Raw genomic sequence first — 57,209 nt, forward strand, 5'->3', positions numbered from 1 at the left:
CAACATGGCTTCCGCAAAGCCGAAAATATTAAACGCGCTCTTGATGGCGAATTTTACTTTTATTCCTACGTCTTCGGCTTTGAACCGGCTGACAAAGGCGCAAAGATTGAGATTGAGAGTTAGAAACCGGGTTTGTGCGTTCAAAACCATAGGTTGGGTTTCACTTCGTTCAACCCAACATTGAGCCAACCTTGGCAGAATTCTTGAAAACTTTAATTGGCTCCAGAAAAATCAGGACGTATTCGCCGCTCACCAAGAGAATTTAGGCTGGGTTTGGCGTTGATACTTGTTTAAGTCCCGATAAAAGAAAGACGGTTGATATCCAGTCAACCGTCTTAAGAATTAGCTAAAAATAGCAAGGTTCAGGCTTGAGCCATAGGTTAGAGGGGTTGGTTCTTAGTCCGTAACCTTGGTTAACACTGGAGTCTTTTGATCCTCAGACTGAATGGTCACTTGTCCAGACTCATCCACGTCAACAACGGCTGTAGACCCTTCACCCACTCGACCAGAGAGCAGTTCTTCCGCTAAGGTGTCTTCCAACAGGCGCATAATGGCTCGACGCAGGGGACGCGCACCGTAGGCGGGATTATACCCTTCTTCAATCAACCGGTCTTTGAATTTATCGGTGACTTGCAGGGTAATGTCTTTTTCGGTTAAGCGCTTGAAGACATCTTTGAGCAAGATTTCGGCAATTTCTTTGACTTCTTCCTTGTTCAACTGACGGAAGACGATGATTTCATCTAACCGGTTGAGGAACTCTGGACGGAAGTAGGCTTTGAGTTCTTCGTTGACTAAGGAACGGATGCGGTTATACTGGGCATCTTCCGCGTTATCCTCGAACTCGAACCCAAGTCCACCACCACCTTTTTCAATCACCTTAGACCCAATGTTACTGGTCATGATCAAGAGGGTGTTCTTGAAGTCTACGGTGCGTCCTTTGGCATCGGTTAAACGACCATCTTCTAAGATTTGCAGCAGCATGTTGAAGATGTCGGGGTGTGCCTTTTCAATTTCATCGAAGAGAACGACGGTGTAGGGACGACGGCGAACGGCTTCCGTGAGTTGTCCCCCTTCGTTGTATCCGACATATCCAGGAGGAGAACCGATCAGTTTGCTGACGGTATGCCGTTCCATGTATTCGGACATATCGAGACGAATCATGGCTTCTTCAGAACCGAAGAAGTAGGAAGCCAAAGCTTTGGTTAACTCGGTTTTTCCAACCCCAGTGGGCCCGGAGAAGATGAAACTGGCAATGGGTCGGTTGGGGTTTTTCAGACCAACACGGGCGCGTCTGATGGCGCGAGAGACGGCTTTGACGGCATCTTCTTGACCGATAATCCGAGTATGGAGGGTGTCTTCCATGTGCAGGAGTTTTTCGGATTCGGTTTCGGTGAGTTTGTTGACGGGAACTCCAGTCCAGGAGGCGACGATATGGGCGATGTCTTCTTCGGTAACGATGGGGTCATCGCTGACTGAGCCTTCGTCTTTGCCTTTGCTGGCAATGGTGCGAATTTGGGATTTGAGTTCCATTTCGCGATCGCGCAATTCCCCAGCTCTATCAAAGTCTTGGGAGCGTACCGCATCATCTTTTTGCTTGAGAACACCGCGCAGTTCGCGATCGAGTTCTTTGGCTGCTGGGGGCAGTTTGGAGTTAATTAAGCGTACCCGCGAACCGGCTTCATCAATCAAGTCAATGGCTTTATCGGGGAGGTAGCGGTCAGAAATATAGCGATCGCTCAATTTAGCGGCTGCATCCAAAGATTCATCCGAAATTTTCAACTTGTGGTGTTGTTCGTACCGCTCGCGCAGTCCGTGTAAGATCTCAATGGTTTCTTCCACAGAAGGCTCACCGACCATCACCGGTTGAAAACGCCGCTCTAGGGCAGCATCCCGCTCGATATGTTTGCGGTATTCATCTAAGGTTGTGGCTCCAATACATTGAAGTTCGCCCCGAGCGAGGGCAGGTTTGAGGATATTGGCGGCATCGATCGCCCCTTCAGCCGCTCCTGCGCCAATGAGAGTATGGACTTCATCAATCACCAGGATGACATTGGCTGCTGAACGAATTTCATCCATGATTTTCTTCAGCCGCTCTTCAAACTCTCCTCGGTACTTGGTTCCCGCCACCAGCAGACCGATATCGAGGGTAACGACGCGCTTATCTTCCAGGATATCTGGGACATCACCATGGGAGATGCGTTGAGCCAACCCTTCGGCGATCGCCGTTTTTCCGACCCCCGGTTCACCGATCAGTACCGGGTTATTTTTAGTCCGCCGACCCAAAATTTGGATCACCCGTTCAATTTCCGTTTGCCGACCGACCACGGGATCGAGTTTTCCTTCGGCAGCCAATTGGGTTAAATTTGACCCAAACTCATCTAACGTTGGGGTCTTATTCGAGGAACGTCCACCTACCGCCGAAACTTCAGCCGTTTCACCGAGCATCCGAATCACCTGAGTGCGAACCTTAGACAGATCCACGCCCAAATTCTCTAACACACGAGCGGCTACCCCTTCACCTTCGCGAATTAAACCCAAAAGTAGATGCTCTGTGCCAATATAGTTATGTCCCAACTGACGAGCCTCTTCTAGGGATAGCTCTAGAACCCGTTTGGCTCTGGGTGTAAATGGAATTTCTACAGCGACAAATCCCGAACCCCGGCCGATGATCTTTTCTACCTCAATCCGGGCATCCTTGAGATTGACCCCCATGGATTTCAGGACTTTTGCGGCCACTCCCGTCCCCTCCCCAATCAAACCGAGAAGGATTTGTTCTGTGCCCACAAAGTTGTGACCCAGGCGGCGGGCTTCCTCCTGAGCTAACATGATCACCTTAATGGCTTTTTCTGTGAAGCGTTCAAACATGGCGTTTTCCCATCACCTGCTGCTTTTTGGTAAGCTGATTCTAACATAGGAAAATCGTTAGGTTATTGTGCGGTCAGTAACAGAATTTAGGCCGGTTTTCCGCCCTTCTCTGGAAAATAGGGATGGGGAGATAGGGAGATAAGGGAATGGAGGGGATGCGCAGATCGCTGATTAGCAATGGGTAATCGGCAATCAGTTTTTACTCTCTACAATCTGGGCAAATCCTTAGTCACTAGGGTTGACTGTATTCGGATCGATGCCCATGGCTTGCAAGCGCTCCTGTAGTTCTCGTAATTTAGCCTCAGCAGCATTAGCGCGATCGCGCTCCTGTTCGGCTCGTTCGTGTTCCTGTTCGGCTCGTTCGCGTTCCTGTTCGGCTCGTTCGCGCTCCTGTTCAGCTAACTCTTGAGAGAGGAGAATCAAATTCCCCTCGGCATCAAAGAACCGTAACCAAGGAGCCTTTTCCTTAGTCAACGTTCCATCCCAAACGCCTAACCATAATTCCAAACTCTGACACCATAACCATCCCCGTTCATCAGCAACAATTTCCTCATAGCGGCCATTACTGTTCAAATGCCATCCTTGCAAAGACTGGCGATTGAAGGGATTATAAACAAAATAATCTCGTGTTCTAAAGGTTTGTTCATAGATGTTTTTTTTCGGGCCGGTATCCCCACTTGCTGTTGAGGGGGACATGAGTTCAACAATTACATCTGGATAACGCCCTTCCTCTTCCCAAACCACCCAACCTTGACGCTCTTTTGTGCCATCCACATTTAAGGTCACAAAAAAATCCGGCCCTCTAAAATCGCGATCGCGGGCTTGGCGACTACTGTAGTAGACAAACATATTCCCACCGGTAAAATAGTCATCGCGTCCTTGATAAGCTTGGTGGATAGCTTCAATCAAGACATTCATGGCGATGCGATGGCGATTACTTTCCAAGGTCTCTCCATCATCAAAAATTAAATCAGTAGGAGGTAAGGGAGGAGTCCATTCCTGTTCGGTTTCAGTTTCTAATGTTTGGGTCAGTGCAACAGACATAGTTCACCTCTAGGATCGTGGACTATTGAGTTCCATTATACTCTTCTTCTCAGATCATACTTATCATAAGTCTTCTGGTGTATTGCAGTTGTGGAGCATCTGAGCAACTGTGGCATCTACGGGTAAGGGTTGTACCGGAATGGAGGATAACCAGTGTTGAAAGGCACTACCTCCATTCTGGATAAAGGATTTTAGAGTCAGTTGAAGCTCAAAACGGTAAAATCCACACAAGGGTTCCCAGTACTTTCCCTGAACAGGAACAACGGCTAAGGTCGATTCAGGAATATCCGAGAGTTGGGCGATCCAGTGCTGCAAAAGACTGGGGTCTAAGTTGGGTAAATCGCAACCGAGCAGTAAAATCCAGGGATGTTGAATCCTTTCCCAAACTTGAGAGAGAGCAACCAAGGGGCCGTTTCCGGGGTTAGACTCGACGATCCACTGGCAATGTGGGGGGGCGATCGCCCAATAGCGATCGGGCCAAGGCGTAACGATATACACCTGCTCTGTACATTGGGCGGCGACTTCCGATACCCGTTGCAGCAAAGGGACTCCATTCCAGGGAATCAGAGCCTTGTCCTGTCCCATGCGGGAACTTTGCCCTCCGGCTAAAATAACACTGGCTACGGTAGCACTGGGAAAGATAGACATCAGTTATTGATAGCTTACAGCCGTTCCACTTGCTGCGACCATCAGCATACTACTACCACCGGAAACCGAAATCGTTTCATAGTCAAGATCGATACCGATAACAGCATTTGCGCCCATTTTCTGAGCCTCAGCTACCATTTCCTTCATCGCGGTTTCTTTGGCTTCCCGGAGTGATTTCTCATAAGCCCCTGAGCGTCCGCCCACAATATCACGAATGCCAGCAAAAAAATCTTTGAAGATATTAGCCCCTAAGATTGCCTCTCCACTGACGACACCATGATAAGCGGTAATCTGATATCCATCTAAACCATCTGTTGTAGTCACTAGCATAATATCACTCCTCATCCAATCAGAATTTGTCTCGATCTTAACTCATCCCCATTCCCTATTACCTATTCCTGCCCTCTTTATAGCGCTGTTGTATCTGCTCAATGCTAAACAGAGCCTCAAACTTTAAACCCATGGACTGGTAATATTCTGCACCTCCCTGGAGGCGATCGACTAATGCTACAATCTGGTTCACTTCATATCCCACAGCCCGCAAGCGCTCCACCGCTTTCATCGCCGACTGTCCCGTAGTGACTACATCCTCTAGCACCACTACCTTAGCGCCCTGGGGTAACGTCGGTCCTTCAATATAAGCCTGAGTTCCATGACCTTTGGCTTCCTTACGCACAATTAACGCTGAGATGGGCCGCTCTTCATAAGCAGAAACTACACTCACCGCAGTCACAATTGGATCGGCTCCCAAAGTTAAGCCTCCCACAGCTTGCACGTCTTCAGGAAGCATATTTAACAATAACTCGCCGACCGCCACAGCTCCTTGAGGATGGAGGGTAACCGGTTTACTATTGATATAGTAAGAACTTTTTTGGCCAGAAGAGAGTAAAAAATCTCCCTCTTGATAAGCCAATTGACAAAACAAATCTATTAACTCTTGACGTAAGCTCAAATCTACCATGAGGACACCTGATCTTTCCTGCAAATTATAGCGCTGGTAATGGGCAATGGCTAATTGGTAAACTATAATTTTTGATGCCTAAAGTACCATGACCCTTGCCCGTTCGAGTCCTCTTGATCTTGAGGTGATTCCCATGCGTCTGCCGGATGCAGACCCGGAATTACTGCACCATGACCCCTTAGCTCCTGAAGGGATTCCCCTCATGCTGATTCCAGGAGAACCCAGCCAGCTTATGGTCAAACTGGGTAATCCTGGAGAACAACCCTTGAATGTGACCCTAGAATTCCGGGGAAATTTGCCCCAGGCTTGGTATTCTTGCGAGAGGGAAAATTCCCAAATTTCTCCTGGAATCAGTCAAGATATTATTATTGAATTCCAAGCACCGGATGACTTTTTTGAGGCATTCCTGGCCCTAAGAGAAAATTCAAGTTTACGGATTAATTATAGTGGTCGGCTTCAGGTGTATGGAGCGATGCCGGGAACGGTAAGCCAACTGATTGATGTGGCGGATATTAACTTTTATGTGCGTCCCCAATCTAGGTATTTAGACTTTTTGCCCCAAATCTATCGGGAAGTTGATTTTGTGGGGCGGTTTTTGAAGATTATTGAAGAAACGTTTAACCCGGATGTGCAGATGATGGCGAGTTTATTTGCTTATCTCGATCCCTTAACCGCGCCCCAATCTATGCTGCCATTTCTAGCCCATTGGGTGGGTTGGGAATGGCAATCTTATTTGAGTTTAGATCAACAGCGATCGCTCATTCGCCACGCCTTAGAAATTTATCGCTGGCGAGGCACGCGTCGAGGGTTGCGACTCTATTTACATTTGGCTACGGGTTTACCCTTAGATGATCAGGTAGAACGGGAGGAAGATAAACATATTGCTATTCTGGAAACCTTTAGCCAAGGATTAGTTTTAGACCATTCAATTTTGGGGCAAGATGCTCTGTTGGGTGGAGGTCAGCCATTTCATTTTCGGGTACATTTGCAACCCGATACTCCAGGGTCGGTGGATGAGGCTTTGGTGCGTCAGGTGATTGACCAGCAAAAACCGGCATTTTGTACCTATGAGTTGCAAATTGATTAGTGGATAATGGAGCAATACCTCCTTAGGCCAAAAGTTAATTAAGTTTTAATTTTTTCCTGAAAATGACGGTTTTATGGCCATACTATCTGTTACAGATCGTGATTGAGTAAGGCTTGTGACGTTATCTGCCGATCCCGGAAGTGGCACAGAGCTTCCCTACCCTGTTCCTCTAGAACGGTTGGTTGTCCATGATGGTTTGCTGTTAAATGCTCATCGTTGGCAACGGGCCCATGAATATCATCGAAAGCGCCAGAATTTATATTATCAGGCGCTCCATCAACCTGGAATTGTTTATGGTTTGGGGGTGAAAGTGATTTCAGCTCCTGATAGCATCGCAGCCCAGTATCGTGACGGGCGCTGGTTGGAAGTGCAACCGGGGATGGCGATTGACTGGATGGGAAATCCAATTATTGTCGATCGGGCGATCGCTTTTCGCATCGCTCTGAGTCCCAAGGAAATCCCAGTTACAGTCTATTTAGTACTCAGTTATGTCGATCCAGAAACCCTACAGCGCACTTCTGAGGTGGAACTGGTTCCGGAAACGTTCCGCATTGATGAGAAAAGCACTCCTCCATCAGGTTTAGAAGTGGAGTTATGCCGTTTGCAGCTCTCTGCTGGAACGGTGCAGTTATCCCCGTCTGGGGGTTCCCTGAGCAAAGTCGAAGGGAGCAAAGTTGGGGATGTGTTTGCGCCCCAGATCAATCAGTTGGATCTGCGCTATCGCTCTGCTGTGGGAGTTCGCCCCCAAGGAACGGTACAGGTTGCCTATATGCAGGGTGGAAATGGGGGCGATCGCCTGACGGCTTCTAATTTATCCTGTTTACTACAAGCATTTTTAGCCCTCGATCCAGGAATGCGAGGGATTGAAGAAGTCGCTTCGGTTACCTGGAGCAATACCGAGAACTCGGAAGGGTTGGAGGAATCTTGGGAGATGACTGCGACTCGTCAGGGGTTGGCTTGGCAAGGTTATGATTTAATCTATTTAAGCTACAATCAGGCGCTGAATACGAATGAGGCTCAACAGGCAAGTTTACGGGCCTATTTAGGATTAGGGGGGGCGATCTTCATTGAGCTATTGGAAGAGGAGACCCAGGTAGATGAGTTGAGTTTTGTACAACAGGAACTGTTAGAGGCGATCGCCGATATTGGCGATACAGCAGAGTTACAAGAGGTGAAAGCCCAGTTAAACGAAGAATTAGCGGCTTGTGAAGAAGAATTAAATCGCCAAATTCAAGAGATTTGTGTATCGATAGAACAATTAGCCATCAATTTAGGGATGTCTGGCACCCATTTAGGGCAGTTATCCCCATGGCATCCGCTAAAAACCCAACCTTTTTTATTTAGTGCCCTACCCAAAATTAAGCAAAATCCGGTTCGCCTGTTTAATTGGGGAGGCGTAGTTTTGGCGATCGGGGATTTATCCTTAGCGTGGGGACTCGACAGTGGGCTAGAGTTACCCAGAGAAAAAATTCGCAATGCCCAAGAATTGGGGATTAATCTTTTACATTTTGCCTGGCGCAGACGGCATTTAACCCAATTGCAACACTAGGTTCAGAGGGCGGAAAGGAACAAGACATCATGAGGAAAAGAAAATGAAACGTTGGCACAATAGTTTACTGATCCAGCATGTGGGCTATTTTTCCGTGTTGTCCCTAGTTTCGGTGGTCGGGCTAGCGATCGTCATTTACTATCAGTCTGTTGAGTTGCTGAAAAAATCGATTACTAGTCAAATGGAAGTCGTAATTTCCATTAAAGAAAATCAGATTGATAACTGGTTTTCTCAACAACATAAAACTATCTTACTGATCGCTCAAACGCCAACCCTAGTTGACTCTTATGCCAGTTTTCTAGATAACACAGATCGGCAATCCTATCAAACAATTGAAGATTACTTTCGCACGATTTTAACAACGGAAAATACCATTCAATCTTTATCCATATCCACCAACAGTGGGATTGTTTCTATCTCAACTGAAGGAGAGGAAGAAGGAAACTATCAACCCCTGGGTGATTCTGTCACTTATTTTACACAAGAAAATCTAGAAACCGTTCGCCCAACCTTATATACTTCTCCCATTACACGGGAAACGGCAATGACTTTTGCCACTCCTTTACTCAACGATCGAGGGGAAAGAATAGGAGTTTTATCTGTTGATCTTTCCCTAGAAAAAATTCATGAAATCATGCAAGAAGCTACCGGATTAGGGGAGACAGATGAATCGTATTTAATCCGCAAACAGGGACAAGAAAATCGATTGGTAGATACCCAGGACTCAGAATTAGCCAATCAATGGGTACGGAGTCCAGGAATTGATGCTGCCATGTCAGGTCAAGATGGGATTGATTTTTATCAAAATCATAAACAAGTAGAAGTGATTGGCAGTTACCGATGGTTAGAAGATAAAAACTTGGGAATTCTCGTGGAAATTACACGAGAAGAAGCATTTAGTGTTTCGGGAACTATTGCCATTAACTTACTATTTGGGGGATTTTTAGTTGCAGTAATATTGTTAGTGATTGTCTATATTTTATCTCGCAAAGTGACCCAGCCAGTATTAGAAATAGCGCAAAATGTCAATCAAGTCATTGATGGAAACTTAATGATAAAATCTAAACAGTTACGAAAAATCAGTCAGAGAGGGGATGAAATTGGACAATTAGCGCGGGGATTTGATGAAATGATTAAAGTGGTTGATTCACGGCAGCAAGATCTAGCAGAACAAGTGCGAAAATTGAGAATGAATAACGCTAACTTAAGCCAAGCACAAGAATTGGAAATGGCTTATTTCAAAGCCTTAAAGCGTAAAGCACAATGGATTAGAAATAAAGAATAACTTAAAGAATATCTTATCTGGATCTATTTATGGTTTCCCTAAAAAAACTCATTCCTATTTTAACCGTAACGCCCTTAATGGCAACCTTAGCATTTACGGGAGTATTAGCAATCTATAATAGAGATAAAACTGTAGATGAACTCTCTAGGTCTTGGATGAAGGAATCTGTGATGCAAATCAAAAGTCAGGTACACCTTAATCTTCGACAACCAGAGATTATCTATAAATTGAGCTTAAATCGTTATCAATCTAATCCACCAATATGGAAAGATCCACAGAATTTAACGATTAATTTTTATAATAAGATTCGTTTTTTCCCCTCGGTTAGTAATATTTTTTTTGGCAGTCCAAACCAAGAATTTATCGGTGTTAAACTCAATGAAAGTGGGCAATTTACTCAATCTTATTCTGGGGAAAATACGGATTACCAACATATCACGTCTCTCCTAGATAGAAACGGTCAACGGGGTCAAGTACTGAGTAAAAACTCAGTCTTTAATCCAACAACTCGTCCTTGGTATCAAGCAGCACAGAACACCAACAATCTAGTTTGGAGTCCGGTCTATCCAGATTTTACGACTCGCCAGTTAGGAATTACCGCAGCTCAAGCAGTGCGCGATCGCCAAGGGAATTTAGTTGGAGTTTTAGGAATTGACTATTTTCTCAATAGCCTCAATCAATTTCTGCGCGATCTATCCATTAGTAAAGCAGCAAAGGTTTTAATTATTCAACAAGATGGACGATTAATTGCCAGTTCCGATCCCGATCCGTTAACCCTATTCGATCCAGAATTAGAAACTCACTTAATAATTACTCAAAGTCCCGATCCCATGGTGCAAAAAATCGGAGAAATTTTGATCGCCAAATTTAGTGATTTTAGTCTCATATCTGAAGCTCAGTCCTTAATTTTTTACCACAATGGACAAAAGCAATTGGTTTGGGTTGAACCGATTGAAAATCACTGGGACTTACCCTGGGTAGTGGTTGTAGCATTGTCAGAATCGAATGTGTTTCATCCAGCAGAAAAAAGGACTATTTATATTTTTATGATTTTAGCGGCAACTGTGGGCAGTGTTTTGGCAGTCTGGAATATGCATCAATTAGTGGTGTCTCCTCTGTTGCGGTTAAATACAACAGCAAAACAACTCAAAAAGCGAAGATTTAAACCCGAAAAAATTGCAGACTTAGTTAAACGTAATGACGAAATCGGTCAATTTAGTCGTGTTTTTGAAGAAATGGCATTTTTAATTCAAGAACAACAAAGCAACTTAGAAAAAAGGATTGAACAGTTAAGCACATATAAAAACAAGATTTATGCTTCAGAAGACACGGAAAATCCTCCAGAATTAAATTTGAGCTATTGGGATTACTTGAAGCAAAAATCACAAAAAGTTCGGCGAAAAACGACCCTTGAAAAACATGATTAAGAATCTGTCTATCCGCTATCATCTTCCTCTTTTAATTGTTGCCCCTTCTGTTTTAGTAGTCGGCTTAATAGCCATCATTTTATTTCAAAGAACTAGACAAAATATTAATATAGTTTCCGTTGAGTTAGCCCGTACAACCACCGCTAATGTAGAAGATAATCTTCGGGATTATTTGTCAGTTCCTAATACGATCAATCAGCTTAATCTTCAAAGCATTGCATTAGGCGCTCTCAATCTAGACGATTTAACCAATTTAGAACTCTATTTTTGGAATCAAATTCAAATTTTTGAAGGCGTAAAAAGTCTGTATTTTGGCAATCCTCAAGGAGAATTTAGGGGAGCCACTATTCTTAACTCAGGAGAAGTTGGAATTAGTATCGCTGGACAAGTAACGAATTCTAGTGTAATCCGTTACGCAACCACTAGCGATGGTCGCAAAACTGAAATTGTACATCAAGTCGCTAATTATGACCCTCGTATTCGTCCTTGGTATCAAGCTGCACTCCAATCCAATAAACCCATTTGGACTGATATTTATCAAGATTTTTCTGCCCAAGAATTAGCAATTACTGCTGCACAAGTTGTTAAAGATTCTCAAGGAGAAATCCTTGGTGTTTTGGCGGTCGATTTATTCTTTCAGGGGATCAATCAATTTCTGCAAGACTTAACTATTGGTAAAACCGGACAAGTTTTGATTATCAATCGCGAAGGAGTCTTGATTGCCAGTTCTAATCCAGACTTGATTGCAGAAGCCCAACGTAATCAAGATCTGTTAAATATTGTGGAGAGTGAAAATGAGTTGATTTCAGCGATCGCCGAAAATTTACTCAACCAATTTGGTAGCTTTTTTCGACTTGAAAGTACTGTGAATTCGTCTCTTACATGGAACAGAAAACACGTTAGTGTTCAAGTCAAAAGCTTTCGCGATCGCTTAGGCTTAGATTGGCTGATTGTGGTGATTATTCCTGAAGAAGATTTTATGCAACAAGTAGCGATCCAAGCCTGGATAACTTTCGTGTTAGAACTTTTGATTTTATTATCGTCTTTGGGGATTGGCTTAGGAGTCAGTCGCTGGGTGCTGCAACCTATTTTTCAATTTAGTGAAGCTGCCGATCAAATTAAATCCCAATCTTTTAATCCCCAAACCTTAGAGAATTTATATCAACGTCAAGATGAAGTGGGCGAATTAGCTAGAGTCTTTGTAGATATGGCTGTAGAAACCGGAGATCGCCAACAAAGCCTTCAAGACGAGTTAAACCTATTAAATTTCCAGGTTAGCCAATCTAACGATAACCCCTACGAACTCACCGCCTTGAAGAAATGGCAGAAAAAAGCATCCTGTATTCGGACGGTTTATGATTATCATCCCCATTTACCTCAGCTTCTGTCTCAAGTTCCCTATTATCAGCACTTAACCCCTGAACAGTTAAGCCAGTTAGTCATGGAGGGCAAAATTAAACGAGTTGAGGTGGGGGATTATATTTGTCGGGAAGATCAACCGGGAGATGAGTTTTATATTATTCTCACTGGTTCTGTCCGCATCTTTGTGGAGAAAATCAATAAACCCTTAGTTATCCTCTCTTCAGGACAATCTTTTGGAGAACTGGCGCTCATGCTTGGGGGAAATCGAACGGCTACGGCGATCGCGATCGAAGAAACCACCCTATTCTCGATCGATCGCCTCAACTTTGGCAAAGTCCTCCACCAATACCCCCAAATGGCTGAACAAATTGCCCAAGATCTCCATCGTCACCAAACCGAACTCCAAGAGCGCAAGCAGCTCCTGGCGGAATATGGCCTCTTAGAAGATGACGAAACCGACCTCTTACAGCAAATCAAATCTCGAATGAAAATCCTCTTTAATCTCTAAACCTGCCCATAGCCAAAAGCCATCATTATGAAATCCTATCCCCTCGTTACCTGTCACATTAACCCTCGCTCTAGAATAGAGAGCAAAGCCTTATCAGAGTCGGGTTTAGAGGTGGGTAGCCCTGAATTTGTAGATTGGGCACTCAAACACAAAAAGTTCAAAGTTCAGGTCTATTGGGAACCCTTTAACTATTCTGTAGTTTATCGCATCACTTGTTATTTACGCTCCGATCAACTCTGGTATGCGTCCCAATGTATCGGCGGTATTTTTAAACAACATCGACTCGGAAAAACGGAGGAAATTACTACAGCAAAACTCATAGAAGCGTTGCAATGGTTATGTCCTGACCCTCAAGCGATCGCCCCCGCCTTGCCATCTGAGTCTGAAGATACCGTTGATCAAACTCCCCAAACTAACAAGCGGAAATTCAATCAAACCTTATACTATCAACTGCTGCTAGAAATTGAAGATTTGAAGCAACAGATAGAAGAACTTTTACAAGACAATCAGAACTTAAAAATCGACCGCGAACAACTCTGGCAGCAACACGCCAAGAGTGTGAAATTACGTCAAGAATTGCAAGAAATAGTGACTCAACTGATGGCAGAACGTGAACAGTATGAAGAGCAAATACAAACCCTTAATCAAGTGGTTAACGAGCTAGGGACAAAACTTGAATCGGTGAATCTAAAAACTAATCCTCGCTGGTACTATGCCAATCGCTATTATCAAAAGTTGCAGGAAGCTTTACAGGGCAAATCGCTGTAATGGGGGAATGGGGGAATCTCAGAAGTGAATGATTTTCATGATGGTGCATCCATAGATCCTCATCCCATTCTCCGTGTCCCTGTATCTAGAGTGTCTTCCCCATTGTCTATTCCCTCTTTGAGGTAGACATACTCTAGAGGCACATCGCCCGTTTTATCGGTAAAGTTAGGATAGCGAATAACGGGTAAAAGTTCTTTCTTCTGGGAATTATTGCCATGGCGCACTTGTAGTGTCATATCAGTAATATTGGGCCCCCAGACAGAACCCGCAGTCCGGGCGGTATCTTCCCACATGACGTTAACGACATTCAGTCCGAGGATGCGGACGCGATCGCACAGTTCACTCTCTTGAGGCATCCGAACAACCTTGTTAATCGTCGTTTCAAATCCCTGATTGCCATTGATCATTTCTGCTTCACTCAAATAAACGTTAATTGCCCCTAACTGTTCACTTCGAATCACTCCTCTACCCAGAACCGTGAGAGTTTCAGCTCTGAAACGAGAATATCCTGAAGAGAAAGAGCTAGTCTTGATTCCAGATGATGAGAATAGCCAGATTATAGCTCGGGGATATTTAGTCAATGAAACTGCTCCCAATTGGGAAAGTAAGTGGAATTTGGCGATCGCGAGTCCAGATGAAGCCACCCAACAATTGTGTCGCTCGAATATCGAGTTAGGTATTGATGCAGGAACTCAATAGATTTCTTGGGGAATAGGGAATAGGGAATGGAGAAAAATTTTTTACCGATTACTCTTTTGCCATGCCGATCTATTTGAATTTTGACTTAATCGCTGAGGCGATCGCACATTTAGAATCAGTGGTGAGTAACGATATTGAGGGAGCCAGCATATACCGACAATTAGGGGATTTATATTTATTGAATTTGGGGCTGGTTCCTCTAGCTCAAGCATATTATCAACAAGGCTTGAATCAGATTACTTCCGATAATTTAGAAGATCGAGCGGCGATCGCCTATGGTCTCTCTCAAATTTACCAGGTAATGGGCGATCGCTCCCAAGCCCTCGATTGGTTAACTGAAGCTCAACAAAGATATCGAACGTTAGGATATACCCAAAAACTCGAAGAGATTCGTAAAGAATTACGCATTTTAGAATAGTTTTAACCACGGCTTAACGAGGAGAGTGTGATTAAAAGATTCTAAACCTCCCAATCTGTGTTTCTATTTATATCTTAAAGTTTGTGCAAAAAGCGATGTGATACCCTGAGTGTACCAGGGATTAGATACTCTATTTATCCGGTTCAGGTTCTCTCAGGCAACTGATTATTAAATTGAAAGGAAGTCTACAATTATGGAATCAAACCTGCAACATTCTCTGAAAAAGTCTCTACTTGGTGTTCCAGAGTACCTTAGTATAGGCTGGTCAGAGTTTACTAAGAATATTCAAATCTTTTGCATTTTTACGTTGATCACTAATTTACCCCTTTTACTATCAGAGCAGCTCTCTGGTGGCCTAGGCATACTGCTTTCTATCATCGGCAATGTCCTGTTGATCGTAGTTGGACTAGCTGTACCCAATGTTGTTGAGCGCTCCATTCGAGGCCAGAGTGTAGAAATGATGACAGTATTGGAAAATGCTGCCCCTAAGTTTTTTATTGCGTTCGTTGTCAGCATCGTCGTATCTATGCTTGTTGCGCTGGGCTTGATCGTATTGATCGTTCCTGGTATCTGGCTGTCGATTCGGTATAGCTTTACCTACTATGCTATTGCATTACGCGATTGTGGTTTCGATGCTATGGGCTATAGTCAAAGTCTGGTTAAAGGTCGTTGGTGGGCTGCATTTGGACGATTCGTACTTTTAGGGTTATCTGTTTTTATCCCGATTCTACTTTTGACTTTTGCCGCAGGTATTATTAGTGGTCTCCTCGGTATGGTTGGGTTAACGATTGCTGCCTTAGCAGTCTTGTACTTAGCGATCGGGATAATTGGCTATTATTTTGCCACTGTATCTGTGATTATGTTCCTGAATTTCGACTACACAGCTCAAGGCTCTTCTGGCTCAGTTGGAGGATAGTGCTAATCATTGTATTTCGCTATAAACTTGCATTTAACAAGGGGCTGGGTGCCCCTTGTCTTTCAAGGAGAGATTGATTTTAGCAAACATTTAAGGATTTGATATTGGGTTTAAGTCGGTTCGAGAAAGTCGTAGAGAATTTCATCGGGTTCATCATCCATATCGTCATCCGGTTCTGACATAAAGACGGTTTCAGAAATGGGGGTTGGCTGACTCGATGGGGCGCTCAATTGTTGTTGTCGCATGACGGTAACGAGGGTATGTAGTTGATTAACCGTTTGTTTTAACAGGGTGACCTCTTTCTCTAAGGCAACCAAGCGATCGCCGGAATTAGCCGCTACCTCTCCCAAATAAAGCGCGATCGCCTCTTTCACGACTTCTTGTGAGGTTTTCTGGCGATCGCTGGCTATCTTTGAGATCTTCTCTTGCCAACTGCTACTGATGTTTACCTGCATGACTTGCTCCACCGAGATCTGTTGGTTATCAAGAATGGATATTATATCAAATCCTTAAATGGTTGCGACAAATGTGTACTGTAGAGACATGGTGGGGGAGGGCGGGTTTACAAAAATAGTTGTCAGTCTACAAGATTTGGGTATAACCCGCCCCTACAAATCTCTGTAGCGTAAATAAATAGATTTGATATTACCCTAATAATAAGGAATCATCGGCTAACTCTTCCCCTTGAAGCTGATTAAATCGCTCCAGCAGATCGGCAACTTCTAACCCTTCCCGTTCCTCGCCAGCAATATCTAAAATAATTTGTCCTTCATGTAACATAATCGTGCGATCGCCCATCGTCAATGCTTGACTCATACTATGGGTAACCATGATCGTGGTTAACTGCTGCTCTCGAACGATTTTCTGGGTGAGCTGCAAGACAAAATGGGCCGTTTTTGGATCGAGAGCTGCCGTATGTTCATCTAATAATAAAACCTCTGTGGGAGCCAACGTAGACATCAACAGACTCACCGCTTGTCGTTGTCCTCCCGATAATAATCCCATGCGATCGCCCAATCTGCGCTCTAATCCCAAGCCCAAACTGGCTAACTGTTCCCGAAACTGGGCGCGACGACGGTTCGGAAGCGCCAATTTTAACCCGCGAAAGCCTCCCCGTTGAACGGCTAATGCCATGTTTTCTTCAACGGTTAAATTCGCACACGATCCCAACAGGGGATTTTGAAACACTCTAGCGACCAACTTCGCCCGTTTCTGGGTTGGCCATAGGGTAACATTTTGATCGGCAATATAAATACGTCCAGAGTCTGGCAGGCGATCGCCACTGACTAAATTTAACAGCGTCGATTTTCCTGCCCCATTGGAGCCAATGACGGTGACAAACTGCCTGGCTGGAACCTGGAGGGAAATCTGCCGCAGCGCTGGAGTTTCTAGAGCCGTACCCGGATTAAATGTGACACAAGCGCGATCGATTTCAATCATCGGTGGAGTCTTCTCCCTGATTCTGTTGATTGAGAAGAATATCTAGTATAACGATCTAACCGCTCATCATTCCAGCGTTCTGTACTCATCGATTCTTTGCCTTTAATCTTCTTTTGAATATAAGTTCAATTTTACTGGTTCCTGATTTAACTCGATTGGATTGGGTACTGTAGCATGAAAAACGGTTTTCCCATTACCTATTACCCATTACCGCGCGTTTCGGACTTCGTCCGACATGAACATGTCCGCGAAGCGGAAAGCGCTGTATCAATCTGCCGCACCACAGTTAACGCAGAATAGGATACGCCTGCGGTTCCTTCTCCGGGATGGGTGGAGTCTCCGACTAACCAGAGGTTGCCGATGGGGGTGCGGTTGGCGAAGCCGAAGGGACCGAAGGTGGTTAAGCGTTGTCCCATACCACCGACGATACCGCGATCGCGCCCCGTATAGTTGGCAAAGGTTCTCGGTGTGGCGGCTTCGACGTGAATCAGGGTTTCTGGAGTCAGGTGGAAATACTGGCTTAAACGGGCGATCGCTCCTTCGGTAAATTTTTGCTTCAATTGCTCGTAGTCTCCACCGTTCCACCATTGCTCCGTATCCGTAAAGGAAGAAGCGGTAATCGTCGCTTTTCCATCCGGTGCGCGTCCATCTCCCGGATGACTGACGGAGACAAATAGGGAGTTATTCTCGCCAATGGGGCGATCGTAATCATACAGAAATTGCAGATGGGGCGGGCAATTTTCGGGAATAGCGGCTTGTTCGACTCCCAGATAAACGACAAAAGCGCCACTCGGTGAAGGGACTTGCTTCAGACGCTGGCTATAGCCATTGGCGTATATTTTGGTTGCCAGATCGTCAGACTTCAAGAGTTGCACCAAGTTATGGATGGTGACATTGGCAACGACATAATCCGCGTTTTCGCTCCAGGTTTCTCCGGTTTTCATATTGCGGATGCGAACGCCAGTTACTCGCGCATTTTTGGTTTCGATTTGCTCGACGGTGTGGCGCATGAGGAGAGTAGCGCCATCTCGTTCTAGGGAAGAAACGAGGCGATCGCTCAAAACTTGCATACTCCCTTGCAAATGATACAGCCCTTGGGGTTCCTGGGAAACACCCAGAGCGGTTGCAGCATACAAGAGTGCGGTTTCCGTGGTATCGACTTGGGAGTAGAGTTTCAGTTGCAGATCGAGGAAGGTTTTTAGGCGATCGTCTTTTCCCACGCCCATCAACCTCAGTGCATCCCACACCGTCAACAGCGCAAACGGCACAGTAATCAACGTATCCGGGCGCATCGCCTGCACCAGTTGCCACAAATCCCACCAATCACGCGGAGGCAGCACCGGATCTCGCCCCTGAAACCGCCAACTCGCTTTAAATAACGTATTCATCAACTGCCAAAACGGCTCACTTCCCGGAAACTGTCGCTGCCGTTCCTGTTGCCATTTCAGAGGATCTCGCCACACAGAAATGGGTTCAGTTTCCCCCGGCAAAAACACCGCACAAGCCGGATCGCACGGTGTTGCCTCCGGTAGCGCCATCTCCAATTCCTCAAAAATCCGATGATGAATCCCCCCCGCCTCCAACCCTGCCACCTGCGTCGCTCCCACATCAAACGTAAACCCGCGCCGCTTAAACGTCGAAGCACATCCCCCCGGTACAATGGCTTGATCCAGGATCAGTACCGAATACCCCCGACGAGCCAGGAGCGCGGCAGTAGTTAAGCCGCCAATACCCGCACCAACAACAATACAGCGAGGCTTGGAGGAGGAGTGAGACTGAGCCATGATCTGAGCAGTAAACAAGGGAACATTAACGATTGTAACGTTCCGTTAAGTTTTTAGGGAGCTATAATTGCATCAGAGGGCGCACGGTAAAAATCTCATCAGCTTTCAAAGGCGCAACTGCCGATTCAGGAACAATAACAGTATCAATTGACTCTCCCAGAGCATTGAACACTTCGAGTATATATCCGGTTTCTCCTTGATTTGGATGGGGAACCTTATCGATTAAAGTAGCAATATCGCCTTGTTTTAGGTTGTATTCTGGGAAGTCTCGGTTAAGAGCAACTTTTTGATAGAGTGCGATCATTGTTCATTTTCTGTTTCAGGTTGATTTCGCTACAGATTGGGGTAACGAGTAAAGTTATATTCTGCCGTTCAACGACTCTAACGCATTGGCCCTTGAGTAAGGTCGTCTCCTCTATGGAGGTAGCTGGCCACCAAGACCCTCGGTAATACACTCGTCCCTGTCCATAGGGAGGAATGGGTTGATCAACAACTGCTTCTCCTTCTATTGGAATAACTGGATCATTTGACGGCCAAGGAAAGCTAGGTCTTTCTTTCTCATTTCTGTCCCCAAAAAAATTTCCCTCCCCAAGAAACTGTAATAATTCTTCAGGCTTGCATGCAAGAATCATACACAAGTTGGTAATCCGGATAATCCAGTCTAAGCCACTTCTACCCTTTTCCCAGTTGGCAATCGTATTTTCTGTCACACCCAGTATTTCGGCGATTTGCAGTTGTGTTAGTCCTTTCTGTTGACGCAGCTCGGCTATGCGCGATACAGGTTTTGAACTTTCCATGAGTCGGTTGCTTGTCTTTCGTTTCCTTGAGTCTAACACATCTTAACCCAAAAAAATTTAGGCAAAGCCCTTGACAACCCTAAAATATTTTAGGCAAAATAGTTGGTAATCTAACTCATGGACGTATCCCCATGAAGAAACACTTTAGACTCCCCATCTGGCAAATCACCTTCCCACTGTGCGCTGTATTGATTTTCGGTATTGGTGCATTTGCAACATTCCACATGGTTGAAGGACGCTATCTCTTTGACGTAGACATTAGCCCCAACCGGATTCAAATCAGAACGGATGTCGATAAGCGCGAGAGCAACTCCCCTACAGAGGAGACGACAGAGAGCGATGAGGGAAATCAGAGCAACCCTGACAAGAGCGAAGATCTTACTGTAAAGTAGGGTTGGTGTTGACATAGAGTAATAAACTTTACTCAATTGCCATCATGGTAAAATACCCTCAGAATTAAGTTTTAGAGTCAAACCCTATGAAATGGCGCGTAGTGTTAGAAATAGATCCCCAAACCCATGATTGGGCGGTTTGGTGTCCAGAATTACCGGGTTGCGTCTCAGCCGGAGAAACAGAAGCAGAAGCGTTAGAGAATATTCGGGAGGCTATAGCCCTTTATCTAGAACCGGATAAGATTGAACTGAAATCTGGTGCAATTTTGCGAGAGGTATCTGTAGGATGACTCGTATTCGACGTATGAACGCCGATCGAGTAGAGCGTATCTTAACTGAATATGGGTTTGAGTTAGTGTCACAAAAAGGAAGTCATCGTAAGTGGAAAAATACTGAAGACCAACTTCAGGCGATTGTCCCTTATCATAAAGGAAAAGACCTCCCCATTGGAACTCTACGCAACATTATGATAAGCGCCAATATTCCAGAAACGGAATGGAAAACAGAGTAGATCAAATTCCTTATTTCAGGTTGTATTCTGGGAAGTCTTGGTTAAGAGCTACTTTTTGATAGAGTGCAATCATTGTTTCTTAGATTCGGTTCGTAAAGCCTTACTTTTTTGCCCTGTATTCAAAGGGAATAATCACTGATTGCAACCAGTCTGTAAACTCTTCTCTTGTTATTTCTCCTGACGTAACTTGAATAATTATTTTTTCTTGTTCTTCTACATTAGCATTAATCTCAAAACCGTTCAGAATTAGAAAAATTTCCATTGCTGCATGTCCAGTTCTCTTATTCCCATCGAGAAAAGGATGATTTTTTATTAAGGAAAAACCTAATGCGGCTGCTTTTTCTGGAAGACTCGTATAGAGTTCTTGACTATCAAAAGTCATTTGGGGTTGAGCGATCGCCGATTCCAGTCAACCAAAGTTTGTAACTTCCGATGCCCCAACAGTCTGGGCAATTATTTGATGATGGATGTCTAAAATTTGTTCTATCGTTAAATAGATCATTAAGCCAGACGTTGATAGAGCGCATGATTTTTCTTCAGAACGTATGCGGTTACCTGTTGATAGGATAGGGCTGGCGGTTGAATCGTAATAATGAGTTGCCCCTCCTGTTGGATTACTTCAACTTCTTGACTATCTCCCAATAATTCTTTTGGGATTAAAACTCCTTCTTCAGTAACGTTTAGCTTCATCTTTCAAATATTGCTTGAATTCGTCGATTTGAATTATATTAAGCTATTTTCTTGGCTTTATCCAAGAAAATAACTAATAATTAATTATTAATTATTCACGTCTGATTGCGTAATTTCGGGTTCACCCATTCATTCAAGCCTTCACCGACTAAGGATAACCCCACTACCATCAACGTCATCGCCATGCCTGGGAAAAGAGCAGTCCACCAAATGCCTGTGGGTAGAACTTCTAGAGCTAATCTGAGATCGTGTCCCCATTCTGGAATTTCTTCGGGTAACCCTAAACCGAGAAATCCTAAACCCCCTAATGTCATAATCGCATCGGCTCCATTGAGGGTAAATAATACGGGCACGCTTTGAATCACATTGAGAAATAAATAGCGGGTTAAAATGCGCCAAGTTGAGGCTCCCATGGCTTGTGCGGCTTCCACGTAGAGTTCCGTTTTGACGCTGATGGTGTGGTTGCGAACGACACGATAATATTGGGGGACATAGGCTATACTGAGGGCGATCGCCGCATTCAGAATTCCTCTCCCCACCACAAATGCCAACGTAATCGACAGCAATAAGCCCGGCAACGTATAAAGGGTATCCATGGCGAATAGCACGACGCGATCGAACTTACCGCCCTTATAACCACTCACCAACCCTAGAGGAACACCCACCATAATACTCAGGAGCGTGGCTAAAATCACCACTTTCCAAGCGGCTTGCGCTCCAAACAAGGTACGAGAAAATACATCATAGCCCAACCGGGTTGTACCAAACCAATATTGGGCAGAAGGCGGTGCTTGGGGCGGGTTCATCAGCGCTTCTGTAGGATCTTGCAACCATCCCCAAGCCTGGAAAGCTGGAGCAAATAAGGCAACAATCAAGAAAAAGAAGGTCACGATTATCCCGATCGCCATTAACCGCATAGACAGATTCGGCGATCGCCCCACCAACCGCGAAAACCATCCAGACTTAACAGAAGCCATAATTTACGCTACGGTATGGCCAGCCGCCGTAATTGCGCCATGGATCTCCTGCTCTGACGATCCTGTTTCCACCGTCACCGCTTTCGTTTCCAAGACAATATTCACTTGGGCGCTACTGTCTGTTTTGGCGATCGCCTTCTTCACCGTATCCACACAACCCTCACACACCATCGACGGAACCTTAAACTCCAACTTCATAACTCAACCCTTACATTACTCAACCCTAATATTGTGTCATCCCCCGTCCCAGCAAGCAATCTCCCCATTCCCTATTCCCCATCGCCCCATCCCCCTATCCCCCCATCCCCCTATCCCCCCATCCCCTTTCCTGGTACTCTAGTGTCCGACTGGCCCTTAATTCAATTCAACTAAAAAAATCCTTATGACCATTATCGCCGACAACTTCGCTATTGATATCAATAGCTACAAAGCCCTCACCCTCGATCCCAGCCAACCCCAACTCACCGACGAACAACGGGAAGCGCTCAAATACAACATTCAACTCTGTCGCGATACCCTCATCTTCTTCACCGCAACCGGTGCAGCCAGAGGTGTCGGCGGACACACAGGTGGTCCCTACGACACCGTACCCGAAGTCATGATTCTCGATGCCTTCTTCCGGGGAGCGCCTGATAAATTTGTCCCCATCTTCTTCGATGAAGCCGGACACCGCGTCGGAACCCAGTACCTCATGTCCGTCCTCAATGGAGACATGCCAGCAGAAAAACTGCTCCACTATCGCGAAGCCCATCACCACCTCCCCGGACACCCCGAACTCGGTTTAACTCCCGGTGTAAAATTTAGTTCTGGGCGTTTAGGTCATATGTGGCCCTACGTTAACGGAGTTGCCCTAGCAAACCCAGGTAAAACAGTCTTCTGTCTTGGTTCCGATGGTTCCCAGCAAGAAGGAAACGACGCAGAAGCTGCCCGGTTAGCCGTCGCCCAATACATCAATGTCAAACTGATTATTGATGATAATGATGTCACCATTGCCGGCAATCCATCTAAGTATTTACCGGGCTTTAACGTTGCCCAAACCCTTGCCGGTCATGGCGTAAAGATTCTCGAAGGCAACGGAGAAGACATTGATGATCTTTACAGTCGTCTCTGCGAAGCCATCAATACTCCTGGCCCCGTTGCAGTGATTAACAAGCGTCCCATGTGTCCTGGTATCGAAGGACTCGAAGGATCGAATCACGGTCATGATGTCATTTCCTTAAAATTGGCACTGCAATATTTAGAACAACGGGGTCATACCGCCGCAGTTGAATACCTCAAGGCTATTGAAAAACCTTCACAAAGCTATACTTTCCTCGGTTCGAGTGACAAAGTTGGCTCGAACCGGAATGTCTTTGGAGAATCTGTAGTGGCGATTCTCGGACGCATGAGTGAAGAAGAGCGCAAACAAAACGTTCTCTGTGTTGATAGCGACTTAGAAGGCTCCTGTGGCTTAAACAAAATCCATGCAGCTCATCCCGAAATTTTTGTCAGTGGCGGCATTATGGAGCGGGGTAACCTCTCGGCTGCGGCTGGCTTTGGCATGGAGAAAGGTAAGCAAGGAATTTTTGCTACCTTTAGCGCCTTTCTGGAGATGTGCATCTCCGAAATTACCATGGCTCGCCTCAATTATTCTAATCTGCTCTGTCATTTCTCCCACGCGGGAATTGATGACATGGCAGACAATACCTGTCACTTCGGCATCAATAATCTGTTTGCCGATAATGGGTTAGATGATGGCTATGAAACCAGGGTTTATTTCCCAGCCGATGCCGGACAAATGAAGGCTTGCGTGGAAGCTGTCTTCCCTCAACCCGGACTGCGGTTTATTTTCTCCACTCGTTCTAAAGTTCCTTTCTTACTCGATAGTGACGGTAAGGAACTCTATGGTGAAGGTTACACCTTTACCCCTGGCAAAGATGAAGTGATTCGCGAAGGAACTGCCGGTTATATTGTCAGCTTTGGGGATGGTCTCTATCGCGCTCTAGATGCGGTTGAACGGTTGAAGCAAGACGGCATTGATGTGGGTTTAATTAATAAATCAACTCTCAATGTAATCGATGAAGAGATGATGACCAAAGTGGGAAATGCTCCCTTTGTCTTGGTGGTTGAATCTTTTAACCGCAAAACGGGTTTAGGTAGCCGGTTTGGTTCCTGGTTACTGGAACGGGGATTAACACCGAAGTTTGCTTATTTGGGCGTGCATAAGGAAGGATGCGGTGGACTGTGGGAACAGTTCCCCTATCAAGGTATTGACCCCGTTGGCATTATGGATAAGGTTAAGGTGTTAGTCGGTTAATTCTGAGCGCCAATTGGCATAGAAACCGGGTTTCTGCAAGCAACCCGGTTTCTCGACACATCAATTGAGTTTATTTTTTCCGAAAGTTTTGAGAGTTGGTGAGCTACGCAACAAACGCCATGTAATCCCAAAGCGTTGTATCCAGTTAAAATATCCTTCACTTAGTTAATCTTTTCCATTTTTTGGATAATTTCTGGATTATACAAACGCAGATAATTCCAGTAATTTCCAAATACGGATTTGACATAGCCATAGGTTTCAGGAAAGGGTATTTTTTCGACAAATTCATCAGGATCGCGGAAACCGAAACGGTTAAGCCAATCGGCAACATTTCCCGGCCCGGCATTATAACTCGCTACAGCCAACAAGGAATTATTGCTATACTCGCTGTGGGTATAGTCTAAATACCAGGTTCCCAACTTTATATTATCATTCGGATTGTCCAACTGATAACTGGCTAGATTGATTTTACTGGCGATCCATTCCCCAGTTTCTGGCATCACTTGCATTAATCCGGTAGCGCCAACGACGGATTTAATTTGGGGCATAAATCGAGATTCTTGGCGAATTAGAGCTGTGACTAAAAGGGGATTGAGTTGCCGATCTTTTGACCAACTTTCAATGGATTCTAGATAAGGAAAAGGATAGAGTGATTGCCAATAGGCAAGTTGTTGACGGAGCATTTGATATTGTTTTTGCTCTTCAGGATCGTCCCGCCATGCCAGGCTATTGAGCATGAAGATTCCGTCTAAATAATCGCCGACTTGCAAGCGCAGAATGCCATCGGTAAACTGTTGGGCAACGGTGGGTTCCATGGTGTTGGTAAATTCGACTTGCCACAGCATCCAAGCCTCTCGATCTTGTCCCAGTTGATGAAGTTCTTTCAGGGTTTCGGAACCGGCGGGTAATAGGGGGCGAGGGATGCTATATTCTACGTCGGGTTCGAGATAGCGAACGCTGGTAAAGTCGCCCACATTCCATCCAAGCATGAGAGCCGATCGCCAGGCATAGTAGGATTCAGGGTAGCGCTGTAGCACATATTCAAAGGTAGCTTTGGCATCCCGCTCCCTGCCCAGTTTTTTCGCCCATTTCCCTACCCAAAAGGCGGCTTCGGGAGCGTACTCTGTCTCTGGGTTTTCTACGGTGATTTCCTGGGCAAGTCTCCAGGCTTGCAGTAAGTTACCCTTGTCGGCGGCATCTTCGGCTTGTTGCCATCTGAGTTTGGCGGCTTCTTCTGATTGACTATATTGGGTTAAAATCGACTGCCGCGCCTGTTTTGCAGATTGGGAACTTTTGAGCGCGTCTAAAACTTTGCCTTGTTCTACCAGAGCGGCGGCGGCTTTGTGGGGAAACCGATCAATGACAATATTCAGATACTCTTGTGCGGGTTGCAGATCGACTAACCGGGAAAGATGAATTAAGCCTTGGGCAGTTTCTCTCTCATTGGGATAACTACTATACAAGAGTTTATAGGCAGCGATCGCTTCTTGGGTTTTGCCTCCAAGGTGCAACCCTCTTGCCGCCCGATATCGGTTTTTGGGTGTGGGAGGCGCTTTGGCATAGGCTGCACCGGCTTTGCCATACTCAATTTTTTCCCAATAACCAAAGGCGATAATTTCCCAATCTTCAGGGGTAAGTTGGGCGCTGTGGGTTTGGGTGAGGCGATCTAGAAGTTCAGTATAGTCAGGTTTGTAGAGAGCATGTTTAGCCAGCAGGCGCAATAGGGGCAAGGAGTTGGGATTCGTCGCCAGTTGATTCGCCGCCATTTCTACGGTGCGGGGATGGGCAGGAAATTTGGCGATCGCCTCTTCCCACAGTTTAGGATTCGTTTTGCCTAACTCATAGAGGGCTTCAGCCGCCACAGGATGATTGGGATGGGTGGTTAAAATCTTTTGCCACGTCGCTGCGGCTTGCGTGGTTTCCCCTAATTGGGCATAGGCTTGGGCGCGTTGAGAAAGAATATGAGCGGCTAGGAGAGGATAACGGGTTTCTAAATTCTCTAAAGTGGCGATCGCCTCTTGGGGTTGATTTTGAGCCAACCGATCCATCGCCAATAGATAGCGAGCGCGAGGATGTTCTGGATGACTCGGTTGTTGGCTCATCGCTTCCAGATAGGGTTGGCGCTCAGTCGGCGAAAGTTTCACCAACTGGGCAATTTTGGATTGCTGTACTTGAGTCGGGTTAAGCTGAAACGTTGGTTTTTCAGACGGAACTTCGGGTAGCCAAGAGCTCACTTCATCAGCGATTTGGCGATCCAGATGGGTTTGATGGAGGATCGCCCCCCCAACAATTGCCCCTAGACTGACTCCGGCGATCGAGAAAATGAGAGGAAGATTAGATTTAGGGTTAGACATGATTGGGGTAGAAATAGCGATCGGGTTAGGAGACGAACGGAACCGGGGCATAGGTTTCAGCCAGCATAAAAGATTAGCTTTACGCTGTATATTCCCCGATCTTAATCGCAAATTTACATCCGTGCCGATCTTACACTCACACTAGAGCGATTAATGCTTACCCAGAGGATTGGTTATATAGCCTTTCTTTATTGCATGAAGTATAGCCCTCACCCCCAACGCTCGCTTTCACTGGAGAGAGGCTATTTCTAGAACTCATGGAAGAAGCAAGCCAACAAGCGATTGCTAACGAAATAACTCTAGAATTTCTAGAGTCATTTCTCGATCGTGAAAACCAACAGAATTGTAATTGACATCAAGATTGTAGTCAGCGCTTTGATATTCTCTGACTCTACGGCAAGGACAGCTTTTAGAGAAGCTAAAGCGATCGGCAAATGCGAATTATATGATTGCAATTTCTCCTGGTTAGGATAGTCTAAGGCATAGTCTAAGGCTCGCTACCCCACTATACTAAGTAAAAGGAAACGGTACACTTATTATCAATAACGATGGAATTCAAACCTACAGATACGCCACGGTTAGATTGGACGGGGGATGCGCTTGCCCTGGGCTTTTTTGAGGATGCGGTAGAACTGAGTGCGGATCTAGGACAACTGGATGAGAAGCTAGACGGCGCTCTGGCTGAGTTCATTGAAGATGCAGAGTTTAAGGGTAAAGACGGCAGTACAATATTTACTCGCTTAGGGAAAAAACACCCGATCCGCAAACTGATTTTGGTGGGCTTGGGGAAAGCGGAAAAGCTGAGTGTAGAAACTCTGCGTCAAGGAGGAGCATCGGCAGCTAAGTTGGCACAAAAGGAACGCTGCCAAAGTTTAGGTCTTAGTTTTCCCCTGTTGAATGACGATCGCCACTTAACTGCTCAGGCGATCGCCGAAGGAATTGAGTTAGGCTTACATCAGGATAATCGCTTTAAGTCGGAACCAGAGGAGAAACCCCCAGAGTTGCAAACGGTGGCGCTGTTGGGGTTAGGCGGTACGGAAGCTGCCCTAGAAAAAGCCACCATTATTTGTTCTGGGGTGATTTTAGCACGGGAATTGGTGGCGGCTCCCGCCAATGAGGTAACACCAATTACTTTAGCAGAAACAGCACAGGCGATCGCCTCCGAATATGGCTTAGAGCTGGAAATTTTAGGGCAAAAGGAATGTGAAGAACAGGGAATGGGAGCATTTTTGGGGGTTGCCCAAGCCTCCGATCTTCCCCCTCAATTTATCCATCTCACGTACAAACCCCAAGGTACACCGCGCCGCAAGTTAGCTATCGTCGGTAAAGGCTTAACCTTTGACTCGGGTGGCTTGAATATCAAAGCGGGTGCGGGGAGTAGCATCGAGATGATGAAAACCGACATGGGAGGTGCAGGAGCTACATTAGGCGCAGCCAAGGCGATCGCCCAATTAAAACCCGATGTTGAAGTTCATTTTATCTCAGCAGCGACTGAAAATATGATTAGCGGTCATGCCATGCATCCGGGGGATATTCTCAAAGCTTCCAATGGCAAAACCATTGAAGTCAATAATACAGATGCCGAAGGTCGTCTTACGTTAGCAGATGCCTTGGTGTTTGCCGAAAAACTGGGTGTGGAGGCGATCGTCGATCTCGCCACCTTAACCGGAGCTTGTGTTGTCGCTTTGGGCAATAAAATTGGTGGGTTATGGACAGCCGATGATACCCTAGCCGCCGACTTTATCAACAGCTCCGAACTTGCCGGAGAACAGTTTTGGCGGATGCCCTTAGAAGAGACCTATTTTGATAGCATGAAATCCGTCGTTGCTGATATGAAAAACGCCGGTTCAAGGGCAGGCGGTTCAATTTCTGCGGCCCTATTTTTGAAGCAGTTTATCAAGGAAACTCCTTGGATACATTTAGATATTGCCGGCCCCGTTTGGACAGATAAAGATTACCGCTACCATAGCGCGGGTGCAACCGGTTTCCCCGTTCGCTCCTTGGTGAATTGGGTTTTAAGTTAACCTGATGTTTAGGGGTTGGATGCGTCCAATCCCTAATTGGAGTGTATTTCCTCGGTTGATATCATGCTGAAATCGTTTTATATCAAGAATTTTAGAATATTTCGCGAACTGCAAATTAAATCCTTAAGTCGTGTCAATCTGATTGTTGGGAAAAATAATGTTGGCAAAAGTACGTTTTTAGAAGCAATCCGTATTTATGCCAGCAGAGTGTCTCAAGATGTACTTTTTGAATTGATAGATGGACGGCAAGAAAACTGGTTTAAAGAAAAGCCGCTAGACATGAAAAACTTAACCTTAGAAAATCTGCGTCACTTGTTTTTTAAACATCAATTACCAGAAATAGGTGAGGAAGGAATTTTGCTTTCAGAAGCACCTTACATAAAGGAATTCCATATTAAATTAATGCCATACCAAGTACAACAAGAACAAGGAGTTCTGAGAAAAGTTCCAGTTGATCTTGATTCCCTAAAATCTGATGGAGAAATTCCAGATGTTTTTTCTTCTATTGTTGTTCATGAGGAAGGTAAAAATCTTCGACTTATTGACCTGAAGGTTTTTGAAAACAAACTTTTCTCAATACCTCTAAAGGATAATACTGTTTCTTGTCAATCTATACCAATGAAGAAAAAACGAGATCATAGCATTGCTCAATTATGGGATGCAACTAGCTTAACCCCTTTAAAATCAGAAGTAATTTCCGGCTTGAATTTAATTGAGCCTAGAATTTCAGACATCTCCTTTGTACAGCCGAATGGAAATCAAAGTGGTTCTATACGAATTCCTTTGGTAAAACTTGAAGGAATTGATGAACCTTTACCCATGAAAACTTTGGGAGATGGGGTTAATCATTTATTGGAAATTTTACTTTGTCTTGTGAATAGCAAAAATGGATGCTTACTGATTGACGAATTAGAAAATGGGTTGCATTGGACAGTTCAGTCTAAAGTTTGGGAAGTTATTTTTCAGATTGCAGAAAAACTCAATATTCAAGTATTCGCCACAACTCACAGTTATGATTGCGTGAAAAGTTTTGGGAAAATTTGGAACCAGTATCCAGAGTCAGGATCGGTGTTTCGTCTAGAGTCTAAACAGGACAACATTAAAGCAACTGAATATACTTTAGAACAATTAATGGATTCTCTAGAATCAGAAATTTATATTCGTTAAGCAATACTCCTATGTCCGATCCTTGCAAACAAGATCTCAACTCTTCTGAAATCAAAAAAATCTTACTTGTAGAAGGCAATAATGATTGTCATATCGTGATGGCATTGTGTAAAAAACAGAGTGTTTCTAATAACTTTAGGATTCATGATTGTGAAGGTATTGATCTAGCCTTGAAAAATTTGAATTCCTTGATTATTCGCCCAGATACTCCAGAAGTGATAGGTACGGTTTTAGATGCGGATAAATCAATCATGACTCAGTGGAATCGTATACAGAAAAAGTTGCAAGATTATGATTACAATTTTCCTCAAAATCCGACGATAAATGGCACAATTATTCAAGGTTACGAAGATAAGCCTAAATTAGGGTTTTGGCTAATGCCAAATAATATTGATGAGGGTATTGTAGAAGATCTTTGTATTAAATTAGTTCCGCTAGATTGGAAGGATACCTTCCGATTTGCCCAAGAATGTGTTGCTGAAGCTAAAAATCGTAAATTGACAGACTTTAAAGACCAGCATTATCGTAAAGCGGAGCTTTGTACTTATTTAGCTTGGCGAGATGAACCCGGTTTTCCTCCAGGAAAAGCGATAGGCGCAAAAAAATTGAATGCTGACGCTGAGTTAGCCAAGCATTTTACAGATTGGTTAAAACAACTTTTTGGTTAAAGGAAAGTTAGTGTAGGGTGCGATCGCGAAACCGCAGGGCACCCTACTATGGCTTAATTGAATTGGCTCTTTTTCACTTCGGAAGAGAGTGCCAGGCGAGGTCGTTGAGAGGGTTTGCCTTGAACTAAACGCAATAACCAACGACTGAAACCATGAACATAGGTAAATAAGGTCGGCACAACCACCAAGGTTAATAACGTTGCTGTTGTCATACCGCCAATTACCGAGATAGCCATAGGCGATCGCATTTGAGCGCCTGCTCCTAACCCTAAAGCAATGGGGGTCATCCCAGCAATGGTCGAGAACGTCGTCATAAAAATGGGTCGCAGACGAGAGATCCCAGAAGCAATTAAGGCCGGTTTTAAGGAGATTCCTTGCTCGCGCATATTAGCCAAGGCACAATCGACCAACAGAATTGCATTTTTAGTCACCAATCCCATAAGCAGCACAATCCCAATTAGGGCATAGAATGCCAATTCTTTTTGGGTAATCATCAAAGCCAGTAAGGCTCCACCCACAGATAGGGGAAGAGCAACCATGATCGTAATGGGATAGAGAAAATTGTTATACAACAGAACTAAAATAGCGTATATTCCCAGAATTCCCAGGCCTAGAGCAGTGGCAAATCGAGAAAAAATATCGATCATAATCTCCACATCCCCAGAGGGTTGTTGCTGAACTTCGGGGGGCAAATTAGTTTCTAACCACTCATTAATCGGTTCCATGGCTTGCCCCAGGGAAATCCCTTGTAAATTGCCAGTTAGGGAAACTTGACGCAGGCGGTCAAAGCGGTCAATTTGGGAAGGACCGCTACCAATATGAATATCAGCCACTGCCATTAGAGGAACTACCCCCCCATTTTGACTGGGGACGCGCAAATTCCGCAGAGTTTCTATATCATTGCGCTCTTCAGTGCCAATTTGTATGCGAATGGGAATTTGGCGATCGGGGAGATTAAACTTAGCTAGGTTAGCATCATTATCACCAATCGTGGCTAAAGAGGCGGTACGGGCGATCGCCTCCACCGATACACCCAAATCTGCTGCCCGCTCTGGGTCTGGAGTAATCAACAACTCAGGTTTCACCAAGCTGGCACTAGAAGTAACCTCTACTAATCCTGAAATCCCACGCATAAAGCTCTCTAACTCATCTGCCGTACTCTTGAGCAATTCTGGAGTTTCACTGCTGAGAACCACGGAGATATCAGTTGCATTTCCAGCCGCTCCTGCCGCTTGGAAAGTCACCCGCGCTCCCGGAATTTCTACCAACTTCTGACGCATCTGTTGCTCAAACTCTTTCTGGGACATTCCCCGCACTTCTGGAGGTAAAAGATTCACAGTGATTAAGGCTTCATTAATGCCAGAGTCTCCTTCCCCTGCACTAGCTAGGGCACTTCTAAAGGCTGGGTGATCTTGGAGCATCTCGGTCGTTGTCTGCATCACCTGGTCCGTTAAACTCAAAGGAGAGCCAGGAGGCAACTTAATAGTTACCCGAGTTAAACCCCGGTCATATCCTCCAAATAATCCTGTGGGAATCAAGGGAATCAGTTGCATCGATCCAACAAAGAAAGCTACTGCAATCATTAAAGTAACGATGCGATGGGATAGGGCCCAGCCTAGGAGTCTGCGATAGGGATGAAATGTACGTTGACCCCAACGAAACCCTCGATGAGTTAATTCTGAATTCAGGTGATAGGAGGGTGTATCTGGGTTCTGTTCTTTGAGCAATGAAGTCTCTTCTACTTTTTTCCCTTTTAACAGATAAGCGGCCAACATAGGGGTCATAGTCGTCGCCACCAGAGTAGAAAACAAGGTGGCTACTGAAACCGTGATGCCAAAGGGTCGGAAAAATTCACCCGGAATCCCTCCCATAAAGGCCACTGGGACAAAGACTGCGACAATAGTGGCAGTTGTGGCTAAGACCGCTAAACCAATTTCATTGGCTGCATCTAAGGCGGCTTGGAAGGGTCGCTTACCCATCTGAATGTGCTGACTGATATTTTCAATCATACAGATGGCATCATCGACCAGGTTTCCCATCGCTAGAGCAAACCCCAGTAAGGTCATATCATTGAGGGTATACCCTAGAGAACGCAAAACGATAAAAGTGGGAATAATCGATAGAGGCAAGGCAAAGGCGGTAATCAGCGTACCCCGCCAATCTCTTAAAAATATGCCCACCGTAACCACAGTTAGGAGAGAGCCTACAACTAGGGCATCAATGGAGGCTTGATAGGAGAGGCGAATATAGTCGGCGTTGGTGAAGATCAGCTCCAGTTGAATATCTTCAGGCAGAGTTTCTTGCAGTTGGGCTACTTTTTTCTGCACTCCTTCTTCTACACTGACTAGGGTAGAGCCACTACTGCGCCACACGGAAAAGCCCACTACGGGGGTTTGCTGAACATCCGGATTATCTTTGATAGTTAAGCGGGAAACTTGACGGGGTTCAGCAAATCCATTGTTAACTTCTCCTAGGCTGGTGAGGGGGATATCCTCGCCATTGGGGAGAACAATACGATAGGTTTTGAGGGTCTCTAGGGTGGCAGCACTCCCTAGGGTGCGAATGCTTTTTTCTGTGCCTCCAGTTTGCGATCGCCCTCCAGGGAGGTTGATGTTAAAGTCGCGGATTTGCTGGTTGACTTCGCTGGCGGTAATTCCTAGGGCTTGCAGACGGGTGGGGTTGAGGTCGATGCGAATTTCTTCGTCAACTCCACCAATACGGTCTACTCTGGCGACACCAGGAACAGAGAGTAGGTCACGAGTGATGTCGCGATCTACCAGATCGCTCAGTTCTGCGACAGAGCGCTCGGGAGAGGTTACTGCATAACCGATCACCGATTGACCCATAAAATCGATTTTTTGAACAATAGGGTCTTCGATGTCTTGGGGTAGGGTTTGCCGAATTTGGGCGATCGCATTGCGAACGTCGTTGGTTGCTGTATCGCTGTTGGTTTCCAGCTCAAACATAATCGTGGTACTCGACTGACCATCGGTTACTGTTGAGCGAAGCTCATCGACTCCTTCTATAGAAGCTATGGCATCTTCGACTTTCTTGGTCACTTCGGTTTCCAGTTCTGTTGGCCCGGCTCCGGGTTGGACAATGGTCACAGAAACCAAGGGGAAATCAATATTGGGATTTTCATCAATACCCAATTGGGTAAAGGAAAACATGCCCACGATCGCTAAAATCAGGAAGACGACGAGGGTGGGAACCGGCTTGTGTATTGACCAGGAGGAGATTTTGAAAGACATTTTTGTTTAAAGGCAAGAGAGGGGAAAGGCAATAGGCAATAGGTGGAATAGGAAACAGGGTATGGGCAATAATCTTCCCTGGGTCTGGGTGTCCCCGCGTCCACCTGTCAGGAGCATCTCACTAATTGACAGTAGGATTCAGGGCACTGCTGTCTACGACACGGACGATATCACCTTCGCTGATAAATCCTGCACCGAGGACGACGATACGATCGCCTAAATTCAGACCTTGTTTAATTTCGACATTGGTAGAATCTCCCCCTAGGGGGGAACCCACTTCTACCGTGCGGGCGATCGCCCGATCGTTTTCATCAACTTGATAAATCAGGGCGCTACCATCAGCTTGGGGTTGAACCGCTTGCGCGGGAACCACCAGTCCTTGCAACGTTTGCGCGGTAATACTCGCTTGTAAAAACATCCCCGGTCGCAAGAGGGTAGAGGACGGAAGGTCAATCTTCACCGTTGCTTGGCGAGTATTAGCATCAACCAGGGGAGCCACTTCCCGAATCGTACCCTTGATATCGATCCGACTATCAGCATCCGAGGTTAAGGTAACTGGGGCCCCAATGTTCGCCTGACTCAGTTGGGTTTCAGGGATTTTCAGTTCTAATTCTAGAGCGCCTTGGTTGATAATCCGAAAGAGGGGGGTCTCTCGATTAGCCAAATCTCCCACCCGTGCGCTACGTTCGCTGACCCTACCACTCGATGGTGCGGTAACCTGGGTTTGGGCAAGATAGGTTTTCTGTTGTTCTACCCTCGCTTGTTGACTTTGCAGTTGGGCTAAAGCCGTATTTACATTCGCGGTCATACTGCCGATAGTGGCTTGGGCACTATTCACATTGGCGGTTGCACTACTGATTCTAGCTTCAGCGCTATTCAGATTTGCCTTAGCCACTTGCACCGCTTCCCGAGCATTCTTAGCCCTTGTGCGGCTTAAATCCACTTCTTGGGTGCTAATGGCTCCTTCTGCGGCAAGGGTTTCGGATCGCTGCAAATCCCGTTCTGTCTGTTCGAGTTCTGCTTGGGCTTGGGCTAAAGAGGCGATCGCCTGTTGCTTGCCCGCTTGAGCTTCTGCTTTCGCCGCCAATGCTCCCTGTAGAGCTGATTTGGCTTGTTCCACTGCCGCTTGCCGCTCTTGTACTACAGCGCGACTCGCTTCTACATCTGCCTGGACTTGGCGGATTTGGGTTTGCAAAACCGAATCATCTAATACCACCATCAATTGCCCTTTTTCTACCCAATCCCCTTCATCGACTAGCACTTGGCGGATTTGTAAATCCATCACTTCGGGCAGCACGGGTAACAGGTCATACGCATCTACTGTCCCAGTTGCCGTGAATGTGCTGGGTATTTTCGTTGATTCTACCGTGGCTAGAGTAACTGTTTGCACGGGATCGGCCGATTGAGAAGTGGTCACGGGTTGGACGGGGGTCGGTTCAGAGCGGTTGAGGGTATTGAAGGCATAAGTTGCCAACGCACCTACTGCTAGGCCAATACCTAAACCCAACAGCAACCCAGGCTTTTTACTCCCATTCTGAGGATCTATGCTTTCAGTCGTTTGAGTGTCTTGGGGTTCAGTTGGTTTGGGTGAATTGTCGATCTCACTGAGTGGCTGTTGACTCATGTATCCCTCCGATGTGGACGCTTTGGGTCTAGGCGTTAGCATTGCCTAGGGTCTAGTAATCTTTATCTCTTCTTTATAGTATTACGCATTGTAAAGCATGTGGGACAAACTCTATCTCACTCTCTCCTCAAGCATTTGATTAATTGTCGGTCTCAAGAGTGGAAGATCGTCATGCACCGTATCCCAACTCATAGATAACAGACCTCAGCTAATATCCGTTCGCCAATACGTGGTTTCAATCCAGTTTTCATCACCAAATCAACCTTCACCCCCAGATAATCCGTTAGCTTGTTTTCCAATTCACAAAACCCGATCAACCCCAAACGATAATCTGGTTCAAATTCCACCAACAAATCCAGATCACTCTGTGACGTTTGCTCACCCCGAACATAGGAACCAAACACTCCAAGTTGCCGAATTCCATACTCCGTCTTTAGATTGGGTAAGGTTTCATGTAATCGTTGCACCAGATCATTGAACACAGGTAATGAACTTTGATTATCCATCCTATTGGCTCCATCTATTTTTGATCGATACTTTACAGTTAATATAGCCATCCTCTTGGGTCAATCCATGGCACAATAGGAAATCCAGAGTTGAAGAGGTACAGCCGTGGATTGGTGGCAGAAACTGAGCAAAAATCCCCTTGCTCAGGTGGGAGCGGTGATTCTGATAATATTCTATATTGTGGCGATCGGTGCGGGTTTTTTTGCCCCTTACAGTCCCTATAGTTCCCAACTTGATGGCTCTCTTTTACCACCTACGCCTATTGAGTGGTTGAATGAGCAAGGACAATTTTCGCCACGTGTCTATCCGGTAACCCAGGGAGCTACAGATTTAGATACAGGCGATCGCCCCCTGATTATAGACCGGAGTCGTCCCTCACCTCTACGTCTGTTTGTCCAGGGAGATGACTATAAACTCTTGGGTATCATTCCCGCGAATCTCCATCTTTTTGGAACACAAGGAGAAGGACGGCTCAATCTCTTGGGCACAGATCGGCAAGCGAGAGACCAGTTCAGTCGTCTTCTCTGGGGCGGTCAAATTAGCCTCAGTATCGGTTTAGTGGGAATTTTGATTTCTTTTCCCCTAGGGATGCTCGTGGGCGGTATATCGGGTTATTTTGGCGGTTGGACAGATGCGATTTTGATGCGACTGGTGGAGGTGCTAATGACCATTCCCGGTATTTATCTATTGGTTGCCCTAGCTGCGGTGATTCCGCCCCAACTCACCAGCGCTCAACGGTTTCTCCTGATTGTCATTATTACTTCTTTTATCAGTTGGTCGGGATTGGCACGGGTGATTCGAGGTCAAGTCCTATCGATTAAAGAGCAACAATTTGTACAAGCGGCGAAGGCGATGGGAGCTAATCCGGTTTATATTATTGTTCGCCATGTCTTGCCCCAAACGGCGACCTATGTGATTATTTCCGCAACTCTGGCTATTCCTGGGTTTATTGTGGCTGAATCGGTTTTAAGTCTGATTGGCTTGGGGATTCAAGAACCCGATCCCTCTTGGGGAAATTTATTATCTGCGGGGACGAATGCCTCGATTTTAGTCTTGCAACCTTGGTTAGTTTGGCCTCCTGCGATCTTGATTATTTTAACAGTTCTCTCGTTTAATCTTTTGGGGGATGGGTTGCGCGATGCCCTCGATCCGAGGAGTTTACGGGAGTTTAATTAAGGGGGAATGGGGAATGGGGAATGGGGAATGGGGAAACCGGATTTCTAGTCGCCCCGATCGCCTCTAGGTATCTTTTAGGTATCTTTATAGAGTTGAATCGCAATCTGAGAGAGAATGGGCAATGATTTCAGCGATCCGTGAATGAGGTTCATGGCATTCAGGGGATGTTTGAGCATTTGTAGGGCGAGGGGAATGGGGGCAAGTTGACCTTGGGCATTTATGGCATCATTGAGATTAGGCAGGTCTTGATTGTGGCGATCGCCAATTACCCGCACCATTCCCACAGCAATGCCTGCGCTCTGTAAAGTTTTTAAAATCGCAAATCCTTCCATATCGACAACCGAAGCCTGGTAGGTTTGACCGAGGTTCTGTTTTTTAGTTGCTTGAGTAATAATATGACTGCTGGTTAAGCCAGTTACGGGTTGGGTATGGGGAGTGAGTCGATCGCTCAGAAATTGAGTTAAGGCGCGATCGCACTCTAGACTCTGTAGAGGTTGTTCTGGAGCTAAATTACAGCATTGTTGATACACAACCACATCACCCACTCGGTGTTGAGCAGATAAACTACCCGCTAATCCCAGGACAAGAAGAGTTGGGCGATCGGGTATAATTTCTGTAATCCACTGTTGTAAATACTTGCTGACGGGTTCACTTCCCATGGGAATGGGATAGACACTTGGCAACTGAGAGGATAAAGGCAAAGCACCCATACCTCGACGAACAGCATGATATTCAGCCCCTTGAGGGACTAAAATTACAGTCGGTGATGAGAATTTAGGGCTGGCGATCCGATCCAAGGTATCTATTCTCAGTTGCAACGGCGGAAATGGCGATCGATGGGGAACTTAGAGCATGTCCCAAACTTCGATACTGCCCAGCTATTTTAATTGATTGAGGATTCAAGGAAAAGAGTAATGATGGATTCATGGAAAAAGGGGTTAGCAACCCTGATCGGTTTAGGATGTTTAGGGATAACTCCCCTCACCAGAGCGCAGTCAACTCCAACCCCAACGCCTCATGTCTATCCCGAAGACGCAGTGAATGAGATTCTAAAGAACTGTCGTGAAGAAACTGAGACGTTTTTACCTCCCGATTTAATTGAACCCTTATGTGAATGCGTACTCACTGAGTTTCAAGCTCAATTCAGTCATGGTGACTATCAAAAGCTGATTGCTGAAGCGGAGAAAAAAAGAGAAGATCCTCCCCAATTCCTAGAAATTGGGCAACAGTGTGCCGTTCAATTATTTTAAGATAAGGTTTGAGTCTTTTTAATGTTAGCGTCCCCATGATTTGGGGATTTTTTATGGGCACTTCAGGGGTATGGCTGTGAATGAAGGGAAAGGAAGATCGTCAAAAGGGACAAAACGCCAGCAGAAATGGCGGGAGCGGTTAAATATTTCTCGCTGGGCGATCGCCACCCCCCGCATCACGCTGGGATTTTGGATCGCGGTAATGGTAGCGGGGATTTTTGCGTTTAGTTCCCTCAAGTATGCTCTTTTTCCGGATATTACGTTTCCGGTGGTAGTGGTTCATGCTTCTGCTCCCTTATCTACGCCTTTAGATATAGAAGCGGAACTAACGGAACCGATTGAAACTCAACTGCAAGATCTCCCCGGATTAAATCATAGCCGCTCTTTAGTTTATCCCGGACAAACGGTGGTAAATGGCATTTTTGAAGTCGGGGTGAATTTGGAGGCGATCGCGCCCCAATTGGAAACCGATTTAAACCAATTGTCCCTACCCCAGGACACAAAAGTTGAGGTCATTCCTCTCAATTTAAATGAGTCGAGCGTAATTAGTTATGCTATCCTCAGCCAAACCCTTTCTTTGGAAACGTTGCGTGAAGTCGCGGTATCCTCTTTTGTTCCGGAATTATCCGCTGTCGAGGGAGTATTACGGGTAGATATATGGGGAGATGGTTTAGATCGCAACCGGGAAACCCTACCCAATCCTCAATTAGAAGAGGTTTTGGCGACCCAACATCCCCCAACGTTAGTACGATTTAATGGGGAAAATGCTCTGGCGTTGAGTGTGGTAAAGCGCCGCAATGCGAATACGTTGGATGTGGTGAATCGCATTGAGGATGAAGTTGCCCAATTACAGGAGAATCACACAGATTTACAGTTAGTTTTAGCTGATACGGACGCAGAATATATTCAAGAAGCGACACAATCGACTATTGATGCGTTATTTTTGGCGATCGCCTTAGCGGTATTGGTGATTTTTGCCTTTCTCTGGAATATCCCTGCCACGCTGATCGCGGCTTTAGCCATTCCTATTTCCCTGTTAGCGACGTTTATTGTGATGGCAATTTATGGGTTTAATCTCGAAACGATTACCCTGTTGGCTTTAGCCTTGGTGATTGGGATTATTGTCGATGATGCGATTGTCGAGATTGAAAATATTGCTCGCCATGTAGAATTAGGAAAATCTCCGTTAAAAGCGGCGATCGCGGCTACGAATGAAATTGGTTTAACGGTAGCTGCCTCTACCCTTACCATTGTCGCCGTTTTCCTCCCGGTTGCCTTTATGGGAGGCACAGTTGGACAGTTTTTTAAACCCTTTGGCTTAACCATTTCCGCAGCCACGATCGCCTCTTTGTTCGTGGCTCGCACTCTCACGCCGATTTTAGCCGTAGATTGGCTCAAACGAGAAAAAACGTTTCAACAGAAGCCTGTTCGCCGATATGGGGTTTCTCGCGCCTATGGTCAGCTCTTGGGATGGTGTTTACACCATCGATGGATAGTTGTGAGTATTGCCCTCTTCAGTTTCATTGCTGGGATTGCCCTGATTCCTTTTATTCCCAAGGGTTTTATCCCCCAACTCGATCGCGGGGAGTTTAACATCGTCTATACCTCAGAACTGCCGAAATTTAGCGCTCCTCCCCCCACGGAAACATCCGAAGATCGGGGATCGTTCAGTTGGTTAGCGAGTCTTGTTCAATCTCCCGAACCGATTCTTTTACGCAAGTCTCGCAACGTTGCGGAAGAGTTGGAGGAAGTGGTGTTGAGTTTTCCGGATGTGGAAAGTGTCTATACCATCATGGGGTTGCGGGGAGAAGCAAATAAGGGAAAGATGCGGGTGATGTTGAAGGGCGATCGCCAGTTAAGCACGTTAGAAATGCAGCAACACCTACGGGAAGAACTCCCAAAAATCCCTAGAGTCACCCTCAGCGTGGAAGATATCCAATTTGTAGATACGGTAGATCAAAAGCCCGTGCAAGTGATGTTAGCAGGAGAGGATTTAGTTGAGCTAAATCAAGCCGCGCAAAGATTTCAAGAGCGTTTAGCGCAACTGGCTGGATTAGCCGATTTAGAGGTTACCGAAACTGGAGTCCGTCAATCGGGAGATATTCCTGAGCGCATCGATCGCTACCAGGGAGAGCGGGTGACGATCTTCAGTGCCAATTTAACGGATGGAGCGGCGATCGGCAATATTAGCGATGAAATCATCGAAATTGCTGATACTATACTCCCAGAAAATATCCGCCTCATTATTGGTGGAGAAGGGGCATCCAGTAGCGAAGTATTGGGCAGTTTTGGCACAACTTTAACGTTTTCAATTCTTTCCATGCTCTTGCTCCTTTGGCTCTTATTTGGTCGTCTAGAAGAACCCATTGTTGTCGGTTTATGTCTCCCTTTATCCATTGTCGGAGCGATGTTAGCCTTACTCATTACCCAAAGTGATTTTGGTATGATTTCCCTCTTGGGCTTAATCTTTCTTCTGGGACTTTTAGATAAAAATGCTCTGCTTTTAATGGACTATGCCAACCAATTGCGCCAGAAAGGAATCGATCGCTATACAGCTTTATTAGAAACCGGAAAAGTGCGCCTCAGACCGATTTTAATGACGACTGGCTCGACTTTGTTAGGAATGCTCCCCATTGCCCTTGGATTTGGCGCAGGCGCAGAATTACGCCAACCCATGGCAGTTGCAATTATGGGGGGATTAATTACGTCTACTTTATTAAGTTTAATTGTTGTCCCCGTTTTGTATACGTTACTCGAAGATGCTTGGAAATGGATGATTCAGAAATTAACACTTAACACTTAACAAATATTACTGTAGTTTGAGCCAATCCCAATCTCCTAAATATTGGAAATTAATCAAAGCCGTCGCCTCCAAAATCATTGTAAACCCACATGAGCATAGCCTTCATGATCGCAAATTTGGCGGCGACTGCTACAAAGATAGCGCAAAGCTAAAGGGAGATCGCTTCCTCACCCTTAATCGGTGAAGTTTAAACAGTTTTGTAGATCACGGCTCCGTCGTGGGGGCGGTTTTCGACGGAGATGAGTCCGTTTTTGGCAAAGCGATTAAGGGCTTCTTGAACTTCTTCTATATCGGCTCCAGTTTCCATGATGCAATCACTGAGGGTCGCGCCTCGGTATTCTTTGCAAACTTTGAGGAGGCGTTGTTGGAGTTTGCGGCTGGGTAGTCCGGCTTTGCGACCGTTGAAGCGCTGATCGAAGTCTTCATCAGAGGTTAGCAAAAGACCGATAAAGTCAAAGATAGAGAGGAGACCTGGAATGATAGTCCAGCAGAAGAAGAGGTAGAGAACTGCCATGAAGGTTTGGCCCAGGTAAAACTTGTGGGCACCAAACCAGCCAAAAAAGAAGGCGAGGACAATAGCAACAACTTTGTTACGCATAAGAAAGTACCACCCTATGCTTACAGTGCCAAGTTAACAGATCATCCCTACCATGGACAACTGTAAAATTAAAAACTTTACATTAAGATGATGTGGAAAGTATATGAGGACACTTAGATTGATTCAAATCCTAAAGCCGCCCTCACCAACCGTAAATCCAGGCGATCGCACTTTACAATCTGAGTGCTATTGCCTATTCCCTGACTTCTGCAAGAACTCCATTAACCTCGCTCTTGATTTAAAACGGGTTGAATGGATTGTTCATACGCTTGCCATTGCTGCAATTTTTCCGGCACAGAATTCACGTTTTTTTCCATTAAAACCACTCCATTGATAAATTCGGTAATCCCATACTGGGAGGTAGTGAGCAGATGATTAATTAAACCCACATGGATGTTCAGGGATTCTCTATCCTCACCAAATGCCGGTTGATAGCGCACTAAACGCCATAAATCAACCACCACATAATCCACGGTTTCTACTTGCCCATTATCATCTTTAATAAATACGAAGGGGGAACGAATAATTTCGCGGCGACTGGACAGATGGGGAATGATATAGGTGGTTGCCGCAACACTGGCATCTTCGGGAATTCGACCGATAATATTATGGATTTCCTGACTTCTTTGCCATTGTTGTAGGGGAGAGACATAAACCCATGGCTCTACAGAATCGGGCACAATAAAGTATAAGGTGCGATTGGGATTAGCGGCGATCGCCAAAAAAATAGAAATACTCAGACATATTGCCCACACCCGTTTCGAGACACGACTCAGAGCGCGAGGTTGACGGGGCTTATTCGGCTGAAAAAAGTTATTGAACCCTTCCCCAGACCACCATAAAATAGCCCCATAACAGAGTCCCGGAACCACCGCTATGGCATAACGCACATTAACTGACAGCAGTGAAGTTGTCTGACCTGAGAATAATTTGAGCAAGGGAAAACCCGTAATGATCCAGGCAGTCGGTGCGACGACAGGGACAAAGGCAAACGGCAACCATTGAGCAATAATATACCTGAGAGTGAGCGAAAATGGGGTGATTAATTCGATCGCCAATTTTCCAGGACTCATTAACATCCCCTTAATAATATCCAGGGTTGATGCTTCCTGGGCATCTGTATATTGCCCAAACTGCTCCAACATAAAACGCTTGGAAATATCATCGGAAAATAGGGGCATGATTAGATTAGTTAAAGCTAAAATATACCCAAAACTCAGCACGCAAACCATTGCCCCAATCCGAGGAAACCTGCGGCTCACAATCATGTACATGCCCACCCCAAACAGCGCAATACCCGTATCCTCACGAATCGCTAAAATCAAAGGACACATGAGCGCAAACAGCCACCACCACCGTTTTTCCATCGCCAGTAGCAGTGTAAACATAAATAAGGGTAACTGAAAATTATCGTGAAAATTACATAAGGTCGGACCAATTACCGCATGGGCCCCATAATAGCTACAAGTAATCCAGCAAGCCGGAATCGGTTCGAGATATTGCCGGGCTAGCACGTATAGCACCATGCCTGCCGCAGAAATCACAGTCACCAATAATACGGATAAGGTTGCAGCTTGGGGAAACCAGGAATAGAGCGGCAACCACAGGAGCAAAGCTGGGGTAAAATGCTGTCCCAAACGATGATAACTGACATCAGGCACTTCTCCAGCGTGAACCACATTGGTCGAGAGCTGCGAAGACAGGCTACTTTGGAAGAAATTCCCTTGAGTGCCATTCCACATCACCTGATTAAAAATGCCCTGATCGTAGGACGAATAAAAGGTGAAATGGCGATGCAAGACCAACGCCATACAGACCGTAAAAAAAAATCCCCCCACCATTAGCAGGGGTTTCCATTCATGCAGTTGAAGGGGAGTTGTACCCTTACTTTGCTCTTTGATGTCCGCTTGCGGAAAATTGGTAGTCATGCCGTCATGCTGGTCTACTTAAGACTTCGTTTGAATCAGTTCTACTTTATAGCCATTGGGGTCTTCTACAAAAGCAATTACTGTAGATCCATGCTTCATCGGCCCGGGTTCGCGCACCACCTTACCGCCTTTATCCTTAATTTGGTCGCAGGTTTGATAGATATCTTCTACTCCTAGGGCAATGTGACCGTAGGCATCTCCGAGATCGTACTGGTCTTGACCCCAGTTATAGGTGAGTTCTAGAACCGTATGATCGGATTCTTCCCCATATCCGACAAACGCCAAGGTAAACTCTCCACCTGGATAGTCCTTTTGACGCAGCCGTTTCATCCCTAAAATGTCGCAATAAAACTTTAGAGACTCTTCTAAGTTTTTCACTCGTAACATGGTGTGTAGAAATCGCATGGTTTAATCTCCGAGTTTCAATCCCAAATACTTTCCAAAATTCAAGGCAAATGGAAGATCCATGGCGTATTCTAACAGACGTTCCCTAGACACAATAAGGACAACATAAGATTATGCCTGAACTCGATAGTGCGATCGCCGAAATCAACGCCCGCGAGATTCTCGACTCTAGAGGTCGCCCCACGGTAGAGGCTCAAGTCTATTTAGCTAATGGTGCCATGGGTTTAGCCCAAGTCCCTAGTGGCGCATCAACTGGGACGTTTGAAGCCCATGAACTCCGAGATGATGACCCTGAGCGTTATGGGGGTAAAGGAGTCTTAACCGCAGTTCGCAATGTCCAAGAAAAAATTGCTCCAGTACTCATTGGAATAGATGCTCTCAATCAACGGTTGGTTGACCATCTGATGATTGACCGAGATGGCTCTAGTAATAAGAAAGAATTGGGCGCAAATGCTATTCTCTCCGTTTCTCTAGCAACCGCCAAAGCCGCCGCAGAAACCCTAGGATTGCCCTTATACCGCTATTTGGGCGGCCCTTCCGCCAATGTGCTTCCTGTGCCGATGATGAATGTGATCAATGGTGGGGCCCATGCAGATAATAATGTAGATTTCCAAGAGTTCATGATTGTCCCCCATGGCGCGCCAACGTTTAAGGAGGCTCTACGCTGGGGTGCAGAAGTGTTTGCTTCGTTGAGCAAGGTCCTCAAAGACAACAACTTACTCACGGGAGTAGGAGATGAAGGGGGATATGCTCCCAACTTAGAGTCGAACCAGGCAGCCCTAGATATTCTCATGGATGCCATTAATAAGGCGGGATATGAACCTGGAAAGCAAGTTTCTTTAGCCTTAGACCTGGCAGCGAGCGAATTCTATGATAATGGCAATTATGTTTATGATGGGTCTTCCCACTCGGCTGAAGAATTTGTGGGTTATCTGGGCAGTTTAATCGATCGCTATCCCATTGTTTCGATGGAAGATGCTCTCTTTGAAGATGATTGGGATAATTGGAAACTGGCAACGGAGAAATTAGGCGATCGCATTCAGCTCGTTGGTGATGATTTATTTGTCACTAATCCTAGTCGTTTGCAGCAAGGGATCGATCGCTCTGTTGCCAATGCTATTTTGATTAAACTCAATCAGATTGGTTCTTTGACCGAAACCATGGATACCATTGCTCTCGGAGCTAGATCGAGCTATCGCTCCGTTATCAGTCACCGTTCTGGAGAAACGGAAGATACAACCATTGCCGATCTATCCGTTGCCACGAACGCAGGACAAATTAAAACGGGTTCCCTCTCCCGCAGCGAACGAATTGCCAAGTATAATCGCTTATTACGCATTGAAGATGAATTAGGTGAAATGGCAGTTTATGCCGGAACCGTTGGTTTAGGCCCCAAGATTAGTTAGGGAAATGGGGAATGGGGAAACACTCCAGACATGGGGAGGAAGATTCCCTGTTCCCTATTCCCTAACACAAAACGCTATATATTAAAAAATATTAAGAATTCTTGCATTAAAACCAGAGTTACTCATTCAATTTTCTCCATCTACCTTTCTACAGGATTGGCCCAAAGTCTGATATATAGTAAATAGTTAAGGAATGTAAGTTTTTCTAAGATTCGGGAGATATATCAAGGTGGCAATTCCTTTATTAAACTACTCTCCAAAAACACAAAATGAGCGTGTTTCTGGCTATGAAAAAGGCTCAGAAGAGCAGCCCATCATTTATTCCACGGAAAATCTGCCCGCTGGCAGTGACATGGATGAAGTAATTTGGGCTGGTTATCGCCAGATTTATAGCGAACACCAAATTCTCAAGCAAAATAAACAAACCTTCCTAGAGTCTCAACTCCGGTATGGTCAAATCACGGTTCGGGATTTCATTAAAGGTTTAGTGACCTCCGATCCCTTCCTGCGGCTGAATTACGAAACCAATAACAATTATCGCTTTGTAGAAATCTGCGTCCAACGTTTGTTAGGCCGCGACGTATACAGCGAGCGGGAAAAACTGGCTTGGTCAATTGTGATTGCTACCAAAGGGGTAATGGGATTCATCGATCAACTCCTAGAGAGTGATGAATACCTGGAGAACTTTGGGTATGACACGGTTCCCTATCAGCGTCGTCGGTCTATTCCCCAACGGCCAACTGGAGATACCCCATTTAATCTCAAGACTCCTCGGTATGAAGCCTATCACCGTTCTCAGTTGGGCTTCCCTCAATTGGTTTGGCAAAACCAAATCCGCAAGTTTACTCCCCAAGAGAAAGTACCAGGTGCTGGCAGCCCTTCCTATTTCATGGATATGGCTAAGTCCATTGGTAGCGCTCGGCCCGGAGGAGCAGGACGGGTTTCAACCGCGAATATTCCGATCGCGGCTCCTTACCGTCAGTCAAAGTCCTAATCTTTGTCTAAGCACTTGTAAAAGTTTATTAAATTCTGGGGGTGGTGGAGCAGTAGCTTCTATCCACTCCTTTTTTGTGGGATGTTGTAGGCGCAGTTGCCAAGCGTGGAGGGCTTGCCCAGAGAGGTTAACGCCTACGGAGCGGTTGCGACTATAGGTGGCATCTCCCACAAGGGGATGACCGATAAAGGCGCTATGGACGCGGATTTGATGGGTACGGCCGGTTTCAAGTTGGAAGTGCAGGAGGGTATAGTTACCGAGGCTCTCTTGAACCTGCCAATGGGTGATGGAGGAACGGCCGCCTTTTTCTAGGGGTACGATCGCCATTTTTTGACGATCTCCAGGATGTCGCCCAATGGGTTGGTTAACGGTTCCGCTATCGGTGCTGGGAGAACCATGGACAATACCGAGATAGTCGCGACGGGCAGTTTTTTCTTTCAGTTGAGCTTGGAGATGATAAAGGGCGGTTTCAGTTTTGGCGATCGCCAGAGCGCCAGTGGTATCCTTATCGAGTCGATGGACAATTCCCGGTCTCTGCTCGCCACCAATGCCTTTTAAGTCAGGACAATGGGCTAAAATGCCATGGACTAATGTCCCCGTTTCATGACCGGCTGAGGGATGTACCACTAAGCCAGCCGGTTTATTGACAATCAAGATTTGATCGTCTTCATAGAGAATATCCAGGGGGATATCTTCTGGGATCAAGTCAATCGGTTGTACGGGAGGCAACTCTAAGATGATGCGATCGCCCGGTTGCAGAGTCATTTTCTTCAGTTGACATACACGATCATTGACTTTCACTTGACCGCGATCGATCAATTTCTGGAGCCGGGAGCGAGAAAAATTCGGTAACCGATCCGAGAGATAGCGATCGAGGCGATCGGCTTTCTGTTTAACCTGAAGATTAATTATTTCTGATAAATTTGCAATCACAACTATAGCCCTACACGCTGTTCATGGGTAATGGGTAAAATAAATCGATTGAATCACTACTTTAAAATAAGTGGTTTTCCCCCCTAGGTCACTTGATAAAAAAAGCGGTAAAGTAAAGATATTAAGAGTTCAAGGGTGCATAGACACAATGAATTATCTACCGAAGCTGCTTCAGATCCTTTTGATGATCGCGGCTATCCAGACTTTTGGCTGTTCCCAGCAAAACCCAAACCTTATGAAGCAGAACTTAGCCATTGATTGCTGCCAATGCTGTGATGATGATGGCAATAATTGTAAATGTTGTTTATGTGGATAGTGGCCTCCTTTTTAAGAGCCTAATTTTTAAACCCAACCGAAAGAGACACAACCGACTGCCATAACCTAAGTTCTAGTTCACAGAGCAGGTCGTAAGCTAGAATTGGAAGAACTTGCTACAAAGCTTGCTTATTATAAACTTTACCTTTCTTTTGACAATAATTTCTATTAATACTATTTTAACTAAAGATCTTAGAAAAAATTATCTTCAAAATCATGGCCAAGCACATCAAAGCACTGAAACTATCTCTTGCTCTTGGGTTAGTTGCTTCTTTCGTAACAGGTTTTACAGCACTTGTTGGCCATGATGATATTTTTGAAACTGCCACAGGTATTTATCCTGACCCGATGGGAATTGCTTACATCATCAAGCCCGATGGTAAATACTGTCTTGGATGTCAAGGGGAGGAGATCGGGACGGAGATCGGAGCGGAGATCGTGTAATTGGGGTCAAAAGGCTTTTGGGACTTCAACAAGGCAAACGCCAAATGAAGAAGTTTACTCATAACGGCCGCGCTCACCGGCATTTTCACCTTCCCTCGACTCAATCACCTCTGGCTGAAAGCCTTGAGAAGGGGATTATGGCCCATAGCCACTATCGCTGGCATATATAAAGCTTTTCTCAAACGTCGATTACCGGTATGAGAAAGGCGGGGTTTACGTTGAGAGGTTAGATACTTCTAAACCTTGAAGCCATGGGTGAACCCGCCCACCCACCAGGTTCCGTAGGGGCGGGTTCAGGAAGATCCCAGTGGGAAGGCGAAAATATGGGTGAACCCGCCCCTACATCTGGGCAAACCAACACCAAATTCCTCGGATACGCTGCTGGTAACCTGATCAACCTCCTCTGTCAACTGAAAATTAACCTTTCCCACACCAACTTTTCTCAACTCCCCATCCGCCAAGCCTACCTCAAAGGACACAATCTCAATAACACCAATTTTAGCCAATGTCACTTTACCGGTTCCGTATTTACCGATGTCTTCGGCCCCGTCTTTTGTCTCGCCGTTAGCCCCAAGGAACGATTAGTCGCCATTGGCGATGGCTACGGTGCAATCCGTCTCTGGGGATTCGACGACAGTCAACCGTTCTTAACCCTTCAAGCTCATCAAGGTTGGGTGCGCTCCATTGCCTTTAGTCCCGATGGTAACCTTTTAGCCAGTGGAAGCGCTGACCAAACCGTAAAACTCTGGAATCTCGCCAATGGTAACTGTTTAGCCACCTTACAAGACCATCAGGAAACCGTACGCTCTGTTGTCTTTAGCCCTGACGGTCAAAATTTAGCCACGGGAGCCGCCGATCGCCTGGTCAAAATCTGGAGCCTTTCCAACCCAGAACATCCCCAATGTCTGCATACATTAACCGGTCATACAGAAGGAGTGTATTCCGTAGCCTTTAGTCCTCATAGTGAACGGATTGCCAGTAGCAGTAATGACATGACCATCCGCCTGTGGGATCTAGAAACCGGTGAAGTGCAAGTTTTGCCCGGTCACGACAACTGGGTCTGGTCAGTGGCGTTTAGTCCCAATGGTCATTTTTTAGCCAGTAGTAGTGATGGATGATACTACGGTACGGCTCTGGAATATGGAAACGGGAGAGTGTTTGCACACAATACCGGCTCATCATCATTGGGTTCATGCCTTGACCATGAGCCATAACGGAGAGATTCTAGCCAGTGGCAGCAGCGATCGCACCATCAAAATCTGGAATACGAACACGGGAAACTGCGTGCATACCTTAACTGGACATAACGAAGGGGTGCGATCTATTTCCTTCAGTGCCGATGCTCAAATCTTAGCCAGTGGGAGCGAAGATGAAACCATTAAACTCTGGGATGTTTACCAGGGAGCATTGATCAAAACCCTGCGGGTGGAACCTCCCTATGCAGAGATGAATATTTCTGAAATTGAAGGCTTAACTCAAGCAGCGATCTCTACACTCAAAGCTAATGGAGCTATAGTAATATAGCACTTCGCACGGTAATAGGTAATAGAGGATCTCCCTCTCCGCGTCCCCGCGTCCCCATCTCCCCATCTCCCCATCTCCCTATCGTCCCAGATCTTGGGAACGCTCATAGGATGCTAAAACGGCCTCCATTAAAGCCGATCGCAGGCCGCCTAACTCCAATTGCCGGACTCCGGCGATCGTCGTTCCTCCAGGACTGGTTACCCGATCCTTAAGTTCTCCAGGATGTAAACCGGTTTCTTGGAGCATTTGTGCTGTCCCCAAAACCGTTTGCACGGCTAGTTTTGTGGCGATCGCCCTTGGCAGTCCGGCGGCTACTCCACCATCAGATAACGCCTCAATGGTCAAGGCTACAAAGGCGGGCCCGGAACCCGAAAGTCCAGTTACTGCATCCATCAAGGTTTCCGGCACTTCTACCACTTCTCCCACGGCTGATAACAAGGTTTTGGCCTGCTCTAACTGAGCGGGAGTGGTGTGGGAACCCGAGGCGATCGCACTCATCCCCGCACCTACCGTTGCTGGAGCATTGGGCATAACACGAATAACACCCATATCCAGAAACGCCGCTTCCAGGCGACTGATCGGAACTCCAGCCAAAATAGAGACCAACAACGGCATTTTTACCCCGGACAACTCCGTAGCGATTTTGTCAAACACTTGGGGTTTAATGGCTAACAGCACCATCTCCGTTACTGCTGTCACTTCTAGATTATTGTCCGTCACCTGCACTCCATAGCGCTCGACTAACTCCTGACGGCGATCGGATCTCGGTTCACTCACCAGTACCTGACTTCCTAAATAAATCTTCTCCGCTAAAATACGGGATAAAATAGCCTCCGCCATTACCCCGCCCCCAATAATACCCAGTTGCACCATAATTCTTAACTTATCTATTGTCCATTATTTTTATCAACGGAGTGGGGAGTCGGCAGTCGGCAGTCGGCAGTCGGAAAAACCCGTTTTGTCTCTTGCCTTTTGCCTCTTGCCGCTTGCCTCTTGCCTCTCACTCCTAAGCCATTTGAGCCGGGTTATCCGTCCAATTCGGAGAAGGCGATGATGCGGTCGGACGAACGGGACGGACTTGAGACTGGGGGTTGTTTTGCATCCCACCAATTTGCGTTTTTACACTCACACAGCTTGGTGTGAACAAGAAAATACTCTCACCAATTCGTTCTTGGTGGCCATCGATCGCATAGGTTCCGCCAGCCACGAAATCCACAGCACGTTGGGCCTGATCCGGGTCCATCATCGTTAAATTCAAGACCACTGATTTTCTTTCCCGCAAAGCTTGGATCGCTTGAGGCATTTCTTCAAATGAGCGGGGTTCCATAACCACCACTTCGGACATAGAATTGGCTGCTCCAGGCATCCCAATCACATTATTCATCGGTGCTGCTCCTGGTATTTGTGGATCGATACCCATTTCTGGGCGTTCCCGCAACCGTCTTCTCGGTTGAGGTACTTCCTCGACTTCAGGTTGGGGATTGTCTTCTTTATAGATGTTCTGATACTCTTGAGCATCTAACTCATCATCATACCCGTAATCATATACAGGCTCATTCAGACCTACAAAGTCTCTGAGTTTGGAAAATAAATTCATGGTTAATAGAACCTCCTTAGCCTGGTACTGAGATCTTCAATTACCCACCATGCAGTCTAGCAAGAAAGCTTCCATTTTCTTGCATCAATTGCAAATTGATGGATCTAGTCTGCTTCTTTCCACAGAATTGGGTGACTTTTCCACAGCCAGCGATCGCTCCAACGCTACACCCTCGAGTCTTAGCCACTCTAAACTTCCTTGCATCCACAGTCTGAGCAAAGATCGAGTATTCGGAGGTTAGAGCGCTTTCCATGAAGGTGAGGGAATACTGACAATGGGTTGAATGAGGGCGACTTTTAAGGGGAAAACGGTTTTCCTAATGACCAATTACCGATTACCGCGCGGAGCGCTATATTGAGATTTTCTAGGGATTTCGTTGCCCAAAGAGGGTCGTTCCCAGACGGATTAGGGTTGCTCCTGCTTGGATAGCCAGGGGATAATCTGCTGACATGCCCATGGATAGGTGGTGCATTTGAAGATTCGACCAATCTTGCTGTTTAATCTTATCAGCTAATTCTGCGGTTTGTTGGAAAACTTCATAAGTCTGCTCTGAATTGAGTCCGAAGGGAGGAATACACATTAGCCCTTGAATATCCAGGCGATCGCAGCGATCGAGAACTGGTAAGTCGTTGAGCAGTTCTGGGACCCTCCAACCAAATTTTTGCGGATCGGGGACAATTTTCACTTGCAGACAAATCTTCGGTTTCGTCTCTAAGTTCTCGGCTAACTCGTTAAGCTGTTGGGCGAGTTTGAGGGAATCTACCGAATGAATCCAGGGAAAGTTAGCAATCGCCTTTTTCGCCTTGTTACTTTGTAAATGGCCAATCAAGTGCCACGTAATATCCGTTAAATCCTTCAGTTCTTCCTGTTTCTGAAGACTTTCTGGGATGCGACTTTCACCAAAATCACGGATTCCTGCTCTGTACGCTTCCCGAATCCGTTCACTCCCAACCGTTTTGCTCACCGCAATTAGACGCACCCGATCTGGAAGGGTTGAGCGAATTTGAGCGATCCGATTCGCCATGGAGTTCTCTAAATCAGTCATTGGAACGTTCGCTTATGAACCACCATTAACTCATCATAAAGGGAAAGTTTACCTTCTCGCCGCAGCGATCGCAGACGATTCTCTAACACGATCCGAGCTTCTCCTCGCGTTACCGACTCAAATTTGAGTCCCTCTGGACTGGCGATCACGATAAAAAATAATCGTTGGGCATATAGGGTAGTAAAGAGTTCTTTACGATTCTCTATTACACAAACCCTAAACAACAAACCAAATGTAGGATGACTCAGATAAGTTTCGCCAGACATTCACATTAACACTGGGATGAAAAAATTAGGGATAACTGCTCAAACCGTTTGCCTTGAACAAAAGGGTAGCGATTTTCAACTCCTTTACTCTACCAAAAGATGGTCACTTATAGCGCTTTGCGCTAGGGAATAGAGAATAATCTTGTTGTACATGGCTTTGAGGTTTCAACACTCCATATGACTCCTCAGCTTATTTGTCCCCATATTAGACGAGCGCACCATAACCCTACCAAACTGATTAGGGCGACTCCATCCCAGATATGCCATTGGAACTGATACCATTCTACTTTATGCTGATTGGGTTGGGTAAAGCCTCGCACTTCCATCGCGCTGGCAATTTGAGCTGCTCTGAGCAGCAGGTTTTCTAGCAATCGTTCTACCACCATTAACCAGACTTGCGAAGATCGCTTTAATCCCAATTTCTTCCAATTAATAGCGCGGGTATTAATGGAGCGGATTAAATTTTGCACTTCTTCCAGGACTAAGGCGATAAACCGCAGGGAAAGCGTCAGGGTTAGAGTAATTTCCGTTACTGGAACTCCCCAGCGTTTAAGGGGAGACATCCAGGTTTCCAGGGCAGCCGTTACTTCTTCTGGTGCGGTAGTGAGCAGGAAAAGACCCGTACTATAAATAACGGTAAAGATCAATGTTCCTAAGCGTAATCCCAGATCGAGAGATAAACGGGTGATGATTAACTGGCTAAATCCCAGATTAAGGGTAAGCAGGGTATAGCGATAGGAGGTGGGTTGTGCGAAAGAGTCCTCAACAGCAGGTAACCGAGGTTGATGGACAACGGTTAATCCATCAGGCGCAACAATGGTAATTAAGACGATCAGAGTCCCCAGCATGAGTAACCATCCCAGTTGTTGCTTCAGCACGCGCAGGGGAATCGAGGTAGTGAGGGTAATGGCAATCAGAAAACCCACCAGAATGAGACGAAAAGGGGTACTTGCAAGGACTGGGATCGCTAGAAAACTCAGTAACCAGATCAGTTTAATTCTGGGATCGAGGCGATGGAGCCAAGTAGTGGGGTTTTCGAGATAGAGACCAATGGGGAGCGATCGCAGTAAATCCATGTTGGCATACAGTGATGAATAAGGAGTAGGGTGCGTTGATAGCCTATCCTACTACGGTTTTATCGATTCCCTCAGTAAGTCTTAAGTTGCCGATCGCCGCAAGTTGCCAATTCTAGCATTCGCGATCGCTACAGGAGTGAACTTCGTACTCGATCATTTAAGGCTTGATTTCAGTTAAGAATTGAAGCTCAAGGGGTAAAACAGGGTCTGGCTACCTAATGTCCCCCAAACTTCCCTGCTAAACCCAAATCGTAAATTGACCCGGTACAGTCCGGAAATTGGCCGCACTCAACTGGGTTGAATTAACCCCTTCAACAATGACCAGAAACTCCCCGGTTTGCATATCCTGAATAATCGTTTGATTGCCACTTCCCGGCGAGATATTCAAATCCTCAAAGCGCAAACCATTGGTTAAACCAATCAGATCTTCCCCAACACGGAAATCGGTAAATACATCCGCATCTTGCAAGCGACGGCCACCTGTCGTGCGAGCATTCGGAGTAACAGAAGCACCAATGACAAAAATATCATTACCTACGCCTCCAGTTACCGTATCGCTGCCATTATCACCATAGAGAATATCATCCCCAAAATCCCCAAATAATTGGTCATGTCCTTGACCTCCTCGGAGGAGATCATTTCCCTGTCCCCCATAAATCTGGTCTTCATCCCGGTTCCCATTAATCTGATCGTCCCCTCGGTTGCCAAAAATGCGATCGTTATTTTGCCCCCCAAAGATCGCATCATTCCCTTGACCACCAAAAACCACATCATCGCCTCGATTTGCTGAAATTAGGTCTACGCCTTGGTTTCCATAGATTTGATCGTTATCATCCACACCATAGAGGCTATCATTACCCTCCAAGCCTATAATCAAATCGGAAAAAGGTGTTCCACCGAGAAAATCATTGAAAGGGGTTCCTGTAATGGTTGCCATAGATATACCTCCTCACTACCAACAGCGATCGCTGATCGCACTTGCATAATCGCAAGTCTAGGGGGAATTTGTCCAGAGAAACGAAGAAAGTCTAATCTTTCAGTCAATAGACTCAAAAGGAAAGAGGAAAACCGGGTTTTCTTCCCATTGCTGAATTTTCCAACCAAACCCGCGCATATTCTTACGGATTGCTTTTGGGGGTTCTTCAAAGGTAATAAATATACCGTTGTCTCCCCGTTTAATCCCTTCGGCTAGAAATTGGGTTGCAAATACGGTTTTTGCACTCCCTGCTGTTCCGACTACTAGGGTAGCCCGGTTTTTGGGTAGTCCCCCTTGGGACAGAAAGTCAAATCCGGGAATACCGGTTTCAAGCTTTTCAATTGCGTCTGAGTCTGGATACTTGTCTACATTCATCTTCATGTCCGCGAAGCGGAAACAGTGGTTTGATTGGTTAGGGTCTAGATGAGAATCTTAGGATTCCTTTCATTTATTGTCTCTCGTCTCTGGAATCAAATCTAGTCCTAGGAGTACCGTGTCTACATTGGAGAGATCTCCAATAATCCTCTGAATGGGTTGGGGGAGTTGTTTGATTAGGGTGGGAGTAACTAAGATTCGTTCAGTTTCTGCCAATTCGGGTTCTTCTAAAACATCAATTATTTTCAGTTCGTATTGATCTTCGAGTTGAGTATTACAAATCTCTATAAGATTGGCGATCGCTCGTTGAGACTTCGGCGTATTCCCAGTAATATAGAGTTTGAGTAAATAGTAGTGCATTACGGTTTCAAGTTTTGGTAATTTTTGGTGACGTTTAATTTATTTAAGCCAATAAAGTACTTCCGATAGTAAGAGGCTAAGTAACCCATTAATTCTAAAACCATTAATCGCCCTTCTGAAACATAGGCTTGCGCTTTGACGGGATTGGTTTGTTGGGTTTTCTCTTTCAAAACTTGAGTATGAATGTCAACCACATCTCGAGGAGAGGCTTTTAAGAACCCTAGCTGTTCTCCCATATTCCGCAGTTTCTCAGAAATGTTGTGTTCAACTCTATAAGCCCTTTGTTCCATAGACAAGTCCATTAACTCTCCATATTCTTGCACAATTTCTTGAAAAATTTCGGGTGACGATTCTCGTAACAAGGATAATCCAAAAAGTTTAGCGGTGATCTGGGTTTGGCCTGTATCAGCGATATGTGTGAGTCCCAATATTTCTTGTTCTTGAAGTCGTTTTAATTGATTTTGCTGCAAAACTTGCAGTTGGCGTTTTTGCTCGATCGCCAATCGTAGGGAATAGACTAAGAGCTTACTATCGATTTGATCTTTGATTAAATATCCCTGTGCCCCCAATTGTAAACATTGAACCCGCAGGGTTTCATCTTTGTTTTACGTAAATACCACAGTGGCCAAGTAAGGAAACTTCTGTTGAGAGTCCTGTAGGGTTTCCATGGCTTGACTATCTGGGGAATTGAGAGAGATTAACAGAACATCAAAGTGTTGTTCTGAGAGCTGGGCGATCGCGTCTTCTAAGTTATGATAAAACTCTATTTGAAACTCAAGACCCCATATAGCCCAACTGGGAGCCTCATTCAACAACCGATCGACTTGAGTATAATCTCCTGTCTTATTGGTGACCAATAAAACTCGATAAAGTACCATAACTTAACCTTACTATACCCACAATTCAGAGATGGATAAGATTAAACCCATGAATAAATGTATAGTTTGATTTGAGTTTTCCAAGAATTCCCGCCAGATTATGATGGCTTTCCTGTAAATATCAATATTTTTTTCGGATTTTATCAATGGATTTAGCTCGTACTATAATATAGCATCTATACAATAGGATGAGCATAAATAAAGTCAATTCGTTTCCTCGATCGCCACTTAAAACCCATTCAACAGCCACTCCAGTTAACCCGAAGTCAAGTAATGCGACACATCAATCCCCGTGTTTGGAGTGTCAATCCTCTATAGCAAACATCTAAGGATTTGATATAACTCTCCCCTTCTCTGCTATACGATTAGGTAATCCGTGGTAATCGGTAGCTGTCAGACAGGCACATTAACATATATTCATGAAGTTTTGTTACAATTTGCGTGACTTTGTGGAACTTGAAACTCTCATTCCGTAGGATTTCAATATAATTACGTGTATTTATGTGAAGTGAATCCTCCAAAAATCTCAGAAAGTCTAGGGAAAACTAGCAAATTTGGTGAATTTACAGTTATCACGATCAAATCTTAATAAAACCTAAAGCAAATACATTGATGGCAGGTTAATTAAGGGAACACACAGCCATCAGGTCATCTACTATCCAAGGAGTCAAGCGTCTTATGTTAATTCGAGAGATTGTTAACCAAAGTCTAACTCTAGGCTATCTGAGCGTGGAAGCTGAAGAACAACTGCGAACTAACCTCAGCCACAAGTACGATGTGGAAGACTTTCGAGCGTTTATGCAATTGCAATTTGCGATTATGAACGGACAAGTGAAGCAGG

The 57,209-nt window shown here is 45.6% G+C and carries 57 protein-coding genes and 3 pseudogenes (1 of these 60 running past the window's edge); 25 read left to right on the forward strand and 35 right to left on the reverse strand.

What is annotated here, in order from left to right; all coding sequences use genetic code 11:
- Nucleotides 1–396 precede the first annotated feature (396 nt).
- From J7545_RS21165 to pyrE, 5 genes are all read right to left on the reverse strand, one after another.
- The gene (locus J7545_RS21165; RefSeq protein WP_318699373.1) at nt 397–2,865 is read right to left on the reverse strand and encodes an ATP-dependent Clp protease ATP-binding subunit; all 2,469 of its coding nucleotides are present in this window, start codon (nt 2,863–2,865) and stop codon (nt 397–399) included.
- A 225-nt stretch (nt 2,866–3,090) separates the two neighbouring features.
- On the reverse strand, nt 3,091–3,909 hold the full coding sequence (locus tag J7545_RS21170; protein ID WP_318699374.1) for a Uma2 family endonuclease: 819 nt from the start codon (nt 3,907–3,909) through the stop codon (nt 3,091–3,093).
- 63 nt (nt 3,910–3,972) lie between these two features.
- Nucleotides 3,973–4,557, reverse strand: coding sequence for a molybdenum cofactor guanylyltransferase (locus J7545_RS21175; RefSeq protein ID WP_318699375.1), 585 nt, complete (start codon nt 4,555–4,557; stop codon nt 3,973–3,975).
- 3 nt (nt 4,558–4,560) lie between these two features.
- A complete protein-coding gene (locus J7545_RS21180; protein WP_318699376.1) occupies nt 4,561–4,887 on the reverse strand; it encodes a YbjQ family protein in 327 nt (108 codons plus the stop codon).
- A 58-nt stretch (nt 4,888–4,945) separates the two neighbouring features.
- The gene (gene pyrE, locus J7545_RS21185; protein ID WP_318699377.1) at nt 4,946–5,518 is read right to left on the reverse strand and encodes an orotate phosphoribosyltransferase; all 573 of its coding nucleotides are present in this window, start codon (nt 5,516–5,518) and stop codon (nt 4,946–4,948) included.
- A gap of 88 nt (nt 5,519–5,606) precedes the next feature.
- Between pyrE and J7545_RS21190 the strand changes: the two genes are divergently transcribed.
- The 6 genes from J7545_RS21190 (at nt 5,607) to J7545_RS21215 (ending at nt 13,504) form a co-directional block, all read left to right on the forward strand.
- Nucleotides 5,607–6,605: a phage tail protein gene (locus J7545_RS21190; RefSeq protein ID WP_318699378.1), complete on the forward strand. Its 999-nt coding sequence runs from the start codon at nt 5,607–5,609 to the stop codon at nt 6,603–6,605.
- Between the two features lie 115 nt (nt 6,606–6,720).
- Nucleotides 6,721–8,154 carry a hypothetical protein gene (locus J7545_RS21195; RefSeq protein ID WP_318699379.1) on the forward strand — a complete coding sequence of 478 codons (1,434 nt, stop codon included), beginning with the start codon at nt 6,721–6,723 and terminating at the stop codon, nt 8,152–8,154.
- Between the two features lie 43 nt (nt 8,155–8,197).
- The gene (locus J7545_RS21200) at nt 8,198–9,439 is read left to right on the forward strand and encodes a cache domain-containing protein (protein ID WP_318699380.1); all 1,242 of its coding nucleotides are present in this window, start codon (nt 8,198–8,200) and stop codon (nt 9,437–9,439) included.
- Between the two features lie 29 nt (nt 9,440–9,468).
- On the forward strand, nt 9,469–10,866 hold the full coding sequence (locus tag J7545_RS21205; protein WP_318699381.1) for a cache domain-containing protein: 1,398 nt from the start codon (nt 9,469–9,471) through the stop codon (nt 10,864–10,866).
- Entirely contained in the window at nt 10,859–12,736 is a 1,878-nt protein-coding gene (locus J7545_RS21210; RefSeq protein ID WP_318720110.1) for a cache domain-containing protein, read from the forward strand. Before J7545_RS21205 ends, J7545_RS21210 begins: the two co-directional genes overlap by 8 nt.
- Before the next feature lie 27 nt (nt 12,737–12,763).
- On the forward strand, nt 12,764–13,504 hold the full coding sequence (locus J7545_RS21215) for a hypothetical protein (protein WP_318699383.1): 741 nt from the start codon (nt 12,764–12,766) through the stop codon (nt 13,502–13,504).
- Between the two features lie 59 nt (nt 13,505–13,563).
- On the opposite strand, the gene J7545_RS21220 is transcribed toward J7545_RS21215, so the two are convergent.
- The gene (locus J7545_RS21220) at nt 13,564–13,965 is read right to left on the reverse strand and encodes a hypothetical protein (protein ID WP_318699384.1); all 402 of its coding nucleotides are present in this window, start codon (nt 13,963–13,965) and stop codon (nt 13,564–13,566) included.
- Between the two features lie 16 nt (nt 13,966–13,981).
- Here J7545_RS21220 and J7545_RS21225 point away from each other — a divergent pair, with 16 nt between their 5' ends.
- The 3 genes from J7545_RS21225 to J7545_RS21235 all read left to right on the forward strand — a co-directional run bounded on the left by J7545_RS21225 (nt 13,982) and on the right by J7545_RS21235 (nt 15,537).
- On the forward strand, nt 13,982–14,203 hold the full coding sequence (locus tag J7545_RS21225) for a hypothetical protein (protein WP_318699385.1): 222 nt from the start codon (nt 13,982–13,984) through the stop codon (nt 14,201–14,203).
- 61 nt (nt 14,204–14,264) lie between these two features.
- A complete protein-coding gene (locus J7545_RS21230) occupies nt 14,265–14,621 on the forward strand; it encodes a hypothetical protein (protein ID WP_318699386.1) in 357 nt (118 codons plus the stop codon).
- A gap of 193 nt (nt 14,622–14,814) precedes the next feature.
- A complete protein-coding gene (locus tag J7545_RS21235; protein ID WP_318699387.1) occupies nt 14,815–15,537 on the forward strand; it encodes a hypothetical protein in 723 nt (240 codons plus the stop codon).
- Nucleotides 15,538–15,647: 110 nt separating this feature from the next.
- Here J7545_RS21235 and J7545_RS21240 read toward each other — a convergent pair whose 3' ends face one another.
- From J7545_RS21240 to J7545_RS21260, 5 genes are all read right to left on the reverse strand, one after another.
- Nucleotides 15,648–15,992, reverse strand: coding sequence for a hypothetical protein (locus J7545_RS21240; protein ID WP_318699388.1), 345 nt, complete (start codon nt 15,990–15,992; stop codon nt 15,648–15,650).
- A gap of 190 nt (nt 15,993–16,182) precedes the next feature.
- The gene (locus tag J7545_RS21245) at nt 16,183–16,977 is read right to left on the reverse strand and encodes an ABC transporter ATP-binding protein (RefSeq protein WP_318699389.1); all 795 of its coding nucleotides are present in this window, start codon (nt 16,975–16,977) and stop codon (nt 16,183–16,185) included.
- Nucleotides 16,978–17,177: 200 nt separating this feature from the next.
- Nucleotides 17,178–18,761, reverse strand: a complete 1,584-nt coding sequence (gene crtD / locus J7545_RS21250; protein WP_318699390.1) for a C-3',4' desaturase CrtD — start codon at nt 18,759–18,761, stop codon at nt 17,178–17,180.
- 61 nt (nt 18,762–18,822) lie between these two features.
- Nucleotides 18,823–19,065 carry a DUF4926 domain-containing protein gene (locus tag J7545_RS21255; RefSeq protein WP_318699391.1) on the reverse strand — a complete coding sequence of 81 codons (243 nt, stop codon included), beginning with the start codon at nt 19,063–19,065 and terminating at the stop codon, nt 18,823–18,825.
- Nucleotides 19,034–19,558 carry an NfeD family protein gene (locus J7545_RS21260; RefSeq protein ID WP_318699392.1) on the reverse strand — a complete coding sequence of 175 codons (525 nt, stop codon included), beginning with the start codon at nt 19,556–19,558 and terminating at the stop codon, nt 19,034–19,036. Before J7545_RS21260 ends, J7545_RS21255 begins: the two co-directional genes overlap by 32 nt.
- A gap of 131 nt (nt 19,559–19,689) precedes the next feature.
- Between J7545_RS21260 and J7545_RS21265 the strand changes: the two genes are divergently transcribed.
- From J7545_RS21265 to J7545_RS21275, 3 genes are all read left to right on the forward strand, one after another.
- Complete coding sequence (locus J7545_RS21265; protein ID WP_318699393.1) at nt 19,690–19,950, forward strand: hypothetical protein; 261 nt, start codon at nt 19,690–19,692, stop codon at nt 19,948–19,950.
- An 86-nt stretch (nt 19,951–20,036) separates the two neighbouring features.
- Entirely contained in the window at nt 20,037–20,240 is a 204-nt protein-coding gene (locus J7545_RS21270; RefSeq protein ID WP_318699394.1) for a type II toxin-antitoxin system HicB family antitoxin, read from the forward strand.
- A complete protein-coding gene (locus J7545_RS21275; RefSeq protein ID WP_318699395.1) occupies nt 20,237–20,461 on the forward strand; it encodes a type II toxin-antitoxin system HicA family toxin in 225 nt (74 codons plus the stop codon). Before J7545_RS21270 ends, J7545_RS21275 begins: the two co-directional genes overlap by 4 nt.
- 100 nt (nt 20,462–20,561) lie before the next feature.
- Here the strand turns inward: J7545_RS21275 and J7545_RS21280 are convergent.
- The 4 genes and pseudogenes from J7545_RS21280 to J7545_RS21295 form a co-directional block, all read right to left on the reverse strand.
- Nucleotides 20,562–20,963 (reverse strand): annotated as a pseudogene (locus J7545_RS21280) (type II toxin-antitoxin system death-on-curing family toxin).
- Nucleotides 20,963–21,151, reverse strand: a complete 189-nt coding sequence (locus tag J7545_RS21285) for a hypothetical protein (protein WP_318699396.1) — start codon at nt 21,149–21,151, stop codon at nt 20,963–20,965. Before J7545_RS21285 ends, J7545_RS21280 begins: the two are co-directional and overlap by 1 nt.
- Before the next feature lie 95 nt (nt 21,152–21,246).
- Nucleotides 21,247–22,128, reverse strand: a complete 882-nt coding sequence (locus J7545_RS21290) for an ABC transporter permease (protein ID WP_318699397.1) — start codon at nt 22,126–22,128, stop codon at nt 21,247–21,249.
- Nucleotides 22,129–22,131: 3 nt separating this feature from the next.
- Entirely contained in the window at nt 22,132–22,326 is a 195-nt protein-coding gene (locus tag J7545_RS21295) for a heavy-metal-associated domain-containing protein (protein WP_271945204.1), read from the reverse strand.
- A gap of 184 nt (nt 22,327–22,510) precedes the next feature.
- Here J7545_RS21295 and J7545_RS21300 point away from each other — a divergent pair, with 184 nt between their 5' ends.
- Nucleotides 22,511–24,424 (forward strand): transketolase C-terminal domain-containing protein, encoded by a 1,914-nt coding sequence (locus J7545_RS21300; protein ID WP_318699398.1) that lies wholly within the window; start codon nt 22,511–22,513, stop codon nt 24,422–24,424.
- A 161-nt stretch (nt 24,425–24,585) separates the two neighbouring features.
- Here the strand turns inward: J7545_RS21300 and J7545_RS21305 are convergent, their stop codons facing one another.
- The gene (locus J7545_RS21305; protein WP_318699399.1) at nt 24,586–26,829 is read right to left on the reverse strand and encodes a transglycosylase SLT domain-containing protein; all 2,244 of its coding nucleotides are present in this window, start codon (nt 26,827–26,829) and stop codon (nt 24,586–24,588) included.
- Nucleotides 26,830–27,326: 497 nt separating this feature from the next.
- Here J7545_RS21305 and J7545_RS21310 point away from each other — a divergent pair, with 497 nt between their 5' ends.
- The 3 genes from J7545_RS21310 (at nt 27,327) to J7545_RS21320 (ending at nt 30,637) form a co-directional block, all read left to right on the forward strand.
- Nucleotides 27,327–28,802, forward strand: coding sequence for a leucyl aminopeptidase (locus J7545_RS21310; protein WP_318699400.1), 1,476 nt, complete (start codon nt 27,327–27,329; stop codon nt 28,800–28,802).
- Nucleotides 28,803–28,865: 63 nt separating this feature from the next.
- On the forward strand, nt 28,866–29,969 hold the full coding sequence (locus J7545_RS21315; RefSeq protein ID WP_318699401.1) for an AAA family ATPase: 1,104 nt from the start codon (nt 28,866–28,868) through the stop codon (nt 29,967–29,969).
- 11 nt (nt 29,970–29,980) lie between these two features.
- Nucleotides 29,981–30,637 (forward strand): DUF3226 domain-containing protein, encoded by a 657-nt coding sequence (locus tag J7545_RS21320; protein WP_318699402.1) that lies wholly within the window; start codon nt 29,981–29,983, stop codon nt 30,635–30,637.
- Between the two features lie 53 nt (nt 30,638–30,690).
- Here the strand turns inward: J7545_RS21320 and J7545_RS21325 are convergent, their stop codons facing one another.
- The 3 genes from J7545_RS21325 to J7545_RS21335 form a co-directional block, all read right to left on the reverse strand.
- Nucleotides 30,691–33,888, reverse strand: a complete 3,198-nt coding sequence (locus tag J7545_RS21325) for an efflux RND transporter permease subunit (protein ID WP_318699403.1) — start codon at nt 33,886–33,888, stop codon at nt 30,691–30,693.
- A 121-nt stretch (nt 33,889–34,009) separates the two neighbouring features.
- A complete protein-coding gene (locus tag J7545_RS21330; RefSeq protein WP_318699404.1) occupies nt 34,010–35,512 on the reverse strand; it encodes an efflux RND transporter periplasmic adaptor subunit in 1,503 nt (500 codons plus the stop codon).
- A gap of 188 nt (nt 35,513–35,700) precedes the next feature.
- Nucleotides 35,701–36,018: a nucleotidyltransferase family protein gene (locus J7545_RS21335; RefSeq protein ID WP_318699405.1), complete on the reverse strand. Its 318-nt coding sequence runs from the start codon at nt 36,016–36,018 to the stop codon at nt 35,701–35,703.
- 106 nt (nt 36,019–36,124) lie between these two features.
- Here J7545_RS21335 and J7545_RS21340 point away from each other — a divergent pair, with 106 nt between their 5' ends.
- Entirely contained in the window at nt 36,125–37,195 is a 1,071-nt protein-coding gene (locus J7545_RS21340) for an ABC transporter permease (protein WP_318699406.1), read from the forward strand.
- Between the two features lie 74 nt (nt 37,196–37,269).
- On the opposite strand, the gene J7545_RS21345 is transcribed toward J7545_RS21340, so the two are convergent.
- The gene (locus J7545_RS21345) at nt 37,270–38,013 is read right to left on the reverse strand and encodes a hypothetical protein (protein ID WP_318720111.1); all 744 of its coding nucleotides are present in this window, start codon (nt 38,011–38,013) and stop codon (nt 37,270–37,272) included.
- Between the two features lie 96 nt (nt 38,014–38,109).
- On the opposite strand from J7545_RS21345, the gene J7545_RS21350 reads away from it, so the two are divergent.
- Both J7545_RS21350 and J7545_RS21355 read left to right on the forward strand, forming a co-directional pair.
- On the forward strand, nt 38,110–38,445 hold the full coding sequence (locus J7545_RS21350) for a hypothetical protein (RefSeq protein WP_318699408.1): 336 nt from the start codon (nt 38,110–38,112) through the stop codon (nt 38,443–38,445).
- Between the two features lie 70 nt (nt 38,446–38,515).
- Entirely contained in the window at nt 38,516–41,248 is a 2,733-nt protein-coding gene (locus J7545_RS21355) for an efflux RND transporter permease subunit (protein ID WP_318699409.1), read from the forward strand.
- A 187-nt stretch (nt 41,249–41,435) separates the two neighbouring features.
- On the opposite strand, the gene J7545_RS21360 is transcribed toward J7545_RS21355, so the two are convergent.
- The 3 genes from J7545_RS21360 to gloA form a co-directional block, all read right to left on the reverse strand.
- Complete coding sequence (locus J7545_RS21360) at nt 41,436–41,846, reverse strand: TM2 domain-containing protein (protein WP_318699410.1); 411 nt, start codon at nt 41,844–41,846, stop codon at nt 41,436–41,438.
- A gap of 221 nt (nt 41,847–42,067) precedes the next feature.
- Entirely contained in the window at nt 42,068–43,774 is a 1,707-nt protein-coding gene (locus J7545_RS21365) for a DUF2079 domain-containing protein (RefSeq protein ID WP_318699411.1), read from the reverse strand.
- A gap of 18 nt (nt 43,775–43,792) precedes the next feature.
- Nucleotides 43,793–44,179, reverse strand: coding sequence for a lactoylglutathione lyase (gloA, locus tag J7545_RS21370; RefSeq protein WP_318699412.1), 387 nt, complete (start codon nt 44,177–44,179; stop codon nt 43,793–43,795).
- A 113-nt stretch (nt 44,180–44,292) separates the two neighbouring features.
- On the opposite strand from gloA, the gene eno reads away from it, so the two are divergent.
- Together eno and J7545_RS21380 are read left to right on the forward strand one after the other, a co-directional pair.
- Nucleotides 44,293–45,585, forward strand: a complete 1,293-nt coding sequence (eno, locus tag J7545_RS21375) for a phosphopyruvate hydratase (protein WP_413038589.1) — start codon at nt 44,293–44,295, stop codon at nt 45,583–45,585.
- A 229-nt stretch (nt 45,586–45,814) separates the two neighbouring features.
- Nucleotides 45,815–46,579: a phycobilisome rod-core linker polypeptide gene (locus J7545_RS21380; protein ID WP_318699413.1), complete on the forward strand. Its 765-nt coding sequence runs from the start codon at nt 45,815–45,817 to the stop codon at nt 46,577–46,579.
- Here J7545_RS21380 and J7545_RS21385 read toward each other — a convergent pair.
- Nucleotides 46,568–47,512: an RluA family pseudouridine synthase gene (locus J7545_RS21385; RefSeq protein WP_318699414.1), complete on the reverse strand. Its 945-nt coding sequence runs from the start codon at nt 47,510–47,512 to the stop codon at nt 46,568–46,570. The two genes, J7545_RS21380 and J7545_RS21385, sit on opposite strands and share 12 nt — an antisense overlap.
- A gap of 531 nt (nt 47,513–48,043) precedes the next feature.
- On the opposite strand from J7545_RS21385, the gene J7545_RS21390 reads away from it, so the two are divergent.
- Nucleotides 48,044–48,271 carry a hypothetical protein gene (locus tag J7545_RS21390; protein WP_318699415.1) on the forward strand — a complete coding sequence of 76 codons (228 nt, stop codon included), beginning with the start codon at nt 48,044–48,046 and terminating at the stop codon, nt 48,269–48,271.
- A 104-nt stretch (nt 48,272–48,375) separates the two neighbouring features.
- Here J7545_RS21390 and J7545_RS24225 read toward each other — a convergent pair.
- A pseudogene (locus J7545_RS24225) lies at nt 48,376–48,483 on the reverse strand (transposase); the annotation flags it as partial.
- 39 nt (nt 48,484–48,522) lie between these two features.
- On the opposite strand from J7545_RS24225, the gene J7545_RS21395 reads away from it, so the two are divergent.
- Nucleotides 48,523–49,389, forward strand: a complete 867-nt coding sequence (locus tag J7545_RS21395; RefSeq protein ID WP_318698055.1) for a WD40 repeat domain-containing protein — start codon at nt 48,523–48,525, stop codon at nt 49,387–49,389.
- A complete protein-coding gene (locus J7545_RS21400; protein WP_318698056.1) occupies nt 49,382–49,795 on the forward strand; it encodes a hypothetical protein in 414 nt (137 codons plus the stop codon). Before J7545_RS21395 ends, J7545_RS21400 begins: the two co-directional genes overlap by 8 nt.
- 78 nt (nt 49,796–49,873) lie before the next feature.
- On the opposite strand, the gene proC is transcribed toward J7545_RS21400, so the two are convergent.
- The 10 genes and pseudogenes from proC to J7545_RS21450 all read right to left on the reverse strand — a co-directional run bounded on the left by proC (nt 49,874) and on the right by J7545_RS21450 (nt 56,368).
- Nucleotides 49,874–50,671, reverse strand: a complete 798-nt coding sequence (gene proC, locus J7545_RS21405; protein WP_413038754.1) for a pyrroline-5-carboxylate reductase — start codon at nt 50,669–50,671, stop codon at nt 49,874–49,876.
- Nucleotides 50,672–50,801: 130 nt separating this feature from the next.
- Nucleotides 50,802–51,392: a cell division protein SepF gene (locus tag J7545_RS21410; protein WP_318698058.1), complete on the reverse strand. Its 591-nt coding sequence runs from the start codon at nt 51,390–51,392 to the stop codon at nt 50,802–50,804.
- A 364-nt stretch (nt 51,393–51,756) separates the two neighbouring features.
- Nucleotides 51,757–52,437 carry a YggS family pyridoxal phosphate-dependent enzyme gene (locus J7545_RS21415; RefSeq protein ID WP_318698059.1) on the reverse strand — a complete coding sequence of 227 codons (681 nt, stop codon included), beginning with the start codon at nt 52,435–52,437 and terminating at the stop codon, nt 51,757–51,759.
- Nucleotides 52,434–52,703, reverse strand: a complete 270-nt coding sequence (gene pipX, locus J7545_RS21420) for a transcriptional coactivator PipX (RefSeq protein ID WP_318698060.1) — start codon at nt 52,701–52,703, stop codon at nt 52,434–52,436. Before pipX ends, J7545_RS21415 begins: the two co-directional genes overlap by 4 nt.
- 185 nt (nt 52,704–52,888) lie before the next feature.
- Nucleotides 52,889–53,779 (reverse strand): energy-coupling factor transporter transmembrane component T family protein, encoded by an 891-nt coding sequence (locus J7545_RS21425; protein WP_318698061.1) that lies wholly within the window; start codon nt 53,777–53,779, stop codon nt 52,889–52,891.
- 238 nt (nt 53,780–54,017) lie between these two features.
- The gene (locus tag J7545_RS21430) at nt 54,018–54,716 is read right to left on the reverse strand and encodes a calcium-binding protein (protein ID WP_318698062.1); all 699 of its coding nucleotides are present in this window, start codon (nt 54,714–54,716) and stop codon (nt 54,018–54,020) included.
- Between the two features lie 120 nt (nt 54,717–54,836).
- Nucleotides 54,837–55,130, reverse strand: a pseudogene (locus tag J7545_RS21435) (ATPase domain-containing protein); the annotation flags it as partial.
- 69 nt (nt 55,131–55,199) lie between these two features.
- Entirely contained in the window at nt 55,200–55,490 is a 291-nt protein-coding gene (locus J7545_RS21440; protein WP_318698064.1) for a circadian clock KaiB family protein, read from the reverse strand.
- Nucleotides 55,490–56,059 carry a hypothetical protein gene (locus J7545_RS21445; RefSeq protein WP_318698065.1) on the reverse strand — a complete coding sequence of 190 codons (570 nt, stop codon included), beginning with the start codon at nt 56,057–56,059 and terminating at the stop codon, nt 55,490–55,492. The genes J7545_RS21440 and J7545_RS21445 overlap by 1 nt, the downstream gene beginning before the upstream one ends.
- Nucleotides 56,060–56,095: 36 nt before the next feature.
- Nucleotides 56,096–56,368, reverse strand: coding sequence for a hypothetical protein (locus tag J7545_RS21450; protein WP_318698066.1), 273 nt, complete (start codon nt 56,366–56,368; stop codon nt 56,096–56,098).
- A 678-nt stretch (nt 56,369–57,046) separates the two neighbouring features.
- On the opposite strand from J7545_RS21450, the gene J7545_RS21455 reads away from it, so the two are divergent.
- A protein-coding gene (locus J7545_RS21455) for a hypothetical protein (protein ID WP_271939826.1) crosses the window boundary here: on the forward strand, nt 57,047–57,209 show its 5' portion. 38 nt of this gene lie beyond the right edge of the window; the window shows 163 of its 201 coding nt (coding positions 1–163); it begins with the start codon at nt 57,047–57,049; its stop codon lies off the right edge, out of view.

Source organism: Roseofilum sp. SBFL (genome assembly GCF_017746885.1).
In the GTDB taxonomy this organism is placed as follows: Bacteria; Cyanobacteriota; Cyanobacteriia; order Cyanobacteriales; family Desertifilaceae; genus Roseofilum.

Excerpts from the sequence above, each read along its gene's own strand:
- J7545_RS21265 (WP_318699393.1), top strand. The coding sequence starts at position 19,690 with ATGAAGAAACACTTTAGACTCCCCATCTGGCAAATCACCTTCCCACTG.
- crtD (WP_318699390.1), bottom strand. The coding sequence starts at position 18,761 with ATGGCTCAGTCTCACTCCTCCTCCAAGCCTCGCTGTATTGTTGTTGGT.
- J7545_RS21240 (WP_318699388.1), bottom strand. The coding sequence starts at position 15,992 with ATGCAGGTAAACATCAGTAGCAGTTGGCAAGAGAAGATCTCAAAGATA.
- J7545_RS21175 (WP_318699375.1), bottom strand. The coding sequence starts at position 4,557 with ATGTCTATCTTTCCCAGTGCTACCGTAGCCAGTGTTATTTTAGCCGGA.
- J7545_RS21170 (WP_318699374.1), bottom strand. The coding sequence starts at position 3,909 with ATGTCTGTTGCACTGACCCAAACATTAGAAACTGAAACCGAACAGGAA.
- J7545_RS21440 (WP_318698064.1), bottom strand. The coding sequence starts at position 55,490 with ATGCACTACTATTTACTCAAACTCTATATTACTGGGAATACGCCGAAG.
- gloA (WP_318699412.1), bottom strand. The coding sequence starts at position 44,179 with ATGCGATTTCTACACACCATGTTACGAGTGAAAAACTTAGAAGAGTCT.
- pyrE (WP_318699377.1), bottom strand. The coding sequence starts at position 5,518 with ATGGTAGATTTGAGCTTACGTCAAGAGTTAATAGATTTGTTTTGTCAA.
- J7545_RS21260 (WP_318699392.1), bottom strand. The coding sequence starts at position 19,558 with ATGGAAAGTTCAAAACCTGTATCGCGCATAGCCGAGCTGCGTCAACAG.
- J7545_RS21400 (WP_318698056.1), top strand. The coding sequence starts at position 49,382 with ATGGATGATACTACGGTACGGCTCTGGAATATGGAAACGGGAGAGTGT.
- J7545_RS21450 (WP_318698066.1), bottom strand. The coding sequence starts at position 56,368 with ATGGTACTTTATCGAGTTTTATTGGTCACCAATAAGACAGGAGATTAT.
- J7545_RS21205 (WP_318699381.1), top strand. The coding sequence starts at position 9,469 with ATGGTTTCCCTAAAAAAACTCATTCCTATTTTAACCGTAACGCCCTTA.
- J7545_RS21300 (WP_318699398.1), top strand. The coding sequence starts at position 22,511 with ATGACCATTATCGCCGACAACTTCGCTATTGATATCAATAGCTACAAA.
- J7545_RS21230 (WP_318699386.1), top strand. The coding sequence starts at position 14,265 with ATGCCGATCTATTTGAATTTTGACTTAATCGCTGAGGCGATCGCACAT.
- J7545_RS21315 (WP_318699401.1), top strand. The coding sequence starts at position 28,866 with ATGCTGAAATCGTTTTATATCAAGAATTTTAGAATATTTCGCGAACTG.
- J7545_RS21330 (WP_318699404.1), bottom strand. The coding sequence starts at position 35,512 with ATGAGTCAACAGCCACTCAGTGAGATCGACAATTCACCCAAACCAACT.
- J7545_RS21310 (WP_318699400.1), top strand. The coding sequence starts at position 27,327 with ATGGAATTCAAACCTACAGATACGCCACGGTTAGATTGGACGGGGGAT.
- J7545_RS21335 (WP_318699405.1), bottom strand. The coding sequence starts at position 36,018 with ATGGATAATCAAAGTTCATTACCTGTGTTCAATGATCTGGTGCAACGA.
- J7545_RS21200 (WP_318699380.1), top strand. The coding sequence starts at position 8,198 with ATGAAACGTTGGCACAATAGTTTACTGATCCAGCATGTGGGCTATTTT.
- J7545_RS21245 (WP_318699389.1), bottom strand. The coding sequence starts at position 16,977 with ATGATTGAAATCGATCGCGCTTGTGTCACATTTAATCCGGGTACGGCT.
- J7545_RS21210 (WP_318720110.1), top strand. The coding sequence starts at position 10,859 with ATGATTAAGAATCTGTCTATCCGCTATCATCTTCCTCTTTTAATTGTT.
- J7545_RS21320 (WP_318699402.1), top strand. The coding sequence starts at position 29,981 with ATGTCCGATCCTTGCAAACAAGATCTCAACTCTTCTGAAATCAAAAAA.
- J7545_RS21395 (WP_318698055.1), top strand. The coding sequence starts at position 48,523 with ATGGGTGAACCCGCCCACCCACCAGGTTCCGTAGGGGCGGGTTCAGGA.
- J7545_RS21190 (WP_318699378.1), top strand. The coding sequence starts at position 5,607 with ATGACCCTTGCCCGTTCGAGTCCTCTTGATCTTGAGGTGATTCCCATG.
- J7545_RS21355 (WP_318699409.1), top strand. The coding sequence starts at position 38,516 with ATGGCTGTGAATGAAGGGAAAGGAAGATCGTCAAAAGGGACAAAACGC.
- J7545_RS21270 (WP_318699394.1), top strand. The coding sequence starts at position 20,037 with ATGAAATGGCGCGTAGTGTTAGAAATAGATCCCCAAACCCATGATTGG.
- J7545_RS21165 (WP_318699373.1), bottom strand. The coding sequence starts at position 2,865 with ATGTTTGAACGCTTCACAGAAAAAGCCATTAAGGTGATCATGTTAGCT.
- J7545_RS21430 (WP_318698062.1), bottom strand. The coding sequence starts at position 54,716 with ATGGCAACCATTACAGGAACCCCTTTCAATGATTTTCTCGGTGGAACA.
- J7545_RS21305 (WP_318699399.1), bottom strand. The coding sequence starts at position 26,829 with ATGCCCCGGTTCCGTTCGTCTCCTAACCCGATCGCTATTTCTACCCCA.
- eno (WP_413038589.1), top strand. The coding sequence starts at position 44,293 with ATGCCTGAACTCGATAGTGCGATCGCCGAAATCAACGCCCGCGAGATT.
- J7545_RS21360 (WP_318699410.1), bottom strand. The coding sequence starts at position 41,846 with ATGCGTAACAAAGTTGTTGCTATTGTCCTCGCCTTCTTTTTTGGCTGG.
- J7545_RS21285 (WP_318699396.1), bottom strand. The coding sequence starts at position 21,151 with ATGAAGCTAAACGTTACTGAAGAAGGAGTTTTAATCCCAAAAGAATTA.
- J7545_RS21180 (WP_318699376.1), bottom strand. The coding sequence starts at position 4,887 with ATGCTAGTGACTACAACAGATGGTTTAGATGGATATCAGATTACCGCT.
- pipX (WP_318698060.1), bottom strand. The coding sequence starts at position 52,703 with ATGTCTGGCGAAACTTATCTGAGTCATCCTACATTTGGTTTGTTGTTT.
- J7545_RS21415 (WP_318698059.1), bottom strand. The coding sequence starts at position 52,437 with ATGACTGATTTAGAGAACTCCATGGCGAATCGGATCGCTCAAATTCGC.
- J7545_RS21275 (WP_318699395.1), top strand. The coding sequence starts at position 20,237 with ATGACTCGTATTCGACGTATGAACGCCGATCGAGTAGAGCGTATCTTA.
- J7545_RS21295 (WP_271945204.1), bottom strand. The coding sequence starts at position 22,326 with ATGAAGTTGGAGTTTAAGGTTCCGTCGATGGTGTGTGAGGGTTGTGTG.
- J7545_RS21365 (WP_318699411.1), bottom strand. The coding sequence starts at position 43,774 with ATGACTACCAATTTTCCGCAAGCGGACATCAAAGAGCAAAGTAAGGGT.
- J7545_RS21425 (WP_318698061.1), bottom strand. The coding sequence starts at position 53,779 with ATGGATTTACTGCGATCGCTCCCCATTGGTCTCTATCTCGAAAACCCC.
- J7545_RS21235 (WP_318699387.1), top strand. The coding sequence starts at position 14,815 with ATGGAATCAAACCTGCAACATTCTCTGAAAAAGTCTCTACTTGGTGTT.
- J7545_RS21350 (WP_318699408.1), top strand. The coding sequence starts at position 38,110 with ATGATGGATTCATGGAAAAAGGGGTTAGCAACCCTGATCGGTTTAGGA.
- J7545_RS21325 (WP_318699403.1), bottom strand. The coding sequence starts at position 33,888 with ATGTCTTTCAAAATCTCCTCCTGGTCAATACACAAGCCGGTTCCCACC.
- J7545_RS21215 (WP_318699383.1), top strand. The coding sequence starts at position 12,764 with ATGAAATCCTATCCCCTCGTTACCTGTCACATTAACCCTCGCTCTAGA.
- J7545_RS21410 (WP_318698058.1), bottom strand. The coding sequence starts at position 51,392 with ATGAATTTATTTTCCAAACTCAGAGACTTTGTAGGTCTGAATGAGCCT.
- J7545_RS21255 (WP_318699391.1), bottom strand. The coding sequence starts at position 19,065 with ATGATCGCACTCTATCAAAAAGTTGCTCTTAACCGAGACTTCCCAGAA.
- J7545_RS21290 (WP_318699397.1), bottom strand. The coding sequence starts at position 22,128 with ATGGCTTCTGTTAAGTCTGGATGGTTTTCGCGGTTGGTGGGGCGATCG.
- J7545_RS21390 (WP_318699415.1), top strand. The coding sequence starts at position 48,044 with ATGGCCAAGCACATCAAAGCACTGAAACTATCTCTTGCTCTTGGGTTA.